Source organism: Enterobacter cloacae complex sp. 382A5 (assembly GCF_050031095.1).
Classification (GTDB): Bacteria; Pseudomonadota; Gammaproteobacteria; order Enterobacterales; family Enterobacteriaceae; genus Enterobacter; species Enterobacter cloacae.
Window position 1 is genome coordinate 4,530,011 of the sequence record NZ_JBLGVK010000001.1, and the last position, 57,671, is coordinate 4,587,681.

The 57,671-nt window shown below is 55.5% G+C and carries 51 protein-coding genes and 4 tRNA genes (2 of these 55 running past the window's edge); 15 read left to right on the forward strand and 40 right to left on the reverse strand.

Features of this window, described 5'->3' with window-relative positions:
* The 5 genes from ubiB to udp all read right to left on the reverse strand — a co-directional run.
* Positions 1 to 1,633 carry the 5' portion of a ubiquinone biosynthesis regulatory protein kinase UbiB gene (gene ubiB, locus ACQG2G_RS21430; protein WP_020688734.1) on the reverse strand. 8 nt of this gene lie to the left of the window's left edge, so the window shows 1,633 of its 1,641 coding nt (coding positions 1-1,633); it begins with the start codon at positions 1,631 to 1,633; its stop codon lies beyond the left edge, outside the window.
* Positions 1,630 to 2,235: a ubiquinone biosynthesis protein UbiJ gene (gene ubiJ, locus ACQG2G_RS21435; protein WP_029883134.1), complete on the reverse strand. Its 606-nt coding sequence runs from the start codon at positions 2,233 to 2,235 to the stop codon at positions 1,630 to 1,632. Before ubiJ ends, ubiB begins: the two co-directional genes overlap by 4 nt.
* Positions 2,236 to 2,248: 13 nt before the next feature.
* Positions 2,249 to 3,004: a bifunctional demethylmenaquinone methyltransferase/2-methoxy-6-polyprenyl-1,4-benzoquinol methylase UbiE gene (ubiE, locus tag ACQG2G_RS21440; protein WP_013099241.1), complete on the reverse strand. Its 756-nt coding sequence runs from the start codon at positions 3,002 to 3,004 to the stop codon at positions 2,249 to 2,251.
* 66 nt (positions 3,005 to 3,070) lie between these two features.
* Positions 3,071 to 4,528, reverse strand: a complete 1,458-nt coding sequence (gene rmuC / locus ACQG2G_RS21445) for a DNA recombination protein RmuC (RefSeq protein WP_348596045.1) — start codon at positions 4,526 to 4,528, stop codon at positions 3,071 to 3,073.
* Between the two features lie 138 nt (positions 4,529 to 4,666).
* Complete coding sequence (gene udp / locus ACQG2G_RS21450; protein WP_248766683.1) at positions 4,667 to 5,428, reverse strand: uridine phosphorylase; 762 nt, start codon at positions 5,426 to 5,428, stop codon at positions 4,667 to 4,669.
* Between the two features lie 255 nt (positions 5,429 to 5,683).
* Between udp and ACQG2G_RS21455 the strand changes: the two genes are divergently transcribed.
* Positions 5,684 to 6,490 carry a dienelactone hydrolase family protein gene (locus tag ACQG2G_RS21455; RefSeq protein ID WP_348596048.1) on the forward strand — a complete coding sequence of 269 codons (807 nt, stop codon included), beginning with the start codon at positions 5,684 to 5,686 and terminating at the stop codon, positions 6,488 to 6,490.
* A gap of 59 nt (positions 6,491 to 6,549) precedes the next feature.
* Here ACQG2G_RS21455 and metE read toward each other — a convergent pair whose 3' ends face one another.
* Positions 6,550 to 8,811 (reverse strand): 5-methyltetrahydropteroyltriglutamate--homocysteine S-methyltransferase, encoded by a 2,262-nt coding sequence (gene metE / locus ACQG2G_RS21460; RefSeq protein ID WP_348596050.1) that lies wholly within the window; start codon positions 8,809 to 8,811, stop codon positions 6,550 to 6,552.
* Between the two features lie 115 nt (positions 8,812 to 8,926).
* On the opposite strand from metE, the gene metR reads away from it, so the two are divergent.
* Positions 8,927 to 9,880, forward strand: coding sequence for an HTH-type transcriptional regulator MetR (gene metR / locus ACQG2G_RS21465; protein ID WP_013099245.1), 954 nt, complete (start codon positions 8,927 to 8,929; stop codon positions 9,878 to 9,880).
* On the opposite strand, the gene ACQG2G_RS21470 is transcribed toward metR, so the two are convergent.
* From ACQG2G_RS21470 to pldB, 3 genes are all read right to left on the reverse strand, one after another.
* Positions 9,768 to 10,667: a carboxylate/amino acid/amine transporter gene (locus tag ACQG2G_RS21470; RefSeq protein WP_348596052.1), complete on the reverse strand. Its 900-nt coding sequence runs from the start codon at positions 10,665 to 10,667 to the stop codon at positions 9,768 to 9,770. The two genes, metR and ACQG2G_RS21470, sit on opposite strands and share 113 nt — an antisense overlap.
* Positions 10,668 to 10,749: 82 nt before the next feature.
* Complete coding sequence (gene yigL, locus ACQG2G_RS21475) at positions 10,750 to 11,550, reverse strand: sugar/pyridoxal phosphate phosphatase YigL (protein WP_013099247.1); 801 nt, start codon at positions 11,548 to 11,550, stop codon at positions 10,750 to 10,752.
* Between the two features lie 25 nt (positions 11,551 to 11,575).
* On the reverse strand, positions 11,576 to 12,568 hold the full coding sequence (pldB, locus tag ACQG2G_RS21480) for a lysophospholipase L2 (RefSeq protein ID WP_013099248.1): 993 nt from the start codon (positions 12,566 to 12,568) through the stop codon (positions 11,576 to 11,578).
* A 111-nt stretch (positions 12,569 to 12,679) separates the two neighbouring features.
* Here pldB and rhtB point away from each other — a divergent pair, with 111 nt between their 5' ends.
* Entirely contained in the window at positions 12,680 to 13,300 is a 621-nt protein-coding gene (gene rhtB / locus ACQG2G_RS21485; protein ID WP_013099249.1) for a homoserine/homoserine lactone efflux protein, read from the forward strand.
* Here rhtB and rhtC read toward each other — a convergent pair.
* From rhtC to pldA, 3 genes are all read right to left on the reverse strand, one after another.
* A complete protein-coding gene (gene rhtC / locus ACQG2G_RS21490; protein WP_014833703.1) occupies positions 13,297 to 13,917 on the reverse strand; it encodes a threonine export protein RhtC in 621 nt (206 codons plus the stop codon). The genes rhtB and rhtC overlap by 4 nt on opposite strands.
* 61 nt (positions 13,918 to 13,978) lie before the next feature.
* Positions 13,979 to 15,808 (reverse strand): ATP-dependent DNA helicase RecQ, encoded by a 1,830-nt coding sequence (gene recQ, locus ACQG2G_RS21495; RefSeq protein ID WP_029883130.1) that lies wholly within the window; start codon positions 15,806 to 15,808, stop codon positions 13,979 to 13,981.
* A gap of 90 nt (positions 15,809 to 15,898) precedes the next feature.
* Positions 15,899 to 16,768 carry a phospholipase A gene (gene pldA, locus ACQG2G_RS21500; RefSeq protein ID WP_013099252.1) on the reverse strand — a complete coding sequence of 290 codons (870 nt, stop codon included), beginning with the start codon at positions 16,766 to 16,768 and terminating at the stop codon, positions 15,899 to 15,901.
* Positions 16,769 to 16,930: 162 nt separating this feature from the next.
* On the opposite strand from pldA, the gene yigI reads away from it, so the two are divergent.
* Both yigI and rarD read left to right on the forward strand, forming a co-directional pair.
* Entirely contained in the window at positions 16,931 to 17,398 is a 468-nt protein-coding gene (gene yigI, locus ACQG2G_RS21505) for an acyl-CoA thioesterase YigI (protein ID WP_013099253.1), read from the forward strand.
* A gap of 51 nt (positions 17,399 to 17,449) precedes the next feature.
* Positions 17,450 to 18,346, forward strand: coding sequence for an EamA family transporter RarD (rarD, locus tag ACQG2G_RS21510; protein WP_029883129.1), 897 nt, complete (start codon positions 17,450 to 17,452; stop codon positions 18,344 to 18,346).
* Between the two features lie 70 nt (positions 18,347 to 18,416).
* Here the strand turns inward: rarD and corA are convergent, their stop codons facing one another.
* The 8 genes from corA to lptM form a co-directional block, all read right to left on the reverse strand.
* On the reverse strand, positions 18,417 to 19,367 hold the full coding sequence (gene corA, locus ACQG2G_RS21515; RefSeq protein ID WP_008501540.1) for a magnesium/cobalt transporter CorA: 951 nt from the start codon (positions 19,365 to 19,367) through the stop codon (positions 18,417 to 18,419).
* Positions 19,368 to 19,518: 151 nt separating this feature from the next.
* Complete coding sequence (gene ysgD, locus ACQG2G_RS21520) at positions 19,519 to 19,575, reverse strand: YsgD/CorL family protein (RefSeq protein WP_212743980.1); 57 nt, start codon at positions 19,573 to 19,575, stop codon at positions 19,519 to 19,521.
* A 149-nt stretch (positions 19,576 to 19,724) separates the two neighbouring features.
* Entirely contained in the window at positions 19,725 to 21,887 is a 2,163-nt protein-coding gene (uvrD, locus tag ACQG2G_RS21525; protein WP_013099255.1) for a DNA helicase II, read from the reverse strand.
* 108 nt (positions 21,888 to 21,995) lie between these two features.
* Complete coding sequence (yigB, locus tag ACQG2G_RS21530; RefSeq protein WP_248766687.1) at positions 21,996 to 22,712, reverse strand: 5-amino-6-(5-phospho-D-ribitylamino)uracil phosphatase YigB; 717 nt, start codon at positions 22,710 to 22,712, stop codon at positions 21,996 to 21,998.
* Positions 22,712 to 23,614 (reverse strand): tyrosine recombinase XerC, encoded by a 903-nt coding sequence (gene xerC, locus ACQG2G_RS21535; protein ID WP_248766688.1) that lies wholly within the window; start codon positions 23,612 to 23,614, stop codon positions 22,712 to 22,714. The genes yigB and xerC overlap by 1 nt, the downstream gene beginning before the upstream one ends.
* Positions 23,611 to 24,318 (reverse strand): DUF484 domain-containing protein, encoded by a 708-nt coding sequence (locus ACQG2G_RS21540; protein WP_013099258.1) that lies wholly within the window; start codon positions 24,316 to 24,318, stop codon positions 23,611 to 23,613. The genes xerC and ACQG2G_RS21540 overlap by 4 nt, the downstream gene beginning before the upstream one ends.
* Positions 24,315 to 25,139 (reverse strand): diaminopimelate epimerase, encoded by an 825-nt coding sequence (gene dapF / locus ACQG2G_RS21545; protein WP_013099259.1) that lies wholly within the window; start codon positions 25,137 to 25,139, stop codon positions 24,315 to 24,317. The genes ACQG2G_RS21540 and dapF overlap by 4 nt, the downstream gene beginning before the upstream one ends.
* A 35-nt stretch (positions 25,140 to 25,174) precedes the next feature.
* Positions 25,175 to 25,378: an LPS translocon maturation chaperone LptM gene (lptM, locus tag ACQG2G_RS21550; RefSeq protein ID WP_013099260.1), complete on the reverse strand. Its 204-nt coding sequence runs from the start codon at positions 25,376 to 25,378 to the stop codon at positions 25,175 to 25,177.
* Between the two features lie 135 nt (positions 25,379 to 25,513).
* Here lptM and cyaY point away from each other — a divergent pair, with 135 nt between their 5' ends.
* Positions 25,514 to 25,834 (forward strand): iron donor protein CyaY, encoded by a 321-nt coding sequence (cyaY, locus tag ACQG2G_RS21555; protein WP_013099261.1) that lies wholly within the window; start codon positions 25,514 to 25,516, stop codon positions 25,832 to 25,834.
* 73 nt (positions 25,835 to 25,907) lie between these two features.
* On the opposite strand, the gene cyaA is transcribed toward cyaY, so the two are convergent.
* Positions 25,908 to 28,451, reverse strand: coding sequence for a class I adenylate cyclase (gene cyaA, locus ACQG2G_RS21560; protein WP_013099262.1), 2,544 nt, complete (start codon positions 28,449 to 28,451; stop codon positions 25,908 to 25,910).
* Positions 28,452 to 28,801: 350 nt separating this feature from the next.
* On the opposite strand from cyaA, the gene hemC reads away from it, so the two are divergent.
* Genes hemC through hemY form a run of 4 tightly spaced genes read left to right on the forward strand, consistent with a single transcriptional unit; the run spans position 28,802 to position 32,900 of the window.
* Positions 28,802 to 29,743: a hydroxymethylbilane synthase gene (hemC, locus tag ACQG2G_RS21565; RefSeq protein ID WP_032618596.1), complete on the forward strand. Its 942-nt coding sequence runs from the start codon at positions 28,802 to 28,804 to the stop codon at positions 29,741 to 29,743.
* Positions 29,740 to 30,480 (forward strand): uroporphyrinogen-III synthase, encoded by a 741-nt coding sequence (hemD, locus tag ACQG2G_RS21570; protein WP_029883127.1) that lies wholly within the window; start codon positions 29,740 to 29,742, stop codon positions 30,478 to 30,480. The genes hemC and hemD overlap by 4 nt, the downstream gene beginning before the upstream one ends.
* 21 nt (positions 30,481 to 30,501) lie before the next feature.
* On the forward strand, positions 30,502 to 31,698 hold the full coding sequence (gene hemX, locus ACQG2G_RS21575; RefSeq protein ID WP_097535948.1) for a uroporphyrinogen-III C-methyltransferase: 1,197 nt from the start codon (positions 30,502 to 30,504) through the stop codon (positions 31,696 to 31,698).
* Positions 31,699 to 31,700: 2 nt separating this feature from the next.
* The gene (gene hemY, locus ACQG2G_RS21580) at positions 31,701 to 32,900 is read left to right on the forward strand and encodes a protoheme IX biogenesis protein HemY (protein WP_248766690.1); all 1,200 of its coding nucleotides are present in this window, start codon (positions 31,701 to 31,703) and stop codon (positions 32,898 to 32,900) included.
* 538 nt (positions 32,901 to 33,438) lie between these two features.
* Here hemY and ACQG2G_RS21585 read toward each other — a convergent pair.
* The 17 genes from ACQG2G_RS21585 to trxA form a co-directional block, all read right to left on the reverse strand.
* A tRNA-Pro gene (locus ACQG2G_RS21585) sits at positions 33,439 to 33,515 on the reverse strand.
* 42 nt (positions 33,516 to 33,557) lie between these two features.
* Positions 33,558 to 33,644, reverse strand: a tRNA-Leu gene (locus ACQG2G_RS21590).
* A gap of 20 nt (positions 33,645 to 33,664) precedes the next feature.
* Positions 33,665 to 33,740, reverse strand: a tRNA-His gene (locus ACQG2G_RS21595).
* 67 nt (positions 33,741 to 33,807) lie between these two features.
* A tRNA-Arg gene (locus tag ACQG2G_RS21600) sits at positions 33,808 to 33,884 on the reverse strand.
* Positions 33,885 to 33,986: 102 nt separating this feature from the next.
* Positions 33,987 to 35,372 (reverse strand): bifunctional threonine/serine APC transporter ThrP, encoded by a 1,386-nt coding sequence (thrP, locus tag ACQG2G_RS21605; RefSeq protein WP_038420798.1) that lies wholly within the window; start codon positions 35,370 to 35,372, stop codon positions 33,987 to 33,989.
* A gap of 197 nt (positions 35,373 to 35,569) precedes the next feature.
* Positions 35,570 to 36,310: a lipopolysaccharide N-acetylmannosaminouronosyltransferase gene (wecG, locus tag ACQG2G_RS21610; protein WP_013099269.1), complete on the reverse strand. Its 741-nt coding sequence runs from the start codon at positions 36,308 to 36,310 to the stop codon at positions 35,570 to 35,572.
* A 12-nt stretch (positions 36,311 to 36,322) separates the two neighbouring features.
* Positions 36,323 to 37,675, reverse strand: a complete 1,353-nt coding sequence (gene wzyE, locus ACQG2G_RS21615) for an ECA oligosaccharide polymerase (RefSeq protein WP_014833719.1) — start codon at positions 37,673 to 37,675, stop codon at positions 36,323 to 36,325.
* Positions 37,672 to 38,751 (reverse strand): TDP-N-acetylfucosamine:lipid II N-acetylfucosaminyltransferase, encoded by a 1,080-nt coding sequence (locus ACQG2G_RS21620; protein ID WP_013099271.1) that lies wholly within the window; start codon positions 38,749 to 38,751, stop codon positions 37,672 to 37,674. Before ACQG2G_RS21620 ends, wzyE begins: the two co-directional genes overlap by 4 nt.
* Positions 38,748 to 39,998: a lipid III flippase WzxE gene (gene wzxE, locus ACQG2G_RS21625; protein WP_248766691.1), complete on the reverse strand. Its 1,251-nt coding sequence runs from the start codon at positions 39,996 to 39,998 to the stop codon at positions 38,748 to 38,750. The genes ACQG2G_RS21620 and wzxE overlap by 4 nt, the downstream gene beginning before the upstream one ends.
* Position 39,999: 1 nt before the next feature.
* Positions 40,000 to 41,130 (reverse strand): dTDP-4-amino-4,6-dideoxygalactose transaminase, encoded by a 1,131-nt coding sequence (gene rffA, locus ACQG2G_RS21630; protein WP_014833721.1) that lies wholly within the window; start codon positions 41,128 to 41,130, stop codon positions 40,000 to 40,002.
* A 4-nt stretch (positions 41,131 to 41,134) separates the two neighbouring features.
* On the reverse strand, positions 41,135 to 41,812 hold the full coding sequence (rffC, locus tag ACQG2G_RS21635) for a dTDP-4-amino-4,6-dideoxy-D-galactose acyltransferase (protein WP_023621145.1): 678 nt from the start codon (positions 41,810 to 41,812) through the stop codon (positions 41,135 to 41,137).
* Positions 41,809 to 43,071, reverse strand: coding sequence for a UDP-N-acetyl-D-mannosamine dehydrogenase (gene wecC, locus ACQG2G_RS21640; protein ID WP_038420803.1), 1,263 nt, complete (start codon positions 43,069 to 43,071; stop codon positions 41,809 to 41,811). Before wecC ends, rffC begins: the two co-directional genes overlap by 4 nt.
* The gene (wecB, locus tag ACQG2G_RS21645) at positions 43,068 to 44,198 is read right to left on the reverse strand and encodes a non-hydrolyzing UDP-N-acetylglucosamine 2-epimerase (protein WP_061771449.1); all 1,131 of its coding nucleotides are present in this window, start codon (positions 44,196 to 44,198) and stop codon (positions 43,068 to 43,070) included. The genes wecC and wecB overlap by 4 nt, the downstream gene beginning before the upstream one ends.
* Positions 44,199 to 44,254: 56 nt before the next feature.
* Positions 44,255 to 45,301 carry an ECA polysaccharide chain length modulation protein gene (gene wzzE / locus ACQG2G_RS21650; protein ID WP_028028025.1) on the reverse strand — a complete coding sequence of 349 codons (1,047 nt, stop codon included), beginning with the start codon at positions 45,299 to 45,301 and terminating at the stop codon, positions 44,255 to 44,257.
* Between the two features lie 13 nt (positions 45,302 to 45,314).
* Positions 45,315 to 46,418: a UDP-N-acetylglucosamine--undecaprenyl-phosphate N-acetylglucosaminephosphotransferase gene (gene wecA, locus ACQG2G_RS21655; protein WP_014833726.1), complete on the reverse strand. Its 1,104-nt coding sequence runs from the start codon at positions 46,416 to 46,418 to the stop codon at positions 45,315 to 45,317.
* 242 nt (positions 46,419 to 46,660) lie between these two features.
* Positions 46,661 to 47,920 carry a transcription termination factor Rho gene (gene rho / locus ACQG2G_RS21660; protein WP_001054528.1) on the reverse strand — a complete coding sequence of 420 codons (1,260 nt, stop codon included), beginning with the start codon at positions 47,918 to 47,920 and terminating at the stop codon, positions 46,661 to 46,663.
* 340 nt (positions 47,921 to 48,260) lie between these two features.
* Positions 48,261 to 48,590 (reverse strand): thioredoxin TrxA, encoded by a 330-nt coding sequence (gene trxA, locus ACQG2G_RS21665; RefSeq protein WP_004386384.1) that lies wholly within the window; start codon positions 48,588 to 48,590, stop codon positions 48,261 to 48,263.
* A 144-nt stretch (positions 48,591 to 48,734) separates the two neighbouring features.
* On the opposite strand from trxA, the gene rhlB reads away from it, so the two are divergent.
* Positions 48,735 to 50,000 (forward strand): ATP-dependent RNA helicase RhlB, encoded by a 1,266-nt coding sequence (gene rhlB / locus ACQG2G_RS21670; RefSeq protein WP_013099279.1) that lies wholly within the window; start codon positions 48,735 to 48,737, stop codon positions 49,998 to 50,000.
* A gap of 6 nt (positions 50,001 to 50,006) precedes the next feature.
* Positions 50,007 to 51,491, forward strand: coding sequence for a guanosine-5'-triphosphate,3'-diphosphate diphosphatase (gene gppA, locus ACQG2G_RS21675; RefSeq protein ID WP_013099280.1), 1,485 nt, complete (start codon positions 50,007 to 50,009; stop codon positions 51,489 to 51,491).
* A gap of 51 nt (positions 51,492 to 51,542) precedes the next feature.
* On the opposite strand, the gene rep is transcribed toward gppA, so the two are convergent.
* Positions 51,543 to 53,567 (reverse strand): DNA helicase Rep, encoded by a 2,025-nt coding sequence (gene rep, locus ACQG2G_RS21680; protein WP_013099281.1) that lies wholly within the window; start codon positions 53,565 to 53,567, stop codon positions 51,543 to 51,545.
* An 85-nt stretch (positions 53,568 to 53,652) separates the two neighbouring features.
* On the opposite strand from rep, the gene ppiC reads away from it, so the two are divergent.
* Together ppiC and ACQG2G_RS21690 are read left to right on the forward strand one after the other, a co-directional pair.
* A complete protein-coding gene (gene ppiC, locus ACQG2G_RS21685) occupies positions 53,653 to 53,934 on the forward strand; it encodes a peptidylprolyl isomerase PpiC (RefSeq protein ID WP_061771450.1) in 282 nt (93 codons plus the stop codon).
* A gap of 145 nt (positions 53,935 to 54,079) precedes the next feature.
* Positions 54,080 to 55,222, forward strand: a complete 1,143-nt coding sequence (locus tag ACQG2G_RS21690; RefSeq protein ID WP_426722954.1) for an IS481 family transposase — start codon at positions 54,080 to 54,082, stop codon at positions 55,220 to 55,222.
* Between the two features lie 95 nt (positions 55,223 to 55,317).
* Here the strand turns inward: ACQG2G_RS21690 and ilvC are convergent, their stop codons facing one another.
* Positions 55,318 to 56,793, reverse strand: a complete 1,476-nt coding sequence (gene ilvC / locus ACQG2G_RS21695; RefSeq protein WP_061772819.1) for a ketol-acid reductoisomerase — start codon at positions 56,791 to 56,793, stop codon at positions 55,318 to 55,320.
* A gap of 152 nt (positions 56,794 to 56,945) precedes the next feature.
* Between ilvC and ilvY the strand changes: the two genes are divergently transcribed.
* A protein-coding gene (gene ilvY / locus ACQG2G_RS21700; protein ID WP_013099284.1) for an HTH-type transcriptional activator IlvY crosses the window boundary here: on the forward strand, positions 56,946 to 57,671 show its 5' portion. The gene runs 165 nt beyond the window's last position; the window shows 726 of its 891 coding nt (coding positions 1-726); the start codon lies at positions 56,946 to 56,948; its stop codon lies off the right edge, out of view.

Below are 57,671 nucleotides of genomic sequence, written 5' to 3' on the forward strand. Positions count from 1 at the left end.
TCTTTCTCCAGCCAACGAACCAGACCACTATTCCGGCAGCCATTAGCCAGGCGGGCATCATCTGCCAGTCCGGACGGTTGATTAACAACAACGTACCACTGAGCAGCAGGGTTGCGCCAATGCCAAACAGATAGCGAGACTGGCCCTGGCGTACGCGGTTCGACTGAAGCTCGTGGGCGATTTTATCCATGCTGAGCTGAAGGTTCTTGCTCTGACGCAAACTGTCATACACCAGTTCAGGAAGTTCCGGCATTTTTTCAACCCAGAACGGGGCTTTCTCTTTGAAAGCTCGTACCAGAGCCGGAATGCCAACCTGATCCTTAATCCAGGATTCCAGGAACGGTTTCGCGGTCTTCCACAAGTCTAACTGAGGATAGAGCTGTCGACCTACACCTTCAACGTAAAGTAATGTTTTCTGAAGTAAAACAAGCTGTGGCTGCACTTCCATATTGAAGCGGCGAGCGGTGTTAAACAGATTCAGCAACACGTGACCGAACGAGATTTCTGCCAGCGGTTTTTCAAAAATCGGTTCACAGACGGTACGGATGGCAAACTCGAACTCTTCGACATTGGTGTCCGGCGGAACCCAACCTGAGTCAACGTGCAGTTCAGCCACTTTACGGTAGTCGCGATTAAAGAAGGCGATAAAATTCTCCGCCAGATAACGCTTATCTTCTTTATTGAGCGAGCCGACAATACCGCAATCAATGCCGATATATTGCGGGTCGTCCGGATGCTCATAGCTCACAAAGATATTGCCCGGATGCATGTCTGCGTGGAAAAAGCTGTCGCGGAAGACCTGAGTAAAGAAGACCTGTACGCCACGTTCGGCCAGCAGCTTCATGTTCGTTCCCTGTTTCTCCAGGGCCACGACGTCCGAGACGGGAATACCGTAAATACGTTCCATGACCATCATGTTCTGGCTGCAGTAGTCAGAATAGACTTCAGGAACATACAGCATCGGGCTGTTTTCAAAATTGCGCCGCAACTGAATGGCGTTTGCCGATTCGCGCAGCAGGTTTAGTTCATCGATCAGCGTTTTTTCATATTCCCGTACCACTTCCAGCGGGCGCAGGCGGCGTCCGTCAGGGAGCAGACGCGGAACCCAGCGCGCCAAACGATAGATAAGCTTCATGTCCGCTTTGATGATCGGCAGAATATCCGGGCGGATAACTTTGATAACGACTTCTTTGCCATTCTCTTTCAGACGCGCGGTATGCACCTGGGCAATGGAGGCAGAAGCCAGCGGCTGAATGTCGAAATCGTCGAACCAGGTCTCAACAGGAATATTGCCCATCGCCTCTTCGATCTGTTTTTTCGCGCGCACGCCGTCAAACGGGGCCACGCGATCCTGCAGCAGTGCCAGCTGATCGGCAATCTGAGGCGGGAAAAGATCGCGACGGGTCGAGAGCATTTGGCCGAACTTAATCCATACCGGGCCCAGCTCCTGTAGCGCCAGACGCAGGCGTTCACCCAGCGGCTGTCCTTTGTGGCGATTAGGCATCCAGAACAACATCCGCCGCCAGATACGAAGCGGCAGCGTGATACGCATTTTGGGGATAAGCTCGTCGAGCCCGTAACTCAAAAAGGTGTGGACGATAAAATAGAGGCGCCGAATTTCACCAGGCGTCATTTGCCCTCCAGTTTTTCCAGCCGTTTGGTTAACGCATCAACCGCACGTTCAACAGCCGCAGTCTCTTCCGCGAACCAGGCCACTTCCAGCGGTCCAGGGGCCATACGCCACTCTTCAGTCAGCACTTCTGCCGCATAGCGCTGCTGACGTTGCAGGCTTTTACGCAGGAAGGCGGTACCACCATGCAGGGCTTTGCCGATCCCTTCCGCTGCAATGTCGCCAATAAACGGGGCAAGCAGTTCCGCCGGGTCAAACTCGGCTAAATCGCTGAGCGCAACGAAATTTTGTACGACCTGAATGTCGCCTTCCACTTCCAGCTCACCGCTGCGGATCAGCGCCGTCAGCTGCTGACGGTCACGCAGTTTTGGCAGCACGCTCATGCGCGTGATGACAGAGCAATCGGCGTCTCCTTCCCACTCCCCCAGAACATCAAGCTGGCGTTCGCTGAAGACCAGCACAAGCGGCGTCGAGAACTCTTTTAAAACGATCCGCAATACCTTCCCGTTAAGTCGCTGCCGCGCGGCTTTTAGCGCTGGCGCACGATAGAGAAAGGCATTCAGTACATTTTCGATGCCTGCGGTGACTAAGGGTTTAAAGGGCACAGGACACCTCCACTCAGAACTTATAACCGCGATGCAGTGCGACGACACCCGCCGTCATGTTGAAATACTCAACGTTTTCAAACGCCGCATCCTGCATCATGGCCTTCAGGGTGTCCTGATCCGGGTGCATGCGAATGGATTCCGCCAGATAGCGGTAGCTTTCTGCGTCGTTTGCCACCAGCTCGCCAATACGCGGCAGAACATGGAATGAATAGGCGTCGTAGGCTTTGCTCAGTGGCTCGATAATCGGTTTGGAGAACTCAAGCACCAGCAGACGTCCGCCCGGCTTCAGCACGCGATACATTGAGCGCAGCGCTTTTTCTTTATCGGTGACGTTACGCAGGCCAAAAGAGATAGTGATGCAGTCAAAGGTATTGTCCGGGAACGGCAGCGCCTCGGCGTTTGCCTGCACATATTCCACATTCCCCACCACGCCGATGTTGCGCAGCTTCTCACGCCCCATTTTCAGCATGGAGTCGTTAATATCAGCCAGAACAACACGCCCGGTTTCACCCACCAGACGGGAGAATTTCGCGGTCAAATCGCCCGTGCCGCCGGCAAGGTCCAGTACCGTTTGTCCACGACGCACACCGCTACAGTCGATGGTGAAGCGCTTCCACAAGCGATGAATGCCGAATGACATCAAGTCATTCATCACATCGTACTTCGCCGCCACGGAATGAAATACGTGGGCCACCATGTCAGCTTTCTGCGCTTTGGCGACAGTCTGAAAGCCAAAGTGCGTTGTGTCTTGTGAATCGTCAACCATCTCAGAGCCTGCTTATCAGTAAAATGTTCGTGAAGTGTAACAGATTGGGCGCGTTTGCCCTACGTTTCAACCACCACGTGAGAAACGCGCCAGATGCGGGTCTGGCGATAACTCTGCCGCTAACTCGTTGTCTTCACTGTCTCTCTTTTGTCCATCAGCGCCTTCGCGCAGGCGAAACTCTTCGTCCTGTGCCGTGGCTTGCTCAACCAGTTCCGGATTAATCTCGCGTTTAACCTCCACCCCCAGGCCGCGGAAGGCTTCGGCTTGCGCCAGCAGATTGCCCCGCCCGGAGGCGAGTTTTTTCATCGCCTGGCGGTAGTTGTCCTGCGCGCGGTCCAGGCTTTGCCCGACCGAGGACATATCATCCACAAAGAGGCGCATTTTGTCGTACAGCTTGCTGGCGCGATCGGCAATCTGCTGCGCGTTGCGGCTCTGATGTTCATAGCGCCACAGGTTGGCAATGGTGCGTAACGCCACCAGCAGCGTGGTGGGGCTGACCAGCATAATGTTGTTTTTCAGCGCTTCAGTTATCAGTTCCGGCTGTCTGTCGAGTGCCAGCAGAAAAGCAGGCTCTACCGGGATAAACATCAGAACATAGTCAAGCGAGCGCAAACCCGGCAACTGCTGATAGTCTTTTCTGCCCAGCAGACGAATATGGTTCCGCACGGAGGCAATGTGCTCCTGCAACGCCGATTCGCGGGTGTAGTCATCCTCCGCGTTGAAGTAACGCTCATAGGCCACCAGCGTCATTTTGGCATCAATCACCACATCTTTACCCTGCGGCAGACGCACAATGACATCTGGCTGCATTCGCGAGCGGGCGTCGTTTTCTATGCTGACCTGGGTTTCGTATTCATACCCTTCGCGCAGTCCAGAGGCTTCCAGCACCCGCGTGAGGACGACTTCACCCCAGTTACCCTGCGTTTTGTTATCCCCTTTCAGGGCGCGGGTCAGGTTGACCGCTTCCTGCGCCATTTGTGCATTCAACTGCTGCAGATTACGAATTTCGTGTGCCAGGGTGTGCCGCTCGCGGGCCTCCTGACCAAAGCTGTCCTGCACCTGACGACGGAAACCGTCCAGTTGCTCACGCAGAGGCGTCAGGAGACTGTTCAGACTCTGGCGGTTTTGTTCGTCAACGCGGCGGTTGCTGTGCTCAAAAATGCGGTTCGCGAGATTCTCAAACTGTTCGCTGAGGCGCTGCTCGCTGTTCATCATCTGGCGGATTTTGTCTTCCGCATGCAGTTGAGTGGATTCCAGGCGGGTCGTGACTTCACGGAGATCGGCTTCCAGTGAGGTGTTGATATCACGCAGATTGCGCAGCTCGTTGTTGAGTAACTCGCACTCGTCTCGCCAGTGTTCACTCATCGCAAGTTGCTGTTTTGTAGCGCTTAACTCGGCGACTATCTCTTCACGCTCTGCCAGCTGCTCGGCCTTTTGCTGCGCGTGCTGATAGCTGGAAATCAGCCAGCCTATCGCCACGCCCGCGAGCGCAATCACCGCGTAAATCAGAATTGAGAGATCCACAATGCCCCCTGCATCAACGTATTACCGCACAAAATAAGATTGTGCTGTATAAACGTCCAGTTTGAAAGGGTTTTCCTGCGAGGCGCTACGCAAAAAATAAAGGCCGAACGTGTCGGCCTTTGATGTCAGAAGAGAGGATTAGATCAGACGACGGGCCGCTTCAACCACGATTTTTACCGCATGACTTTCGGTTTGTTTCATGGTTTCGGCGTTCGGGATTTCCTGCTGGGTACGGTTGACGATTACTCCCGCCACCATACCGGCACGCAGACCCTGGCTTGCGCACATGGTCAGCAGCGTTGCGGATTCCATTTCATAGTTCATCACGCCCATAGACTGCCACTCTTCCATAGAGCCTTTAAAACGGCTCACCACACGGCCAGAGAAGGTGTCGTAACGCTCCTGACCCGGGTAGAAGGTGTCCGACGAGGCGGTTACGCCCACGTGCGTGGCTGCGCCAACGGATTTCGCTGCTTCAACCAGCGCCGTTGTACATTCAAAATCGGCAACCGCCGGGAATTCCATTGGTGCAAAGTGCAGACTCGCCCCATCCAGACGCACGGACGCGGTAGTCACCAATACATCACCCACGTTGATATGCGGCTGGATCGCACCAGTCGTCCCGATACGCAGGAACGTCCGGATGCCCAGCTGCGCCAGTTCTTCAACGGCAATGGAGGTAGATGGGCCACCGATACCGGTAGAGCACACAATCACGGCCTTACCATCCAGCTCTGCACGCCAGGTGGTGAATTCACGATGGGCTGCCAGCTTAACCGGCTTATCCATCAGCGCGGCGATCTTTTCCACACGCTCAGGATCGCCCGGGACGATCGCGAGCGTAGCCCCTTGTAAATCGTTTTTGGTGAGGCCGAGATGAAAAACATCAGACTTAGACATAGGTGACTCCTCTGTGGGTCGGTTAGTCAGAAGAAGTAAAACGGTACTTTACAGAAGCAATACGCATAATTTCGTGACACATCTCACCATGAATGAAAATGATTGCAGTAGATTTCCATAAAAAAGTGATTTACATCACATTAACAAGTTATATCGTGGTGTGCTGCACAAAAGATAGACCGTTTAAGGCACTGTGGGTTGTTAACCTGGTGTCTATATTTACCTTTGCGCTAACTCATTGGTACGGAGAATGCCATGACTGAAAAAACCGGTTTTGCACCTGCTGCGGCTCCGCATGCCTCAACCATCGTCTCAACGCCTGAAGACGCCATTACGGCGGGAGAGACCTCCATTCCCTCGCAGGGGGAAAATATGCCTGCTTACCACGCGCGACCAGCATCGGCAGACGGTCCGCTGCCGATCGTGATTGTGGTTCAGGAAATTTTCGGCGTTCACGAACATATTCGCGACCTCTGCCGCCGACTGGCGCTGGAAGGTTTCCTGGCCGTTGCGCCAGAGCTCTATTTCCGTCAGGGCGATCCGAACGACTACAGCGATATCCCAACGCTTTTGAGCAACCTTGTCAGTAAAGTGCCGGATGCACAGGTGCTGGCCGATCTGGATCATGTTGCCAACTGGGCGGCGCGTAACGGCGGTGATGCGCATCGACTGATGATAACGGGGTTCTGCTGGGGGGGACGCATTAGCTGGCTGTATGCCGCGCACAATCCGCAGCTGAAAGCTGCCGTGGCCTGGTACGGTAAACTGGTGGGCGAAAAAACGCTGAACTCGCCAAAACATCCGGTTGATATCGCCACAGACTTAAATGCCCCGGTGCTGGGACTGTACGGTGGTCAGGACACGGGTATTCCGCTCGACACGGTAGAGACCATGCGCCATGCGCTACGCGCGGCGAATGCGAAGGCCGACATTGTCGTGTACCCGGATGCCGGACACGCGTTTAATGCCGATTATCGCCCGAGCTATCACGCGGAATCAGCCAAAGATGGCTGGCAGCGGATGCTGGCGTGGTTTAGCCAGTACGGCGGCAAGAAAGCGTAAACATACAAGCCCGGTGGCGGCGGTGCCTTACCGGGCTACATAATGGGATCGACTCTGTCTTAACCCTGACGCAAATTCTGCGCCGCTTTCACCATATTCGCCAGCGCCGCGCGGGTTTCAGGCCAGCCGCGGGTTTTCAGACCGCAGTCCGGGTTCACCCACAGGCGCTCTGCCGGAATGCGCTGGGCGGCTTTCTTCAGCAGGGCTTCGATCCACTCCACGCTCGGCACGTTCGGGGAGTGAATGTCATATACGCCCGGCCCGATTTCGTTCGGGTAATCGAACTCTTCGAATGACTCCAGCAGTTCCATATCTGAACGCGAGGTCTCGATGGTGATCACGTCGGCATCCAGTGCGGCAATGGAATCCATGATGTCGTTAAATTCGCAGTAACACATGTGGGTGTGGATCTGGGTGTCGTCCTTCGCCACTGCGGCATTGATGCGGAACGCTTCCACACCCCACTGCAGGTAGGCGTCCCAGTCGCTGCGACGCAGCGGTAATCCCTCGCGCAGGGCCGGTTCGTCAATCTGGATGATGCCAATGCCCGCAGCTTCCAGATCCGCCACTTCATCGCGCAGCGCCAGCGCAATTTGCTTCGCGATGGTTTCACGGGTCACGTCCTCACGCGGGAAGGACCAGCAAAGAATGGTCACCGGACCGGTCAACATGCCTTTTACCGGCTTGTCGGTCAGGGACTGGGCATATTTAGCCCATTCGACGGTGATCGGGTGCGGACGGCTGACGTCACCGATCACCACCGGTGGTTTTACACAGCGGGAACCATAGCTCTGTACCCAGCCGTTTTGGGTAAAGACGAAACCGTCCAGATGTTCACCGAAGTACTCCACCATGTCGTTACGCTCTGCCTCCCCGTGAACCAGCACGTCCAGGCCTAAGCGCTCCTGCTCCACAATCGCCTGTTTGATATGTTCCGCGATGCCGGTGCGGTAGTTGGCCGCATCAAGGTTGCCCTTTTTGAAGTCCAGGCGCAGGCCGCGGATCTCGGTAGTTTGCGGGAAGGAACCGATGGTGGTGGTTGGCCACGCAGGCAAGTTGAAACGGGCGCGCTGGGCTTCTGCACGCACTTCATAGGGGCTTTGACGCTGGCTGTCCTGCGCGGTGATAGCCGCCAGACGTTTTTCCACCGCCGGGTTGTGAACGCGAGACGAATGACGACGGGCCTGAATCGGAGCGCTCCATTCGGTAATCGCCGCCGTGTCACCGCTGTTCAGGGCGTCACGCAGCAGAGTCAGCTCTTCACATTTCTGCAAGGCAAAGGCAAACCAGCTTTTCACTTCCGCATCCAGGCGGGTTTCAACGCTGAGATCGATAGGGCTGTGCAGCAGTGAACACGAAGAGGCCACCCATAGCTCACGTTTGCCGACGATGTCCTTAATCTGAGCATATTTTTCTGTCAGATCGGCGCGCCAGACGTTACGACCGTTCACCAGCCCGGCAGAGAGCAGCCACTCCGCTGGCAGGCGCTTGTGCAGTTCTGCAACATCATCTTTTCCATGCACCAGGTCAACGTGCAGGCCCTGCACTGGCAATTTGGTGATGGTGCCGAGGTTCGGTGTCACACCTTCAAAGTAGGTGGTAAGCAGCAGCTTTACCTGCCCGGTCAGTGCATCGTAAGCCGGTTTGAAGGCATCGAGCCACGCTTGCGGCAGTTCGAGCACCAGCGCCGGTTCGTCGATTTGCACCCACTGAATACCGCGTTTGCCCAGCTCAATCAGCACCTGTTTGTAGACCGGCAGGATATCCTTCAGCAGGCTCAGACGCTCGAACGGCTCGCCTTTGACTTTCCCTAACCACAGGTAGGTCACTGGCCCCAGCAGCACCGGTTTCACCTGGTGCCCCAGCGCCAGCGCTTCGTCCACTTCATCCAGCAACTGGGTCCAGGTCAGTTTGAACTGCTGACCTTTAACAAACTCCGGCACCATATAGTGATAGTTGGTGTTAAACCACTTGGTCATTTCCGCCGCTGCCGCTGGCTCACCGGTTGGCGCACGGCCACGGCCGATGCGGAACAGCGTGTCGATATCTACCGATCCATCGTTGTTCTGATGACGAGCCGGGACATTGCCAAGCAGCAGGCTGGTCGTCAGAACATGGTCGTACCAGGCGAAATCGCCCACCGGCAGCAGGTCTACGCCCGCCTGTTTTTGCTGCTCCCAGTGGCGGGCACGCAGTTCGCGGCCCACTGCCAGCAGCTCTTCACGCGTGGTGTTTCCTGCCCAGTAGCTTTCTTGTGCTTTTTTTAGCTCGCGACGCAGGCCAACGCGAGGGAAACCGAGAGTGTGATTGCGGATTGTCATGTCATGCCCCTTGTGAAATTCGTTATTTAGACGTCCAGATGTTTACACATCTATAATTGGCAGGTACTGTATATTCCTCAAGCGCAAAATGTTCATGGCGAAGTGAAGGACTTTCATGATCGAGATAAAACACCTGAAAACGCTACAAGCGTTGCGAAACTGCGGTTCTCTCGCGGCGGCGGCGGCCTCACTGCACCAGACTCAGTCCGCCCTTTCTCACCAGTTCAGCGATCTGGAACAACGTCTCGGCTTTCGTCTTTTTGTGCGTAAGAGCCAGCCGCTGCGCTTTACCCCCCAGGGCGAGATCCTCCTGCAGCTGGCAAATCAGGTGCTGCCGCAGATTGCCAGCGCGCTTCAGTCCTGCAATGAGCCGCAGCAAACTAAATTGCGTATCGCCATTGAGTGCCACAGCTGTATTCAGTGGCTGACCCCCGCGCTTGAGAACTTCCGCCAGAAGTGGCCGCAGGTAGAAATGGACTTTACCTCCGGCGTGACGTTTGACCCGCAGCCGTCACTCCAGCAGGGCGAGCTGGATCTGGTGATGACGTCAGACATTCTGCCGCGTAGCGGCCTGCATTATTCGCCAATGTTCGATTATGAGGTGCGTCTGGTGCTGGCACCGGATCATCCGCTGGCCAGCAAGACGCGTATCACCCCGGAAGACCTGGCGACTGAAACGCTGCTGATATATCCGGTGCAGCGCAGTCGCCTGGATATCTGGCGCCATTTCCTGCAGCCGGCGGGCATCAGCCCACAGCTGAAAAGCGTGGATAATACGTTGCTGTTGATTCAGATGGTTGCCGCCAGAATGGGCATCGCGGCGCTGCCGCACTGGGTGGTAGAGAGTTTTGAACGCCAGGGCCTGGTGGTCACCAAAACCCTGGGAGAAGGACTGTGGAGCCGGCTGTACGCCGCCGTGCGCGATGGCGAGCAGCGTCAGCCGATCACGGAAGCGTTTATTCGCTCAACGCGGAACCACGCGTGCGACCATCTTCCGTTTGTGCGGAGCGCGGAGCGACCCAACGGCGATGTACCCACAGCGAAGCCAGGATCACCGCTCCCCCAATAAGGAAACTCGGCCAGTGGGGCTGTTGCTGCCAGATAGCAAGGTTTACCAGTAGCCCCGCGGGCACATGCACGTTGTTCATAATGCCCAGCGTACCGGCGTCTACCTGAGTTGCGCCATAGTTCCACATGAAGTACCCCAGTCCCGAGGCCACCACACCCAGCCAGACCAGAATGCCCCACTGCACGGTGGTGGTAGGTAATTTTTGCGGGTTACCCAACATAAACCAGGCTGCGACCGCGACCACCGCCGCCCCCATATAGAACCAGGCAAACGCGTTGTGCTGTGGCATCGGGCGGGTTTCCATCAGGCGCTTGTAGCCCACCATACCAATAGCGAAGCTGATGTTTGCTAACTGCACGAACATCAGGCCGGTCCATAAGTGATCGCTCACTTTATCGTAGCGAATAATCGCCGCGCCAATCACCGCCAGCGCTGCGCTCAACAGATAGCCCCAACGCAGACGACGCCTGCTGAGCAGGTCGTAAATCAGCGTGATATAGAGCGGCGTCAGCACTGTAAAGAGCAGAAACTCCGAGACAGACAAGTAGATATACGCCCGAAAGCTGAACAGATACATGATGCCGAGCTGCATCGCTCCCACCAGCATATACAGCAAAACGGTTTGCAGGGATTGTCCGCGCGTACGCAAAAAGGGCAGGAACACCAGCGCCGCCAGCCCCACGCGCATCAGCACCGAGAAATAGCTGTCGACCGATCCGGCAAGGTATTCGCCAATCAGGCTAAAGGAGAAGGCCCACAGGATAGTGGTGATAATGAGTAGCGCCACAATGCTTGTCTCTCAGAAAGAAGGAGAGGCATTGTAGCGAACTCTTTAGTTGACAACTGAGCAATAAACAACCAAATGAAGATTATTCAAGGAACAGCTTGCGCAGATATTTTGGTACCGCATTGTCTGCGTTGGTGCCGATCACTTCCAGCTCCGGGTGCAGGTCTTTCAGGCGCTGGTGCGCGTTCTGCATGATGCAGCCTTTACCCGCCATCGAGAGCATCTCAGCATCGTTCATGCCATCACCAAAGGCGATACAGTCTTTCAGCTCAAAGCCCATGCGTTTGGCCACCGCTTCCAGAGCGTGCCCCTTGGAAACGCCACCCGCCATCACTTCCAGGCAGGTCAGCGTGGAGAAGCTTACATTGACGCGATCGCCCCATCGGGCGTTGATCGCCTGCTCCAGCGGCAGCAGTTCTTCGTGACTTTCGCAGGTAAAGAAGACTTTGCTGATCCCTTCCGGCTCGAGCAGACCTGGCTCATACAGGGAGTAGTTAAACACCGCTTCTTTGAAGAAGCGCATCTCTTCCGGGCGGTGGCGGTTCATGAACCAGTCATCGTCGCGGTAAACGTTCGTGACGATAGCCGGATTATTGTGCACCACACCGAACAGATCGGCGGCAATATCGCGATCCAGGTTGTGGGTAAAGATCAGATTGCCATCGGTGTCGTGAACGCGCGCACCGTTGGAGGTGATCATGTACGATTTAATCTCAAGATTATCGCGGATCTGCCCTACATCCACGTGGTGGCGCCCGGTGGCAAACACAAAGTGCACGCCACGGGCAGTCAGCAGCTTTAAGGTCTCTTTCGCGTACGGCGACAGGGTGTGGTCGGGGGAAAGCAGCGTGCCATCTAAATCAGATGCAACAACCTGGTACATAGGAAAATTTAACCTCAATAGAAAATCAGTTATGCCGGTCGAAAAACTCGACGATGGCGTTAAGCGCGACTGAGCGCATAGCGTCCTTTTCAAAAAGGATCTCATGGTACGCGCCGTTGATGACCAGCGGTTTACCCCCTTCACAAGGGTGACCGGCGGCAGCGCGCAGTTCACAAAAACGGTCATGCATGCGGTTATCCACCACACGCTCTTCTTCAGCCTGAATCAGGAGTGTCGGCGTGTCATCATCACCAACACCCGCCAGAACCTGCTCCCCTGCATGTATCCCCTCCCGCACCCAGTGCCAGGTGGGGCCGCCAACGCGCAAGCGAGGCTCATCGGCATAGAAGCGCAGGTTGCGGCGATAACGCTGACGGCTATGGGTTAAGACGTTGAGGGCAAACGGCAAAGCCCGCCAGCGCCCTGTTCCGATGGCGTAACCTTCACGTATGCGCTGATGGCCCTCAGCCCAGTCGAGAAGATGGCGCACCATCCAGTCCGGAAAACGTATCACAATGCCATACATCGGCGCGGTCAGCGCAATGGCATCGCACTGGTGATCGTAGCGCTGCAAAAAGAGCGTAGAGATCGCGCCGCCCATGGAGTGCGCAAGAATATAGCGCTTACGCCACGGGCCGGGCTGCACTTCCTGCTGCCAGAAGGCGGCAAGATCGTCGACATAATCACTGAAGTTATCTACATGGCCGCGATGGGTATCTGGCAACATTCGACCAGAAAGCCCCTGCCCGCGATGGTCGATAATTAACACGTCAAAACCCAGATGGAACAGGTCGTACGCCAGCTCGGCATATTTTATGTAGCTTTCGATACGCCCGGGGCAGACCACAATCACCCGGTCATTTTTTTCATCACGGAAACGAACAAAGCGCACCGGGATATTCCCGACGCCCGTAAACTCATCTTCCTCACGCTGACGCCAGAAATCGGTCAGCGGCCCCATGGAGAAAGCAGCAAATGCGTTTTCTCGTGTTTCCCAGTCCTTTTTCTGCTGCAACATCGGGTTTCCACCCCCCGTCATTCAGGGAATATCGTTTTTTTCGTAACTGGTCACAAAATGACTCAACAATAGCGTATTGTGGCATAAAAACAGACGATTCGGGAGTTTCAAATGACCTTCGAGTGGTGGTTCGCTTACCTGCTGACATCCATCATCCTCAGCCTGTCACCGGGTTCGGGGGCAATTAATACCATGACAACCTCCATCAACCACGGTTATCGCGGGGCGGCAGCATCCATTGCCGGTTTGCAAACCGGACTGGGGATTCACATTGTGCTGGTGGGCGTGGGTTTAGGGACGCTCTTCTCCCGCTCGGTGCTGGCATTTGAAGTGCTGAAATGGGCCGGTGCGGCGTATCTGATTTGGCTCGGCATTCAGCAGTGGCGCGCAGCAGGCTCAATTGACCTCAACACTCTTGCGCGGACGCAAACGCGCGGTCGCCTGTTTAAGCGGGCGGTGTTTGTGAATCTGACCAACCCAAAAAGCATCGTTTTTCTGGCTGCCCTGTTCCCGCAGTTTATCGTCCCGCATCAGCCGCAGGTCATGCAGTACGTAGTCCTGGGCGTGACCACCATTGTTGTCGATATTATTGTGATGATTGGCTACGCGACGCTGGCGCAGCGGATTGCAGCATGGATTAAAGGGCCTAAGCAAATGAAGGCCCTGAACAAAGTGTTTGGTTCGCTGTTTATGCTGGTTGGCGCGCTGCTTGCGTCAGCGCGTCATGCTTAGCGAGAGATAATAAGGTGAATACCAAAGCCGGCGAACAGCGCGCCGGCGAAGCCGTCAATCCACTTCGCGATGCGCTGATAGCCACGGCGCATCGCCGGTAAGGCAAACAGGCTGGCAACAACGGTGAACCACGCAAACGTCTCAACCACAATCAGCAGGAAGATACCCCAGCGTGCACCCGCGCCCACGCTGTCGCCCACGAACAGGGAGAAGACGGAACCGAAATAGATAATCGCTTTCGGGTTCGCCAGGTTGGTCAGCAGCCCTTTAACAAAGCTACGGCCGCCCGTTGCCAGCTCAACTTTTGGCTCTTGCGGTTTTTTCTCTTCTTTCTTCAGCGCCCCGCGCAGCATCTGGTAGCCCATCCAGCACAGGTACAGACCGCCACCAACCATGATGATGTTATGTAGCCACGCCATCTTCGCCAGGATGAGGTTCAGGCCAAGCAGCGCCACGGCTGCCCAGACCATAACACCCATAGTGATACCCAACACCCCCATCATTGCTTCTTTGCGGGAGCGGCTGACGGCGGTTTGTGACACGAAGAAAAAGTCAGGGCCCGGGCTCATCAGCGCAACAATGTGCACCAACGCCACGGTAAGAAATAGCATTAACATAATTCGCTCGCGGGGAAATAATTCAGTGAGTCATCATCCTGGCACTTTTTTGCGCGGCTGACTATTCCTCATCATCACCATCGACATGTGAACGGATGAGCGCCATGAATTCTTTACCAAAGCGCTCCAGCTTGCGCGTGCCCACGCCGTTGACGCTGAGCATTTCGCTGGCGCTGAGCGGCATCTGCTCGGCCATCTCGATCAGCGTCGCGTCGTTGAAGACCACATATGGTGGAATGTTCTCTTCATCGGCAATCGCTTTACGCAGCTTGCGCAGTTTGGCAAACAGCTTGCGGTCGTAGTTGCCGCCGTAGGATTTCTGCATCACCCGCGGTTTCAGGGCCACTACGCGCGGCACGGCGAGCTTGAGTTCAACATCCCCACGCAGCACCGGGCGCGCGGCTTCGGTGAGCTGAAGCGCGGAGTGCTGGGCAATGTTCTGTGTGGCAAAACCGAGGTGAATCAACTGACGAATAATGCTGACCCAATGCTCGTGGCTCTGGTCTTTGCCAATACCGTAGACAGGCAGCTTATCGTGGCCCATGTCGCGGATACGCTGGTTATTGGCGCCGCGCAGCACTTCCACCACGTAGCCCATTCCGAAGCGCTGATTAACACGGTAAATGGTCGAAAGCGCCTTACGCGCGTCCATCAGGCCATCGTACTGCTTTGGCGGGTCGAGACAAATATCGCAGTTACCGCACGGCTCCTGACGCCCTTCACCAAAGTAGTTGAGCAGCACCAGACGACGGCAGGTCTGCGCTTCCGCAAACGCGCCCATGGCGTTGAGTTTGTGACGCTCGATATCCTGCAACTGTCCCTGCGGTTTCTCCTCCAGGCAGCGGCGCAGCCACGCCATATCGGCCGGATCGTAAAACAGCATCGCTTCCGCAGGCAGGCCATCACGGCCGGCGCGGCCGGTTTCCTGGTAGTAGGATTCGATATTTCGCGGAATGTCGAAGTGCACCACAAAGCGGACGTTGGGCTTGTTAATGCCCATGCCGAATGCCACCGTCGCCACCACAATCTGCAGGTCATCACGCTGGAATTTTTCCTGCACGTCGGCGCGGATGTGGTTTTCTAACCCGGCATGATAGGCCGCCGCGCTAAAGCCGCGGTTTTGCAGACGCGCAGCGGTGTCTTCCACCTTCGCGCGGCTGTTGCAGTAGATGATGCCTGACTTGCCGCGCTGCTCCTGCACATAGCGCAGAAGCTGATCCAGCGGCTTGAATTTTTCCATCAGCATATAGCGGATGTTCGGGCGATCGAAGCTGCTGACCTGGATCAGCGGGTCGTTCAGCCCCAGCAGGCGGACGATATCCAGCCGCGTGGTGTCATCTGCCGTGGCGGTCAGCGCCATAAACGGCAGTTCAGGGAAGCGCTGACGCAGTTGACCAAGTGCCGCATATTCCGGGCGGAAATCGTGACCCCACTGCGAGATACAGTGTGCTTCATCAACGGCCAGCAGAACGGGATTCCAGTGCGCCAGATGGTCGAGGAAGTTATCCAGCATCAGACGTTCTGGTGCGATATACAGCAAGCGAACCTGTCCGGTACGGCACCCGGCCATCACCTCTTGCTGCTGCTCGCGGGTTTGCGTGGAGTTAAGACAGGCCGCCGCCACGCCGTTGGCGAGCAGCTGGTCAACCTGGTCTTTCATCAGAGAAATCAGCGGCGATACCACGACCGTAAGGCCATTAAGTACCAGCGCGGGCACCTGATAGCAGAGCGATTTACCGCCACCGGTCGGCATTACCACCAGGCAATCACGGCCTTCCAGCACGGTTTCAATGATGGTTTCCTGGCCAGGACGGAACTGCTGGTAGCCAAAGGTTTCATGCAAAACCTGTTTAGCCAGCGACTCCTGATTCAATACTTCCGCCTGCGCCACGTTAACCCCATATGCCAGAAATGAAACAGGCGCTATTTTCAGCGCCTGAGAGAGAAACTTCAACGTTTAACGCAAAAACATTCGAGCGTCTTAGAAAATATCGTTCAGCATCACGCCGACACCCACGCGGGTCTGATTGAAGTTGTAATCGATGAGCGACTCGCCGTAACCGCTGTAGACCTGCGTATAGATGCGCACGTGTTTGGTCATCGGGTAGCTTAAGCCCACTTCTGCGCCGCCGTAACCGGTGTTCCAGTTGTACTGGCCCCTGGCGCTCAGCACCGCATCACCCAGCTGATAGCCAATCCTGAGCTGATAGTAGCCCATATATTTGGTGATATCCGGGTTGTCATCGGTGCTGCCCACCACGTACCACGGCTTCACTTCCACCATCATATTACCGTTTTGCGCCATCAGGCGCGTATAGGCGCGGTTCCAGCTACGTGAGGTTGGATCGGAACGGCCGTTGGAGTCATGGTTGAAGCCCACTTCAACGTCACGCAATGTCCAGCCTGCAAACTCATAATCCGTGGCGAACCCCAGGAACAGCTGGGGCTCATAGTTGGTTTCACGGAACGGTGAAGATTCACCGCTGTTGGAAAGCTGCCACCAGGATTTCTGGGTATAAGATGCACCGAGAACCGAATTCGGCCCCAGAATGCCGCGCCAGAACGGAAACGCGAGGCTGAGCTGATATTTCACCTCATCTTTGCGCGCATTCTCAGCCCAGTCATAGGAGCGAATCGCCTCTTTGTTGAGATCGCTGGTCCAGGTATAGAGCACATAGTTGGTGTCGTACGGGTAGAGCGTGAAGGGATTATCATGCTCCTGCAGCAGGTTAGCGATAATGCTACCGCGAACTGCTGGCGTATCATGCACCTCTTTGACTGTCGCTTCCTGCGCATAGGCTGTGAGGGGCAGCGCAACCGCTGCCAGTAACCCTGCCAGATACGTCCGCATCGGTGGTGTTCTCCTGCAAAATGTTAAATGATCTGAATCGTTATATGGCGCACATTCTACAGACTTCTGCAGCAACTGCTGCATCCTCGTTTCTGAAAGTGGCATTCTTGCCTGTCCGGGCATAAAATCAACATTTTATTAACATTAAGGATGTGATGTCTCATGTCAGCCATGCTAACCGCCGAAGAAGCGTTAAAACTCGTGGGCGAGATTTTTGTTTACCATATGCCGTTTAACCGCGCGCTGGGACTGGAGCTGGAGCGTTACGAAAAAGACTTTGCCCAGCTCAGCTTTAACAACCAGCCGATGATGGTAGGCAACTGGGCACAGAGCATTTTACATGGCGGAGTGATTGCCTCCGCGCTGGACGTGGCTGCAGGGCTGGTATGTGTTGGCAGCACCCTGACGCGCCATGACACCATCAACGAAGACGAGCTGCGTCAGCGCTTATCCCGCATGGGTACCATCGATTTACGCGTCGATTATCTGCGTCCCGGGCGCGGAAACCGCTTCACCTGCAGCAGCAGCCTGCTCCGTGCGGGTAATAAGGTCGCCGTGGCGCGTGTTGAACTGCATAACGAAGAACAACTTTATATCGCCAGCGCAACCGCCACTTATATGGTGGGTTGAAGTTGAAAAATCGGGTAAAGTTAATTCACTTTTTTGTCACGGATTTTCCCGATGGATGCTAAACAGACGCGGCAGGGCGTGTTACTCGCCCTTGCCGCTTATTTTATTTGGGGTGTCGCACCCGCCTACTTTAAATTTATCGCTTACGTACCGGCTGATGAGATCCTCACTCACCGCGTCATCTGGTCCTTCTTCTTCATGATCGCGCTGATGAGCGTTAGTCGTCAGTGGTCTGGCGTCAAAACGCTGCTACAAACCCCGAAGAAGATCTTCCTGCTGGCACTCTCGGCAGTACTGATTGGCGGAAACTGGCTGCTGTTTATCTGGGCGGTGAATAACCATCACATGCTCGAAGCGAGTCTGGGCTACTTTATTAACCCGCTGGTGAATATTGTGCTGGGGATGATTTTCCTCGGCGAGCGCTTCCGCCGGATGCAGTGGCTGGCGGTGATCCTCGCCTTCTGCGGCGTGCTGGTTCAGCTGTGGACCTTCGGTTCACTGCCTGTTATTGCGCTGGGGCTGGCATTCAGCTTTGCGTTCTACGGGCTGGTGCGTAAGAAGATTGCCGTGGAAGCGCAAACCGGCATGCTGTTTGAAACCCTGTGGCTGTTGCCGGTGGCCGCTATCTATCTGTTCGGCATTGCCGACAGCCCGACCAGCCACATGGGCAGCAACCCGTGGTCCCTGAATGTCATGCTGATGGCCGCAGGCGTGGTGACGACCATCCCACTGCTCTGCTTTACCGGTGCGGCAACACGCCTGCGTCTGTCCACGCTGGGCTTTTTCCAGTACATCGGCCCAACGCTGATGTTCCTGCTGGCGGTGGTGTTTTACGGCGAAGTGCCGGGTGCGGATAAGATGGTGACGTTCGCGTTTATCTGGGTGGCGCTGGCGATTTTTGTCGCCGATGCGATTTATACCCAGCGCCGGGTGCGTAAAGGGCTGTGATTTTCCCCCTCCCGGTGGGAGAGGGAATTCGATCGTAGGGCGGGTAAGCGCAGCGCCACCCGCCAGATTTTTACAGCCAGTTGCGACGCTTGAAATAGAGATACGGTGCCAGCCCGGCGAGGATCATAAAAATAATCGCCCCCGGATAGCCGAAACTCCACTTCAGCTCTGGCATAAACTCAAAGTTCATCCCATAGCTGGATGCCACCAGCGTCGGCGGCAGGAACACCACGGATACCACCGAGAAGATCTTGATAATGCGGTTCTGCTCGATGTTGATAAAGCCCATCGCCGCCTGCATCAGGAAGTTGACCTTCTGGAACAGTGATTCGTTGTGCGGCAGCAGGGATTCGATATCGCGCAGGATCTCACGCGCCTGTTCCAGCTGGCCGCCCGGCAGACGCGCCTTGCGCACCAGGAAGTTCAGCGCGCGCTGGGTATCCATCAGACACAGACGCACCTTCCAGCCGATATCTTCCAGCTCCGCCAGCGTGGAGAGCGCTTCGTCGTATTCATCGCCCTGATGGCCTTCCATGATGACGCGGCTCAGTTTTTCCAGATCGCTGTAGATGTTTTCAATCTCATCCGCCAGTTGCTCAATTTTGGTTTCGAACAGATCGAGCAGCAATTCGTAAGCATTGCCGTCCACCATCGCCTGGCTGCGGGCGCGCATACGGTAGAGACGAAACGCCGGCAGTTCGCGCTCGCGCAGGGTAAACAGGCGACCGTCGCGAATGGTAAATGCCACGGTGGAGTTCCCCGCGTGGTCTTCGGCATCTTCAAAGAAGAAGAAGGAGTGAATGTGCAGGCCGTCTTCGTCTTCAAAAAAACGTGCGGATGCTTCGATGTCTTCCAGTTCCGGGCGAGTGGCCAGACTCTGCCCCAGCTCAGATTGTACGCGCAGGCGTTCATCGTCGTCCGGCTCGACCAGATCCACCCATACGGCATCAATGAGGGGCTGTGACTCTTCGGCTTCAAGCCGAGTCAGTCGGTTATTTTCGAGTTGAAATGCGCTCAACATGACCGGGACTCCCAATGCAAAAAATATCGGACAGTTCGGTGGGCACACAGAAACAAATTGGGTTTCAGACCATTAAACAGCCTGACTCAGCGCGACGGGAATAATGCAGGTCGCTGACAACCACTAAGGCCATCAGCAAGAGGAGATAGCCTTAGGAGTTGTTCCTGGATGACAGGGAATTGAGCCAGTATCTACTGGGTGTGTCCAAGGCGAATGTCCTCTTAGCGTAATCGTGCGCGCATGTTACGCCAGCAGCAACTGTGGCGTCAACACGCAACGAAACGCTGAAGGGCATTAATTGACCTTCAACGTATAAGGCTAGCAGATTATTACAAAATAATGATATTTTTCTGAAAGTTACACTGCTTCCAGCTTGGCATACGCGGCCACCAGCCATTTGATCCCCTGCCCCTGGAACGCCACCTGCAGGCGGCTGTGCTCGCCGCTGCCTTCCAGATTGACGATGGTGCCTTCACCAAACTTCGAATGACGCACGCGCTGGCCCAGCTTATAGCCGGTGTCGGTTTCCGCAATCGGCGAGCCCATCCGCTGATGGCTGACCGGGCGGCTGATACTGGCACGCAGACGCACCTCTTCGACACACTCTTCCGGTAGTTCGCCGATAAAGCGCGACGGACGGTGATAGACCTCTTTACCGTACAAACGGCGGGTTTCAGCGTAGGTCAGCGTCAGCTTCTGCATCGCTCGTGTCACGCCTACGTAAGCCAGACGGCGCTCCTCTTCCAGACGCCCGCCTTCATCCAGCGACATCTGGCTCGGGAACATGCCCTCTTCCATGCCGACGATAAACACCTGCGGGAATTCGAGGCCTTTGGCAGAGTGCAGGGTCATTAGTTGAACCGCATCCTGCCAGGTATCTGCCTGCCCTTCGCCCGCTTCCAGCGCAGCGTGAGAAAGGAACGCCTGCAGCGGCATCAGGTCTTCGTCTTCTTCGTTGTAGCTGAACTGGCGCGTTGCCGTCACCAGTTCCTCTAAGTTCTCAATACGGGTCTGGCCCTTCTCGCCTTTCTCCTGCTCGTACATGGTGCGAAGGCCGGAGTCTTTGATTACCCGGTCAGTCTGCACGTGTAGCGGCATGTCGGCGGTTTCCTGCGCCAGCGCGTCAATTAATTCCAGGAAGCGCTGCAGCGCGCTGGCAGCACGCCCGGCGAGGGCTTTTTCCTGCAGCAGCTCGCGGCACGCCTGCCAGAGCGTAAGCTGGCGATCGCGCGAGGCCTGACGCACCACGTCCAGCGTTCGGTCACCAATGCCGCGGGTTGGCGTATTCACCACACGTTCAAACGCCGCATCGTCGTTTCGGTTAGCGATCAGGCGCAGATAAGAGAGCGCGTCTTTGATCTCCTGACGTTCGAAGAAGCGCATGCCACCGTAGATACGGTACGGCATGCTCACCTGCAGCAGCGCCTCTTCCAGCACGCGCGACTGGGCGTTGCTGCGGTAGAGAATGGCACACTGTTCCAGCGCGCCACCGTTGTCCTGCCAGGTTTTGATGCGGTTCACCACGAAACGTGCTTCGTCAAGCTCGTTGAAGGCGCAGTAAATCGAAATCGGCTCACCGTCGACCCCGTCGGTCCACAGCTTTTTACCCAGGCGCCCGTTGTTGTTTTCAATCAGGGCGTTGGCCGCGCTGAGGATATTGCTGGTCGAGCGGTAGTTCTGCTCCAGACGAATGGTTTCGGCGCCGGGGAAGTCGTTGAGGAAGCGCTGAATGTTTTCCACCTGCGCGCCACGCCAGCCGTAGATGGACTGGTCGTCATCGCCTACGATCATCACCTTGCCGGTATCCCCGGCCAGCAGGCGGATCCAGGCGTACTGGATGTTGTTGGTATCCTGGAATTCGTCCACCAGGATGTTGGTAAAGCGTTCACGGTAATGCTGCAGGATATGCGGTTTGTTCAGCCACAGTTCGTGGGCGCGCAGCAACAGTTCGGCAAAGTCCACCAGCCCGGCGCGGTCACACGCTTCCTGGTAGGCCTTGTAAACGTTCTGCCAGGTCTGCTCCACCGGGTTGCCAAAGCTCTGAATATGATGTGGGCGCAACCCTTCGTCTTTCTGGCCGTTGATGTACCACATCGCCTGACGCGGCGGCCACTGTTTCTCGTCGAGATTCATCGCTTTAATCAGGCGTTTCAGCAGACGGAGCTGGTCTTCACTGTCGAGGATCTGGAAATCCTGCGGCAGATTGGCGTCCATATGGTGCGCACGCAGCAGGCGGTGCGCCAGACCGTGGAAGGTGCCGACCCACATGCCGCCCTGGCTGGTGCCCATCAGTTGGGCAATACGGTGGCGCATCTCCGCCGCCGCCTTGTTGGTAAACGTGACCGCCATGATGGAGTACGGAGAGCAGTTTTCCACGCTCTGCAGCCAGGCGATACGGTGAACCAGCACGCGCGTCTTACCACTGCCCGCCCCAGCCAGCACCAGCAGGTTGGTACGCGAGGCGGCAACCGCGTCACGCTGTTTGTCATTAAGGCTGTCGAGCAGGTAAGAAACGTCCATTGGCACCGTCACATAGTATTCAGGAACACAGCAAAGCGCCCGGTGGCGCTTTGCTTACCGGGCCTACAACTGCAAAAACCCTGGTAATTTATACAATATTACTGGTGATTATATCAGCGTCGTGAGGGATGCCAACCGTGAAATTTCCAGGTGCGGCAGAAGACGGCTGTCCGGGGCGATCATCAGGTCCGTCTTTTCTGGCTTGATCCAGCAGGCCTGCATACCACAGCGGATGGCACCCGCTACGTCTGTGGTCAGGTCATCACCCACATGCAACATTTCGCCGAGCGGCAGGTTCAGCTTCTCCGCCGCCAGATGATACATATCGTTAAACGGCTTCGAGCGCCCGTGCGGACCCGCCCGCAGCACAAATTCGAAGTAATCCCCCAGACCAAACAGCTCCGGCTGCGCATTGCCATTGGTGATGGCGACCAGCGGCCATTTTTCTGCCAGTTTTGCCAGGGTGTCGTGCGTTTCCTGCGGCACGTCGATACGGCTGCGCCATTTGGCGAAGTTTTCCATTGCGGCTTCAGCCCCGACGGCCGCATCCTGTGCGCTCAGCCCAGCGTTGAGCATCGCCTGCTCCACCGCACGGCGACGCCATTCGGTTACATCGTGATAAATATCCGGCTCGGTCTCACGCAGGGACTGGCGCAGCAGCTGAAAGTCCTTGTTCTGCATCGACTTTAGCGCCGGATGGTAGTTCTGAACAAACGCCAGTGACTCCTGCTCAGTTCGCAGGATCACTTCACGGTTGTCATAAAGGGTGTCATCAAGATCAAAAGTCAGGGCTGAGATGTGACCCAGTGGGCGGTAAAAACGCATTATTTCCCCCGTTTGGCGCGTGGATGCGCCGCGTCATACACCGACGCAAGGTGTTGAAAGTCTAAGTGGGTATAGATTTGGGTGGTGGAGAGATTCGCGTGGCCGAGCAGCTCCTGCACGCCACGCAGATCGCCACTCGATTCCAGCATATGGGTGGCAAAAGAGTGGCGCAGCTTGTGCGGATGGACGTGGCTGTTCAACCCCTGCTTAATGCCCCACTCTGCAAAGCGTTTCTGTACGTTACGCGCCGAGATCCGCTTGCCGAGTTTCGACAGGAACAGCGCATCCTCCTCGGCGCCAAACAGCCCGCGCAGATCCAGCCAGTGCTCTATCCACGAGACGGCATTACGGCCAATCGGCAGGCGGCGCTCTTTGCTGCCCTTACCCATCACCCACACTTCGCCGGACTCCAGATCGAGATGTTTTAAATCGAGATTAACCAGTTCGGAAAGACGCAGACCCGCACCGTACATGACCTCCAGCATCGCGCGATCGCGCACGGCCAGCGGGTCGTTGAGGTCAATATCCAGCAGGCGGTTTACATCGTCGACGTCGATATTTTTCGGCAGGTGACGCGGGGCTTTCGGCGTGGCGATGCCTTTCGCCGGGTTGGCTTTTAAGCCGCCCTGGCTCACCAGCCAGTCGAAGAAACTGCGCAGCGCAGAAAGCCTGAGCGCCAGACTCGCCGGGCTTAGGTTTTTTTTACGGCTGCGCACAACAAACCCACGGACGGTTGCAGCGTCACATTGTTGCCAGCTTTTCAGGCCGATCTCATCGGCAATCTGCATGATGGCATCAAGCTGACGCTGATAGTTCAGCAGCGTAATGGGGCTTAGCTGACGTTCAACGCTCAGGTAGCGCAGAAAGCGCGAGACGTCAGTCGCGAGCAGAGCGTCCGTCATACACGTTCAATCCAGCGCTCCAGCAGCTCAGGCAGCATCAGGGCGATCTCCTGCAGCAGCTGCGTACCTTGTCCCTGCTCGTAATGATGCGCGTCGCGGCTGGTAAATAACATCACCCCCAGATCGCCATCACGCCCCATCATCGACATCGCCACCGAGCCTATCGCTTTCGCCTCCGGCAGTACCACCAGCAGTTCCGGCCCGTTAAGCGGCCCAAGATAGTGATGTTCGTGGCCCAGACGCTGAATACGCAGGGGTTCAAACGCCTGGCGACTCAACGCCAGATGGGTAAAACCGGACGGCGCGCCAATGCGCCAGCGATCAGGGAAAAGACGAATCGTTGCGCCAGCCAGCCCAAGTTCACGCGCCCAGCGGTGGAAGCGGCTGAGAAATTCTTCAAGGCTGTGCGCCGAGGCCAGACGCGCCTGCAGATGCAGCAGACGATAGAACAGGCTTTCGTTCGTGTTGGCCTGCTCCATCAGCAGCGTCATGTTCTCTTCAAGCTGATTAATGTGGTTGCGCGAGCGTGCCATGTGCCATTCGACCAGCGACACGGTCCCGCGAACCGGATGCGGCACACGCATCGCTTCGACGACGCGTGCATTGCGAATAAAAAACTCAGGATTGCGCAGCAGATAATCAACAACAGCCCTGTCGTCCAGTTCCGTCACCGTTTCCTGCAGTTCTTCCCCTGGTTGTTTCATAGATGGATAAACCCGTCATAGACATGTGCCGCCGGGCCAGTCATATACAGTGGATGACCCGGTCCTTTCCAGGCGATATCAAGACGACCGCCTGGTAACTCCACGCGAACCTCTTCGGCCAGTAACCCCTGAGAGATGCCGACGGCCACCGCAGCACAGGCACCGCTTCCGCAAGCCTGCGTTTCGCCCGCGCCGCGCTCGTACACGCGCAGACGGATATGCTCACGCTTCACCACCTGCATAAAACCGATATTCGCCCGTTCCGGGAAACGTTCATGGCTTTCCAGCACCGGGCCCAGGGTTTCAACCGCGGCCGTTTCCACGTTATCGACCTGAATCACACAGTGTGGGTTGCCCATCGAGACGACGCCACACAATACTGTCTGCTCGGCCGCACGCATAATATAGGTCTTTTCCGCTTTGTTTGCGCGAAACGGCACCGCAGAGGGTTCGAAGTTTGGTTCGCCCATGTTCACGCGCACCAGCTCGTCATCGGTAACGCTGAGCACCATGCGGCCATTCGCCGTGCTGACACGGATATCGCGTTTGTTGGTCAACCCTTTCAGGCGGACAAAGCGGGCAAAACAGCGCGCTCCGTTGCCGCACTGATTCACCTCGCTGCCATCCGCATTGAAAATACGGTAGTGGAAATCGAGGTCTGGATCGTACGGCGGTTCAACCACCAGCAGCTGATCGAACCCCACGCCCAGGTGTCGATCCGCCAGGCGGCGGATCAGTTCCGGGGAGAAAAAGACATTCTGCGTTACCGCGTCGACGACCATAAAATCGTTACCAAGGCCATGCATTTTAGAGAACTGCATCATTTGCTCCATTGCGCGGGTACAGAACGTGATCGTCAGAGATTAACCTGAGTCGGGCCACCGTTGTTGCCACGATCGTTAGTGTCTGGCGTAGATGACTCAATGCCGCTGTTCACAGGTTTCGTCGGCGGCGGCGCGGTTTTATCCGCTGGCGGGAAGTACAGCGGCCCCTTCAGCCCACAGCCAGTCAGACTAAACAGCGTGATGAGAACGGCAAGCGTTCGGAAAGCGTTTTTCATTATAAAGTTGCCCGTAAGTTCAAATCTGTTTCTATCATCGCAGGAGAAGACACAAAAGCAAGAGTTTGCCGCTTTCCTGCAACGGGAATTATTTAGGGTTATACTGCCGGCATCACGAAAAACAGGAACAAAACCATGAACGACAGTGAATTCCATCGCCTTGCCGACACCCTGTGGATGACCATTGAAGAGCGCCTGGACGACTGGGAAGGCGACAGCGATATCGATTGTGAAATCAACGGCGGTATCCTGACCCTCAGTTTCGAAAACGGCAGCAAAATTATTATTAACCGCCAGGAGCCGCTTCACCAGGTATGGCTGGCGGCCAGACAGGGTGGCTACCATTTCGATCTGAAAGGGGATGAATGGGTTTGTGACCGTAGCGGCGAAACCTTCTGGGATCTGCTTGAGCAGGCTGCAACCGCGCAGGCGGGTGAAGATGTGAGTTTCAGGTAGTGTTGTTGCCCGGTGGCGGCTACGCCTTACCGGGCCTACAACGGCTCGGACCGTAGCCACCCGGCGAAAAGCATCACGAGAAATACTGCTGCAACAGCGGTGCGGTATCCTGATTCGCAGGCACGGCAGGCGTGACGGCCTGAGTACGGAACGGAATCACCTGCGCACGGCCATCGACATTCACAATCTGGTAGAACTGCGGCAGGTTGAAGTTGATGAAGCTGGAGCCGTAGGTGAAGCGGTCGTGTGATGAGGAGTAGAAGCGGCTAACGTCACGCACCAGCTCCTCTTTACTGCCTTCGCAGTGGTGATACACCTCTGCGCGGTTGGTCTCATCAAGAATATAGATGTTGAAACCAGCATCGTCTCCCGACTCTTCAAAGAAGAACTGGATAATCCCTTCACTGGCAAAGCCATCCACCACCTGCGGCAGCTTGACGTGGTTGGTCTCCACCTGAACCGACAGGCCATGCAGTTTGTTGTGCGAAATCGCGCCGTAAAATTCAATGGCGTTCTCCAGCTTCTGCACCGACACGTTCAGGCGTTCGAAGAACAGACCCCAGGTTTGCCCTGAAACACGCAGCGCTTTAAAGCGACCGGTTTCCTGACGGGTACTGGAAAGACGCAGCTCAATACACTCTGAAACTAACTGCTGCACACGGGTACGAATCAAACCACGCAGGTGCTGGCTGTAGCAGAACACTTCCACGCTGTCCGGCGGCGCGGCATCCTGGTGCATCTTGCCGAGAATGGTTTTCAACGCTTCGATCATCGCCTGCTCGCCGTTGAAGTGCAGCGTACGCACTTCGTTCCACGAGTTGCGGTAAAGCAGATCCACGCTGCCAACCAGGCAATTTTGCTGCTCGCCAAAGCTAAAGACGTCCAGCTTGCGGAAGTCAAAATGGACCACCTGATTGCGGAAGGCCGCCGTCGGGTCGTACTCCAGGTTAACAATGATCGCCAGATGGCGAATCTCACACGGGCTGTAGAGCGCCTTCGGCGTTGGCGCAGGCAAACGCAGCGGGAAGTGGTGTGAAACATCCGCCACCATCTCCTGCAGCTTAGCGAGATCAACCACCTCGTTGCCTTTGATAAACAGGCGGGTACGCGAAGTCAGCAGACCGTTGAACCAGGCCCAGGCCACCAGCTTGTTCAGATAGCGGTTATATTCCAGCGGCTGATGGCTGATAATTGAATCCATGCTTGGCGCACGGTTGTAAAGATACCACCCGGTGCGGTTCGCGCGACCCGGCGGGACATAGATAAAGGTCAGATTCGGTTCAGACAGGTCAGGCGAAATCTGCGGGTTAACCAGGGTAACTTTACCCGGCAGCGCTTCAAACGCGGCGTACAGCTTACGGGTCAACACCCCGATATCCTGCGGGCTGGCGGAAACGCTGAGGTTGTTACGGCGCGCAAAGCGGATCAGGTTACGGTAGCTTTGCATCATCGCATCAAGCAGTTCGTTGTGCGCTTCACGCACCTGATCGATTTTCCAGTTGGCGCGATTGTCGAGCATGGAGAGACGCTCTTCGCCCCATCCCCACTCTTTGACGAGCTGAGAGACCACTTCACGACGCCAGCCCACGCAGGCGCGTTCGCGGCTCAATTTCTCACAAACTTTGAGATAGAAACATCGACGCACCAGGTCGAGACGCGTGGTGTCATCAATGGCTTTCAGGTATTCGGTAACGCGTTCCAGCATCATGCAGTAGGCGTCAAGCCCAAAGGAGACAATCTCCCCGTCGTGCAGACGCTGCTTGATATCTTTCGCCAGCAGGCGTGGGGTTGGGTATTCCCAGGAATAGGCTTCGAGCAACAGCGTTTTCAGCACCGCCTTGTACGGTGAGTCGATGCTCTTATAAAGCTGCCAGAGGCTCGCGCCAAAGTACTCTTCGGCTGACAGGGAGCTCAGGCCGCCCAAATCCAGCCATTCGTTTGGCGTCAGTACGCCCTGCGCGTAAAGCGACATCACGTAATCATCGTAATGCTCTTCTTCTTCGCACGGGACCATATTCCACAGAATACGCTTCCCGGCCAGACGCACTGCCGTACGGTAAAATTCGTCCAGCAATAAGATGTGCTGCGTGGAGCCACAGTCCTCACCACCCAGACTGCCGCTTTCGTTATGGCGGAAACGGTTTTCATCAATCAGGAAGAAGCTCACTTCCACGCCAAGCGATGCCGCCCAGCTTTCCAGCAGGCTACATTTACGCTGCAGCAACTGACGCTCTTCGTTATCGAGCCAGGATTGATGACAGACCCAGATGTCCAGGTCAGACGAACAGCTTTGCCCTACCGAAGAGGTGCTCCCCATGGAGTAAACGCCGGTGATAGGCAGTTCACCTTTCGGGGATTCCTGCGGCGGCATGCCACGGTAGAGTTCAAGTTCGTTGAGATAATGCTGTTGGGTTTCATCAGGCGTGAAAAGGCAAATGCCCTTGGGAACGTTACCGTCAAGGTAACCCGGCATCAGCGGATGGTGATAGTGCAATAATGTCGGCAGCAGACTGTATACCTGCTGGAAAGCAGGGCCCATGGCAGCAAGCGCGCGATCCACACGCAGTTGATTGATGGCATCCAGTCTCTGTTTCAGAGTCTCAATATAGAGGTACAAGACGTATCGCCTGATGTTTCCGGGTGTCGCAAGCTATTCAAAAACCAAAATAACAGCGAGCCCGCAGTATTTCAAAAAGATAACCGTTACCCTTTTTCGCCCTTATCATTATGCTGGTACCGACGAAAAAATGGTCTAAAACGTGATCAATTTAACACCTTGCCGATTGACCGTAAAGAAAGTTGCGCTACATACAAAGTGTAGCACCGTTCTGTACGTGTAAATTCCTTAATACGGCTGTGGCTGACGAGAACTCCCGCCCTGTCCCTCTCTTCTTCATCACCGTAAAACTGCCATCCCAGAGTCAACAATGTTAGGATGGTTAGCGATTGATAATGACGGTAACAAGCATGTTAGACAATGTTTTGAGAATTGCCACACGCCAAAGCCCTCTTGCGCTCTGGCAGGCACATTATGTTAAGCAGCGCCTGGAAGCCTGCCACAGCGGCTTGCGCGTCGAGCTGGTGCCCATGGTCACGCGCGGCGATGTGATCCTTGATACACCGCTGGCGAAAGTGGGCGGCAAAGGCTTGTTTGTCAAAGAACTGGAACTGGCATTGCTTGAGAACCGCGCCGATATCGCCGTGCATTCGATGAAAGACGTGCCCGTCGAGTTCCCGGAAGGGCTGGGGCTGGTGACCATTTGCGAGCGCGAGGATCCGCGCGATGCGTTTGTCTCTAACCAGTTTGACTCGCTAGATGCGTTGCCCAAAGGCAGCGTGGTTGGCACGTCCAGTTTACGCCGCCAGTGTCAGTTGGCTGAACGCCGTCCGGATCTGATCATACGCTCGCTGCGCGGTAACGTTGGTACGCGTCTGGGCAAGCTGGATAACGGCGATTACGATGCCATTATCCTCGCGGTAGCAGGACTTAAGCGTCTGGGGCTGGAGTCACGCATTCGCGTCGCGTTGCCACCGGAGCTCTCTTTGCCGGCCGTGGGACAGGGCGCTGTAGGTATTGAGTGCCGTCTGGATGACAGGCGTACCCGTGAACTGCTTGCGCCGCTGAATCATGACGAGACGGCCATTCGCGTCAAAGCAGAGCGTGCGATGAATACCCGCCTTGAAGGGGGGTGCCAGGTGCCGATTGGCAGCTATGCTGAATTAATTAACGGTGAACTGTGGCTGCGTGCGCTGGTTGGCGCGCCGGACGGTTCGCAGATGGTACGCGGTGAGCGCCGCGGTAAACCGCAAGATGCTGAGCAGCTTGGCGTTTCGCTGGCGGAAGAGTTACTGGATAACGGTGCCCGCGAGATTCTGGCTGACGTTTACGATGGAGAGCCCCCTGCATGAGTATTCTCGTCACCCGCCCTTCTCCCGCAGGAGAGCAGTTAGTGAGCCGTCTGCGCGCACTGGGGCAGGTGGCCTGGAGTTTTCCGCTTATTGAATTCTCCCCGGGTCGGGAGCTGTCCGCGCTCGCCGACCATATGAATACCCTTCAGGAAGGCGACCTGCTGTTTGCCTTGTCGCAACATGCCGTGGAATTTGCCCATGCGCAGCTACAACAGCAGGGACTGAACTGGCCTACCGCGCCACGCTATTTCGCGATTGGCCGTTCCACCGCCCTGGCGCTGCATACCGTAAGTGGAGCAGACGTGCGTTACCCGTTAGATCGGGAAACCAGCGAAGTCTTGCTACAATTACCTGAATTACAAACCCTAATCGGAAAACGTGCGCTGATTTTACGCGGTAACGGCGGACGCGAACTGTTAGGCGAAACGCTGCGTGAACGCGGAGCTGACGTCACGTTTTGCGAATGTTATCAACGCTGTGCAAAACATTACGATGGTGCACAAGAGGCCATGCGCTGGCATACGCGTGGTATTACGACGCTGGTAGTGACCAGCGGCGAAATGCTGCAGCAACTCTGGTCGCTGGTGCCGCTTTGGTATCGTGAAAACTGGTTACTCCACTGTCGGCTTTTGGTCGTCAGTGAGCGTCTGGCGAACCTCGCCCGGGAACTGGGCTGGCAAGATATTCGGATCGCTGATAACGCCGACAACGATGCGCTGCTGCGCGCATTACAATAACTCTCATAATGGGATGCCATAATGACGGAACACGACAAATCCTCCGCCGTGGTTGAAGAGACCAGGGAGACTGTGGACATGACGCCACAGTCAGAAACGACTGAGAAAACCGTTGAGAAGAAAAACGGCAGCAACAAGACCAGCCTCGCGCTGAGCGCGATTGCCATCGCCATTGCGCTGGCAGCAGGCGTCAGCCTCTACGGCCTGGTGAAACAGCAAAGCACCAATCAGACGGCAACCAGCGACGCGCTGGTTAATCAGCTCGCCGCGCTGCAAAAAGCGCAGGAGACACAAAAAACCGAGCTGGAAAGCGTCATCAAACAGCAGGCCGCCGCGCTTGCCGATGCGAACAGCAAACAGGAAGAGCTGACCAAACAGCTGGACGAAGTGCAGCAAAAAGTGGCCACCATTTCCGGTACCGATGCCAAAACCTGGCTGCTTTCTCAGGCTGATTTTCTGGTGAAACTGGCCGGGCGTAAGCTCTGGAGCGATCAGGATGTCACCACCGCCGCCGCTCTGCTGAAAAGCGCAGATGCGAGCCTGGCGGACATGAACGATCCAAGCCTCATCACCGCACGTCGCGCCATTACCGAAGACATCGCCAGCCTCTCCGCCGTTTCTCAGGTGGATTATGACGGCATCATCCTCAAGGTAAATCAGCTCTCGAACCAGATTGATAACCTGCAGCTGGCAGATAACAACGACGACGATTCTCCCATGGATTCCGACGGCACCGAACTGTCCAGCTCCCTGAGCGAGTGGCGTGTAAACCTGCAAAAAAGCTGGCAGAACTTTATGGACAGCTTCATCACCATTCGTCGCCGTGATGAAACCGCCGTGCCGCTGTTAGCGCCGAACCAGGATATCTACCTGCGTGAGAACATTCGTTCCCGTCTGCTGGTCGCGGCCCAGGCCGTGCCACGTCATCAGGAAGAGACCTACAAACAGGCGCTGGATAACGTCTCCACATGGGTACGTGCTTACTACGATACCGATGATGCCACCACCACGGCGTTCCTCGATGACATAGACAAACTGAGTCAGCAGAACATCACCATGAACGTGCCGGATAAACTGGCCAGCCAGCCGATTCTGGAAAAGCTGATGCAAACGCGCGTACGTAACCTGCTGGCACAGCCGGGCGTTCCGGCTGCGCAGACGGGTGAACCTGCACCAGCCGCCGCGCCCGCGCCTGAAAGCGCCCCACAAGGAGAGTAACGATGCTTAAAGTACTCTTACTCTTTATCCTGCTGATCGCCGGGATCGTCCTTGGGCCGATGCTTGCCGGTCACCAGGGTTACGTGTTGATCCAGACCGACAATTACAACATCGAAACCAGCGTAACGGGTCTGGTGATCATTCTGATCCTGGGCGTTGTGGTATTGCTGGCGCTGGAGTGGATCCTGCGCCGTATTTTCCGCACCGGTGCCCATACCCGTGGCTGGTTCGTTGGCCGCAAGCGCCGTCGCGCCCGTAAGCAGACCGAGCAGGCGCTGATTAAGCTCGCCGAGGGCGACTATCAGCAGGTGGAAAAGCTGATGTCCAAAAACGCCGATCACGCCGAACAACCCGTCGTGAACTATCTGTTGGCTGCTGAAGCAGCTCAACAGCGTGGTGACGAGGCCCGTGCCAATCAGCATCTGGAGCGCGCGTCGGAGATGGCGTCCGACAACCAGATCCCGGTTGAGATCACTCGCGTTCGCCTGCAGCTGGCACGTAATGAAAACCATGCGGCGCGCCACGGCGTTGACCGTCTGCTGGAAATCACCCCTCGCCACCCTGAAGTGCTGCGCCTTGCCGAGCAGGCCTATATCCGTACCGGTGCCTGGGGTTCACTGCTGGACATTATTACTTCGATGGCGAAAGCCGACGTAGGTGATGATGAACATCGTGACGAACTCCAGCGCATGGCGTGGATTGGTTTGATGGATCAGGCGCGTGCCGATCTGGGTAGCGATGGTCTGAAAACCTGGTGGAAGAATCAGAGCCGCAAAACACGTCAGCAGGTTCCTCTGCAGGTGGCAATGGCGGAACACCTGATTGAATGTGACGATCATGACACGGCTCAGGAGATCCTCCTCGACGGTCTGAAGCGCCAGTACGACGATCGTCTGGTCATGGTGATCCCGCGTCTGAAAACCAACAACCCTGAGCAAATCGAAAAAGTGCTGCGCCAACAGATCAAAACCGTTGGCGATCGTCCGCTGCTCTGGAGCACGCTGGGCCAGTCGCTGATGAAACACGGTGAATGGCAGGAGGCGAGCCTCGCCTTCCGTGCGGCGTTAAAACAGCGCCCGGATGCGTTTGACTACGCGTGGCTTGCCGATACGCTCGACAAGCAGCATAAACCGGAAGAAGCTGCCGCCATGCGGCGCGACGGGCTTCTGCTAACGCTACAGAACAACGGAACGCAGCAGTAATTATCAAGGAGGCCAGACGGCCTCCTTTTTTAGGCATAAAAAAACGCCTGCTATAAAAGCAGGCGTTAAAACAGGTCTGTAAGACAACATATTTGGTGCTTCACTCAACGTTATGCCCATGGTGTCTGATGAGGCCGAAGCGACATCTGTCAGTGGACGATAAGCACCGTAAATGGCTCTGCATCATTCCTGAGTTTATGAGGCACGAAGGCGAACATAAGAGATGGAATGAGCATCTACACGTATATTATTGCACGTTACATGCCAACGTTACACGAAGAAATTTTACATCGCGCAACATTTTAAGATAAAAGGAATTTCTGCTGCTAAGACCCGTCTGACGCACCATAAGATATCGGTAAAAGCGCAGAAGTGTCGTCAGAAAGAGACGGTTAAGACGCTGATGAAATATTATTTTAGTTTTCAATTAATTAAGTGTCGCTGGTTCGCGACAACAGGAAACGCGTATGTCGGGGAATGGATACAGAGGTGAAAAGCCGCAGAAAACAAAAAACCCCGCCGAAGCGGGGTTCAAAATTGGTCGGCGAGAGAGGATTCGAACCTCCGACCCACTGGTCCCAAACCAGTTGCGCTACCAAGCTGCGCTACTCGCCGATGTACTGCTTTTTGAATTTTTAGTTCAATTCATTAAAGTCGTGGTGCGAGGGGGGGGACTTGAACCCCCACGTCCGTAAGAACACTAACACCTGAAGCTAGCGCGTCTACCAATTCCGCCACCTTCGCAATTCACAACTCTTCAATAATGGGGTGGCTAATGGGATTCGAACCCACGACAACTGGAATCACAATCCAGGGCTCTACCAACTGAGCTATAGCCACCACTGTATTCTTTCACGCGGTACTGACTACTTCTCAGACCACCGCAGCTCTAGCGCCGGGACTAAAATGGCGCGCCCGACAGGATTCGAACCTGAGACCTCTGCCTCCGGAGGGCAGCGCTCTATCCAGCTGAGCTACGGGCGCTTAGCGCCGTTGCGGGGCTGGATATTACGTACCTCCGACCCCGCTGTCTAGTGCTTTTTTGAAAAAAATGCGCGTTTGGTTATGGTTTGCACATTTTGCCGCTTATTCCTCCACTTTCTGCGTGGTGGCGCGGCGCCCCAGCCCAAATAGCTTATAGGCTGCAGTGACTGCCGCCAGGAAGATCATCCCGACAAACAGCGACATGCGGGTATCATCATTAAAGTACATCCCGATTAATACGCAAATCAGGAACGCCATCGTCAAATAGTTCGCATACGGGAACAGAATCGAGCGGAACGGATGGCTGGCAATCGCCTGTTTATGCGCATGGCGGAAACGCAGCTGGCTAATCAGAATAACGAACCACGGCACCATCCCCGGCAGCACGCTGGCGCTGTAGACATAAACAAATACGCGCTGCGGGTTTGGAATAATGTAGTTCAGGCATGAGCCAATCAGCAGGATGGCAATCGACACCGCCACACCCGCAACAGGCACACCCGCGCGGGACACTTTACTCATTGCCGCAGGCAACTGGTTGTTCTTCGAAAGCGCATAGAGCATACGACCGCAGCTGTACATTCCGCTGTTACAGCCAGACAACGCCGCCGTCAGGACGACAAAGTTGATGATACCTGCTGCCGCCGTAATACCTATCTTCGCGAATGTTAAGACAAACGGGCTGCCTGTCGTGCCGATCTCATTCCACGGGAAGATGGTCACGATAACGAAGATCGCCCCCACATAGAAAATCAGGATACGCCACAGCACCTTACCCACCGCACTACGCAGCGTGACCTGCGGGTTCTTCGCTTCACCGGCCGTTATACCGATAAGCTCAACGCCCTGATAGGACGCGACAACGATACACAGCGCCGTCAGGAAGCCTTTCCAGCCACCAGCGAAGAAGCCGCCGTGCCCGGTCAGGTTACCGAAGCCAATCGCGTGACCACCGTTGCCAAAGCCGAAGAAGATGACGCCGAGTCCAACCACAATCATCACGATGATGGTGGTGACTTTAATCATCGCAAACCAGAACTCGATTTCACCATAAAGGCGAACGGCTGCCAGGTTTGCCATTGCCACCAGCCCCACAGCAATCAGCGCCGGTATCCACTGGACCATATCCGGGAACCAGAACTGCACATACACCCCGATTGCGGTAATCTCCGAGATACCCACCGCCATCCACATAAACCAGTATGACCAGGCCGTCAGGTAGCCGAAGAACGGGCTCATGTAGCGGTGCGCATAGACGGCGAAAGAGCCGGTCACTGGCTCCAGGAAGAGCATTTCGCCCATCGAACGCATGATGAAGAAAACGAACAGGCCAGCAATAATATATGCCAGCAGAACGGATGGCCCGGCCCATTTGAGCGTGCTTGCAGAGCCCATAAACAGGCCCACACCAATAGTGCCGCCCAGCGCTATCAGTTCAATATGACGAGCTTCCAGCCCACGCTGTAGCTCCGGTTTTTTCTCTGCCATAGATCCTCGGTTGTGTTTGCTGTTTCCCGGCTTAATACCAGGTATTGTTTTTTAGGGGTACTAAAATACGGAGCGAATGGTTTCTTAAATTCTGCAAAATGGCAAACAATGCATTAAAAAAATAAATGCATTGCACAGTTTCGCAGCAGTTTTGCAGGGGAGTTGCAGCGCGAACAGCATATCGCGCTACATTTTGATTACATTTTCCCGGTGTAGTGCCAGGCGAGATAACGCAACAGACGGAGCTGGCGTTTAATACGTGTTGGTTGCGACAGCAGTCGGTACAGCCACTCCAGTCCCAGGTTTTGCCATACCTTCGGCGCACGTTTTACATGGCCAGTGAAGACGTCATAGGTCCCGCCGACGCCCATATAGAGGGCATCCGGGCAAACCAGACGGCAATCACGCATCAAAATTTCCTGGCGCGGTGAGCCCATCGCCACGGTGACAATTTTCGCCCCGCTGTCGCGCACGCGGTCAAACAGCGCCTGCCGGTCCTCGGGTTTAAAATAGCCGTCCTGACTACCCACAATATTAACATTCCACTGACGCCGCAGCTTCTGCTCGGTCTGCGCCAGGACCTCAGGCTTACCGCCAATAAGAAATACGGGCGTGCCTTCTGCCCCTGCACGTGCCATCAGCTGTTCCCAGAGATCGGCCCCCGCGACGCGTGAAACATTAGCACCAGGAAACTTTTTGCGGATCGAGCGTACCACGCTGATACCGTCCGCGTATTTAAACTCGGCGGCCTCGATCAGACTTCTGACTTCAGCGTTATCTTCTACCGCCAGCATTTTCTCCGCATTGATGGCGACCAGCGTACCGGATTTCATCTGGCCACCCGCAAAGAGAAAATCCAGCGCGTGTTGCATATCGCGCCAGCCAATAAGCTGCAGGCCACGCAGCGCGTAGCGCGGTGCAGAGGTTGTGTCGGTCATGACTATCCTTACTCAGACTTGCGACAGCGTTCTGCTGCCCTGTGGCTCGCGCTTATGCACAAGCCCTGCACTGTCAAACAGCCAGTACAGCAGTTTGGCCAGCAGCAGGCAGACGCCGAAAACGACCATGAAGAAAACCACGCGCGAGACGAAGGAATCCAGCCCCTCGCGCGCCAGAACGATCATATTGAAAATGGCACCAAAGCAGAAACTGTGCAAAATGGCGGCCTTGTAGCGGTTAGTCTCTTCGTTGCCGAGCACATAGAGCCAGTCAAACCATTTGATAATCAGCCCTACCACAACCGCGCCCGGCAGAATAAACCAGCTTCCGCCCATTACCACCAGCGAACCAATTAGCGTAGGGGAAATGGCCAGACCTGAATGGTTGTTCAGCACTTCCCAGGTGAAGTAGTTCGCTGTGTTGAGCACGGCACCCGGGCGGTCAGGCCAAAGCCACGACGGGATAAACACATAGAAGTCACGCACAATGGGTGCCAGCCCCTGGAAATCGATCTTGTCGTAGTTTTGCAGCAGTAAAGCGAGGTTTTCCCACGGCGAGAAGGTGTCGCGTGTGAGATACAGGAAGGTGTAAAACGCTTCGTCACCGGCCACGTTCAGTCCATAGCGCTTAAGGGCCAGCCAGAACATCCCCACAATGCCAAACACGCCCGCTGCCGCCAGCATCCACAGGGAGATCCATCCGCGAATGATGCCGATAAACAGGAAGATCGCAAAGGCGATAATAATGTTGGCGCGCGTCCCACCCACAATCATGTAGGTCAGGAAACCAAAGGCGACCGTGCTCACCAGGAAAAAGAGCCAGGCCTTACTGTCCTGGCGCAGGAAAAAGATCACCAGCATTGCCGGGATGAAGAAATAGAAGAAGCGCTTAAGCGCCACGCCCGAAACTTCGGCAGAAAAAATCTGACTGTAGGAGTGCAGCTTAAACAGCAAAAAGCCGTTATGCATGAAGAAGATCCCCACGCTGACCAGCGCGATGGTCATCAGCATAACCCACGTCAGATGGGTCTCTACCCGGTTCATGGTGAACAGTGGACGACGCGGCGCACTCGCTTTCACCGCACGCAGACGCGTTTTATAGGTGACGTAGTACACCGCATAGAAGCAGGTCGCCGACAAGAGTGCCTGGAGCAGGATTTCCGGCGGCGCGACGCTCACGTCAAAACGGAAAACCAGAATACTGGTCAGCGGAAAACCGAAGAAGAAGGTCAGAAGAAACAGTAACGAGAAGAAGACGTTAAAGTTAAAACGCACACGGCGGAACTCAAACCAGGTCAGAGTGGCGATAAATAGCGTGCTCAGAAGCCATACCACTAACAAGCCGCTGAATTGCAACTGGCTCATGCGTTGTCTCCTGAAGCGATACGCAGCGCTCGGTGCCACGGCGTAAGGTAGTTCGGACTAAAGAAATCGATGGTACTTTTATCCACCAGCGCCAGTTGACGCTGAGCTTCACGTACCACCTCCACGTTCAGGGTATCCGTGGTGAACAGCACCGGAATGTGTTGTTCAGCCATATCCTGCCAGAACGGATTATCGCGATTAAGCACACAGGGAACGCCTGCCTGAATCAGCAGGCACAGCGTGCCAATTCCCTGCTGGCGGGCAAAGATGAAATAGCCGAGATCGCACTGGCGAAGCAGCGCAAGATATTCATCAAATTCCAGCTTATCGCGCAGGATGTTCACATTCTCCGGGCTAAACAATCCCAGAGCCTGCTGGCGAACGTCATTGATGTAAGCATCATTATTGGCCGGATAGCCCATCGGCACAACGACATTCACCGTGTCGCCAAACTGCTGATGTACCGCCTTCAGCGCAGCAATATGCTCATTGCTGCGATCGCCAGAGTTACCCACCAGGATCGTCAGCTTACCCTCACGCGGCGTATCGTTTGCCATGTTATTCAGCGCCGGGTTCATGCGTGTCGGGAAATAGAGCAGCTCACCGCGAACGTTGGGGTGCTGTTTCGCGAAGTAATTGAGATCGCCACGGGTGGCGAAAACACAGCCAACCCGCCCCTGCGCCATACGCCGTAGCGGGTAGAAGAGTCGGAACTTCCAGCCGCGGGAGACTTCATAGAGATCGGCTCCCCAGATATGCCAGCTGCACTGGGAAGGTTTAATCCCGCCACTCAGAAGAGCCAGCCACAGACCGGTATTAAATTGTCCATGGAAGAAGAAGCGCTGCTCACGATCCGCTTTCGCTTTCGCGACAACCGCCTTCGCCAGGGCGGCTTTATCCGGCCAGAAGGTAAGCGTCAGCGCCGGACACATCTCGCTCAGCCCCCTGTCCTGGCCTGCAACCATAAACTCGCGTGCATCGGGATTGCCCGGGGCCAGCTCATCGTTGAAGAACCGCAAAACGGTCTGGTTATGGTGTGGGATATCCGATCCCAGTATGTGAATCAGTGCAGTCATGCGCGTTTACGCCAAATTAAAAATACGCCGCAACAGGCAGCGAAATAAACGATATAGGTTGCCATATAGGCCTGAGCCGCCCCCAGTGCACCGTGTGCCGGGATCAGCCAGTGTGAGAACGCCGTCAGGAGCGTAAACTGGCTTATCTCTGCCAGGATATACAAACGCAGCGAGGCTTTCGCAATCACCAGATATCCGAATACGTAAGCGCCTACTTTCAGTACATCCCCCACCAGCTGCCAGGCAAACAGATCGCGCATGGCGATGAATTTCGCCGAAAAGAGCAGCCAGATGGCGACATCGCGCAATAACCACACGGTAAAACTGGCCGCCGCCACGGCGGGAAGTACAAAACGCAGCGAGCGGGTAATCTCGCGGGTAATATCCTGTCGGGAGCTCAGACGCGATAAGGTTGGCAGCAACCAGACGCTAAAGGAAGCCGTTATAAATTGGAGGTAGGCGTCAGAAATGCTGCTTACGCCCTGCCAAATTCCCACCTCATCCCAGCTGTAATGCGCCGCCAGCAGGTTTCGCATCATCACGTAAGCCACTGGCAGCGTAACAGAGGTAATGAGCGCCATCAGGGTAAATTTACCCAGTTGACCCGCAAGCACCTTGTCCCACTGCGGTTTCAGGTAGCTTAAGGGGATAACGCCACGACGCATCAGCATAAATGCCGCCGGAACGACCACTAACGCAGGTACCAGCGCCAGACCCAGCAGCGCGCCTTCATACCCGCCCAGGCGGTAGCAGAAGTAATAGGCGATAACACCTATAACGCTGCCCAGGATCAGCGCAAGCGCGTTCCCGGCAGCATCACGAAACCCTTTCATCAGCGCCAGTAGCAGGTTAGCCCACGCGATCCCCATCTGAACCAGAGCGACCAGACGCACCAGCCCTTCATAATGCGTGTGTCCAAACAGCCCCTGGCTAATGGGGGCCGCCGCCAGCAGAAACACCGCGGCCAGCAGAGTAGAGAAACCTAACACCATCGCCGACGATGTGCCGACGACTTTGCGCAGCTGCGCTGCGTCATCCTGATGCTGTGCAACGTATTTCGTAACGCCGTTGAAGATCCCGGCGCCGGCCAATACCCCAAGGACGGTGACAAGCTGGCGGAAATTGCCCGCCAGACCCACCCCAGAAGGGCCGAATGAGACGGCCAGCAGCTTGACGACCAGCAGCCCGGCGCCAATTTTGACAAGCGTGGACGCGGCGGTCCACACCGATGCTTTTGCCAGAGACATATCAGCCGAAATAGCTCAGAAGGGTATTAATCACCGTACGCTGGTTAACCGGCGCGAGGTTGTAGAACAGTGGCAAGCGAAGCAAACGCTCACTTTCTTTCGTGGTATAGCGGTCTTCACCCGCGAATGTCCCGAACGCTTCACCGGCCGGGCTGGAGTGCAGCGGAATGTAGTGGAACACCGCCATAATCTCAGCCTCTTTCAGCCAGGCAATCAGCTTGCTGCGATCGTCGTTATCGCGCAGTTTGATGTAGAACATATGGGCATTGTGGACGCAGTCTGCCGGAATGGTCGGCAGCGCAATACGCCCGGCTTTTGCCAGCGGTGCCAGCGCGTCGTAATAGGTCTGCCACAGGGACAAACGCTGCAGGTTAATGCGCTCTGCCGCCTCCAGCTGTGCCCACAGATACGCCGCCTGCAGATCCGCCATCAGATAGCTTGAGCCAATATCGCGCCAGGTATACTTATCAACCTGGCCACGGAAGAACTGGCTGCGGTTGGTGCCTTTTTCGCGGATCACTTCCGCACGCTCAACCAGCGCGCGGTCGTTAATCAGCGTCGCGCCGCCTTCACCACCTGCGGTGTAGTTTTTGGTTTCGTGGAAGCTAAAGCAGCCGATATGGCCGATGGTGCCGAGCGCGCGTCCTTTGTAAGTGGACATCACGCCCTGAGCGGCATCTTCCACCACAAACAGGTTATGCTTTTTCGCGATCGCCATAATGGTGTCCATTTCACAGGCCACGCCCGCGTAATGGACCGGAACAATCGCCCGCGTTTTATCAGTGATCGCCGCTTCAATCAGCGTTTCATCGATATTCATGGTGTCCGGACGAATATCCACAAAGACGATTTTCGCCCCGCGTAACACAAACGCGTTTGCCGTGGAGACGAAGGTGTAGCTCGGCATAATCACTTCATCACCGGGCTGAATATCGAGCAGCAGCGCAGCCATTTCCAGCGACGCCGTACAGGAAGGGGTCAGCAGCACTTTAGCGCTGTGAAAACGCTGTTCCATCCACTGCTGGCAGCGACGGGTAAACCCACCATCACCGCAGAGTTTGCCGCTGCCCATAGCAGACTGCATATAGTCGAGTTCGGTTCCCACGACGGGTGGTGCGTTAAATGGAATCATCTTGTCACCTGTATAACCAGTAGGCGGTGGCGTCGATGTTGGCACCACTCGCAATATAACGTTTAAGCGCAGCGGTGTTGCCCATCTGGGTTGCCACCCGCAGCGTCGAGACCTGTTGCTGCTGCGCCCAGTGTAGCGCCGCCTGCATGAGTTTCTCGCCCATACCCCGGCCAGCTAATAAGCCGATACGCGCCTCGCGCTCGTTGAGCTTGCGAAGCGAAACAAAACCCTGGATCTGGCCGTCCGCCGCGCGGAACACCAGACAAACATGATCGAACGTCCCTTTTACCGCATTCTCAATCCACTGGGCATAGAAACGTCCGCTGTCCTCAGGTGCATACCAGGGGGCACGAAAGCGGCTGCGGGCAAACGCCTGCGCTGCCATTTCGCGCAGCACCGGGATATCCTGCTCAGCGGCAACTTCCGCGCCTGGCGCCTCATGCCGGGTTAGCGTAATGGCAAGATCCACTTCGCCTTCCACCAGCTGAAAACCGTGTTGCTGAAGCGCATCAAGCAGGTCGGCGCGGTCCGCCGGGATCTTCGCCTGTACCCGCTGCCAGACGCGAAAGTCGGCGTCAGTCAGTGCCGGTGCAGTTTCGCGCAAACGCAGAATGGCTGAAGGCAGGCCAAAAAAATGGCTCTCCCACTCAAGGGACTCAAGCATCCCGTTCAGGTTGCTCAACGCCAGACACCTTTGGTATCAACAATGTAACGCTGCTGTACGGCATCAGCGGGGGTCGCTTTAAACTCTTTATGATCCACCAGCAGCACCAGTACGTCCGCCGTGGCCAGCGCGTCATCCAGCGCGGTAAGCGTGCAGTGCCCCGCCAGTTTTGCCGGCAGTTCATGAATATTCGGCTCGACTACCAGCGTTTCGCCCGTGTGCCATTGGGCAATCATCTCAGCAATTTCCATCGCCGGGCTTTCGCGCAGATCGTCGATGTTAGGTTTGAATGCCAGGCCAAAACAGGCAATTTTCAGTTCGCTGGCCCGTTTGCCACTCTCAGCCAGACAATCTGCCACCGTGGTTTTAACCTGGTTGAGAACCCAGTGTGGCTTGCTGTCGTTAACTTCACGCGCGGTGCGGATCAGGCGTGCCTGATCGGGGTTTTGCGCCACGATAAACCATGGATCGACGGCGATACAGTGACCGCCTACGCCCGGGCCTGGCTGCAGAATGTTAACGCGCGGATGACGATTCGCCAGGCTGATTAATTCCCAGACGTTAATCCCCTGATCGGCACAAATGAGCGACAGTTCGTTGGCAAAAGCGATGTTCACGTCGCGGAAGCTGTTTTCCGTCAGTTTGCACATTTCTGCGGTACGGGAGTTCGTCACCACGCATTCGCCTTCGAGGAAAATCTTGTACAGCGCGCTGGCACGAGCGGAACAAACAGGCGTCATCCCGCCAATCACGCGGTCGTTTTTAATCAGTTCGACCATCACCTGCCCCGGCAGCACGCGCTCCGGACAGTAGGCGATATTGATATCGGCCTGCTCTCCCGCCTGCTGCGGGAAGCTTAAATCCGGCCGGGCTTCTGCCAGCCACTGTGCCATCTGCTCGGTTGCGCCAACCGGAGAAGTGGACTCCAGGATCACCAGCGCCCCTTTCTTGAGCACAGGTGCAATAGATTTCGCAGCGGCCTCGACGTAGACCATGTCGGGTTCATGGTCGCCTTTGAATGGCGTCGGCACAGCAATGAGATAAGCATCGGCTTCAACCGGCGTGGTACTGGCGCGCAGGAATCCCCCATCAACGGCCTCTTTGACCACGCGGTCGAGATCGGGCTCCACAATATGGATTTCGCCACGGTTAATGGTTTCCACCGCGCGCGCATTGATATCCACGCCTACAACCTGTTTTTGACGAGAGGCAAATGCTGCCGCAGTAGGCAAGCCAATATAGCCAAGACCAATGACAGAGATGGTAGTAAAACTCATAGCGATACCCGATTGTGTTTAAGTGCATGCAAAATACGGCCACAAGCCAGCCCATCACCGTACGGGTTATGGGCCCGGCTCATTGCCTGATACGCTTCTTCGTCGTGCAGCAGGTGTGTCACTTCATCGACGATACGCTGCTTATCCGTGCCGACCAGACGCACCGTGCCCGCTTTTACCGCCTCCGGGCGCTCGGTGGTTTCACGCATTACCAGCACCGGCTTGCCGAGTGAAGGTGCTTCTTCCTGAATACCGCCTGAATCAGTGAGGATCAGCCAGGCATGATTCATAAGCCAGACAAACGGCATGTAGTCCTGCGGCTCAATCAGAAGGACATTTTCAACATGTCCCAGAATGCGGTTGACCGGCTCGCTGACGTTAGGGTTGAGATGCACCGGATAGACAATCTGCACATCTTCGTTTTGCGCGGCGATTTCAGCCAGCGCATGACAGATTTGCTCGAAACCCCGGCCAAAGCTTTCACGACGGTGGCCGGTGACCAGAATGGTTTTTTTGCCGTTGTTCAGGAACGGGTAGCGCGCAGCGAGTTCTGCCTGAAGTTCGTTGTTAGCCAGCACACGGTCACGCACCCAAATCAGGGCATCAATAACCGTATTGCCGGTCACAAAGATTTTTTTGTCGGCAATATTTTCACGCAGCAGGTTCTGGCGCGAATTTTCGGTGGGTGCAAAGTGGTACATCGCCAGGTGCCCGGTAAGCGTGCGGTTGGCTTCTTCCGGCCACGGCGAATAAAGGTTGCCGGTGCGCAGGCCCGCTTCAACGTGGCCGACAGGAATACGTTGATAAAACGCTGCCAGACTGGTTGCCACAGTGGTGGTGGTGTCGCCATGCACCAGCACGACATCAGGCTTAAAGGAGTCCAGAATGGGCTTTAACTCTTGCAAGATACGGCAGGTAATCTCCGTTAATCCCTGCCCCGGCTTCATTATATTGAGGTCATAGTCCGGGACGATGGAAAAGAGCGTTAAAACCTGATCGAGCATCTCCCGGTGTTGCGCCGTGACGCACACTTTCGCTTCAATATCAGGATCGCTGGCCAGCGCATGCACCAGAGGCGCCATCTTGATGGCCTCCGGCCTGGTGCCAAATACGGTAAGTACTTTCACATCGATTCTCTTCGATTAGGCGATGAAGGCCGTAGCCTTCATCGTAGACGGCGTTCTTAATTTGTGCGACGACGTATTAACGCCACGCCAGCGCCCGTCAGTGCGCCTACAATCCCCCACATGATCATCAGGAATGCACGACGCGGACTATCGCGTTTTACAGGTTCTTCAGGCGTTCGCAAATAACGATAGGTCTGAAAACGCGGGTCCAGCGTTGGACCAACATTCAGGGTGGTGAGCATGGCGCGGTTTTGATCGTAGTCGAGGTCAAAATCAGGGCCAACGGCCTGCAGGTTTTCCAGACGAGCCTGCAGCATTGGACGACCAAGCAGGAACATTTCAGAATCAGGCAGTTCATCCGCCGGAACGTCCGTTTCGCTGCGAGAAATATTGTGCTGTTCCGCAATTTTAAGTGCCTGTTCAATGTTATGAACACGGCGGGAGAATATGGCTTTAGCCACCTCTTCCTGACGTTTTACCTGCGCTTTCATCTGGATGGTACGGGCCGCCCAGGCGCCTTTGAGTTCTTCATTAAGATGACTTGCGGCGCGCTGGCTGGCAAAAGCGACATACTGGCGCAACAGGTTATTGGCATCCGGCGCCGTCTCTGCAATCAGTTTGACGCTGTCATTAACATTACGCAGCGCATCGCCCGGCATAAACTGAATGTTGTTAATCAGGTCATCCAGTAGCGCGGCATCGGCTTTGCTGTTGCCCACCATGCGTTGCTTGTAATAATCCGTCTGGCTCCAGAAATCACGACGCGTGTCCCAGGAGGCCAGTTGCATGACAAACTCTTTATACGCCTCATCCATAACGGAAGCCTGATCGGGCGTCGCCAGATTCGCCTTGATATCCAGGTTGCGCAGGAACTGCTGCTGGGAATAAAACCCGCCGAGCATGTTAACCGTTGGTCTGTCTGTAATTGCCGTGGCGCTCCACTCCTGCTTTGCAAAGAAAGTGTAGGCCAGCGCTAACAGTGCGAACCCCAGCGCGATCCCCGCAATCCAAAGTTTGCCTGCCCATAACACGCGAAACAAACCCCGAATATCCAGTTCATTCTCAGTTACCACTGATTTCGCTCCCGCCAACGGTTGAGTCATCATAGTCCCGGTTTTACTTAGTTAATGTTGTGTTTTTGTCATTGTTACGACGCATCCTGCGTTTCAGACGTTTAATGAATCGCGCCACTTTCCATGCGCGCTTAATGCAGTAGCCGTACAGGAAAAATGCTAGCAAGAATAATACCAACATTACCCATTCAGGAATGAAATGAGCATATTCTGCGGCAACGCCAATCGCGGCCAGAATAGCGGCGGCAAGGGTAATCAGGACAAACGCCTGACGGGAAGTAAAGCCCGCACGCATGATGAGATGATGAATATGCTGGCGATCGGGAGAGAAAGGACTCATCCCTTTACGCAGACGGCGATACATAATCGCCACCATATCCATTAATGGAATGGCGATAATCCACAGCGCGGTTACCGGGCTAATCGGGTGAGTTTTACCCTGCGTAGTTTCGAGCAAAATCCAGATAACGGTAAAACCGATTAGCGTACTGCCGGCGTCACCCATAAAGACTTTATAGCGACGCCCCAGCGCACCGAGATTAAGGAGAATATAAGGCAGGATGGCGGCAATCATGGCAAAACACCACATTGACAGGCTGTACTGACCATCAAACCAGAGAATAATGCCAATTGCGGCAAACGAAACCGATGACAATCCGCCAAGCAGACCGTCAATACCATCCACCATATTGAAAGCGTTAATCGCCGCCCAGACGGCAAAAAGCGTCAGGAAGAAGCCAAATGGACCCAGGACTAACTCCCATGGGCCAAAGACATAGCCGAGGCTTCTCAGGTAAAGTCCGCCGACGACCATCATAATCACGCCAATCGCCGCCTGAACGGTGGCGCGGATTTTCACCGCGATATCGAATCGGTCATCCAGTGCCCCGACAAGGACCAGGACACCCGCACAGGCAAGATAGAGTGCTGCGTGTGGAATATAATAATCCGCAATGCCAAATGTGAAACAAATGCCAGCGTAAACAGAAATCCCTCCAACCAGAGGAATAAGTCCCTGATGACGTTTACGGAAATTGGGCTTATCCACCAACCCTATTCTTTTTGCCACCTTACGCGCGATGAACAAAAAACAGGTTGTGAATAAAAAAATACTGATCAGCTCAGTAACGGCGGTGAGTAGATTCACAATGGATTGCTCTCAACAAATGTTAGTCCCGGAAGTATAACCATGAAGCCTCCGCCTCAGAAGTATTAAAGGTGGCTTCTTACAACTCCCTTTGTATATTTTTCAATCAATTATTTCTTTGACTGTACAAACGGTCCTATTGTCGCACCGACCGGTCAAAATTGGGAGTGTGTGGTAATAGCGTATAGTCCATAAAAGAAAAACGCCACGTAAAAACGTGGCGTTCACTGGCTTTATTTGCGTTACGAGCGCTTCATCATGTCGAAGAAATCGTCGTTGGTTTTGGTCATCGCCAGTTTGTTAATGAGGAATTCCATTGCGTCGATTTCACCCATTGGGTGGATAATTTTGCGCAGGATCCACATTTTCTGCAGCTCTTCCTGAGTGGTGAGCAGCTCTTCCTTACGGGTACCGGAACGGTTGTAGTCGATAGCCGGGAAGACACGTTTTTCTGCAATCTTACGAGAGAGGTGCAGTTCCATGTTACCTGTCCCTTTAAACTCTTCGTAGATCACTTCGTCCATTTTGGAGCCGGTATCGATAAGAGCCGTCGCGATGATGGTCAGGCTACCGCCCTCTTCCACATTACGTGCAGCACCGAAGAAGCGCTTCGGACGATGCAGGGCGTTGGCATCCACACCACCGGTCAGTACTTTACCGGAAGCCGGAACCACGGTGTTGTAGGCACGCGCCAGACGGGTGATGGAGTCGAGCAGAATGATAACGTCTTTCTTGTGCTCAACCAGGCGTTTCGCCTTCTCAATAACCATTTCCGCAACCTGAACGTGACGGGATGCTGGCTCGTCAAAGGTCGACGCCACAACTTCACCTTTCACCAGACGCTGCATCTCGGTCACTTCTTCCGGACGTTCGTCAATCAGCAGTACCATTAGCACACAGTCAGGGTGGTTGTAGGCAATGCTCTGCGCGATGTTCTGCAGCAGCATGGTTTTACCCGCTTTTGGCGGTGCCACAATCAGACCACGTTGACCACGACCAATTGGCGAAGCCAGATCCAGCACGCGCGCGGTTAAGTCTTCGGTAGAACCGTTACCACGCTCCATACGCAGACGAGAGTTCGCATGCAGCGGCGTTAAGTTCTCGAAGAGGATCTTATTACGCGAGTTTTCCGGTTTGTCGTAGTTAACTTCGTTAACTTTCAACAGCGCAAAGTAGCGTTCACCCTCTTTTGGAGGACGAATCTTACCTGAAATGGTGTCACCAGTGCGGAGGTTGAAACGGCGGATTTGGCTGGGGGATACGTAGATGTCGTCAGGGCCGGCGAGGTAGGAGCTGTCTGCAGAGCGGAGGAAACCAAATCCGTCTTGCAATATCTCCAGCACACCGTCGCCAAAGATATCTTCGCCACTCTTAGCGTGCTGCTTCAGGATGGCGAAAATGATGTCCTGCTTGCGCATACGAGCCTGGTTTTCCAGTCCCATATTTTCGCCGAGAGTGATCAGCTCAGAAACCGGCGTATTCTTTAATTCGGTAAGATTCATAATGGTGTGGGTTCTTAAACTCGGGGTGATTCTCGAACTTAATGTTGTGAATGGTATGGCAGGGTCATCCATGCCTGTTTAGCGGCCATCAACTCATGTCTGTTCGCTGTCTGGTCACAGGGAAAGAACGCAGATCTGAAACGACAAGACGGATTGAGTGACAAGCCCGGAATTTAGCCACTTCACGCACTGTTTATGTTAACAACGGGAAGTTTCGGGTAAAACAAGATTCAAACAACAAGATATGTTTAAAACGAAGTCATAGCTAACTTAGCACGACTTAAGCCGGGCGTCCAGAGTTGCACATCATTTTGGCCTCTGGACGCGCAGCGGAGAAACCTTACGCCAGGTTAGCGTCGAGGAACTCTTTCAGTTGACCTTTGGACAGTGCGCCCACTTTGGTCGCCGCCACTTCGCCGTTTTTAAACAGCAGCAGGGTCGGGATGCCACGGATGCCGTATTTTGGTGCGGTACCCGGGTTCTGGTCGATGTTCAGCTTGGCAACGGTCAGTTTGCCCTGATATTCGTCAGCGATCTCATCCAGAATCGGGGCGATCATTTTGCAAGGACCACACCATTCAGCCCAGAAATCGACGAGGGTCAGCCCGTCAGCCTTAAGTACGTCCGTGTCAAAACTGTCGTCAGTCAGGTGAATAATTTTATCGCTCATATATAACTCCACAGGAATAAGCCTGGTGCGTTGGTTTCGCCTTCATCAACGACGTGTTGATGTCGCATTAACCAACTAAAGGTTGACTTTATTTCACCGGATACGCTTTCGTAAAGCAATAGTAAGCTGATATTCTACCACACTATGAGCAAAACACATTTAACAGAACAGAAGTTTTCCGACTTCGCCCTGCACCCAAAAGTGATTGAAGCCCTTGAAAATAAAGGGTTTCATAACTGCACGCCCATTCAGGCTCTCGCCCTGCCGCTGACGCTGGCCGGTCGTGACGTAGCAGGGCAGGCGCAAACCGGTACTGGCAAAACGATGGCGTTTTTAACGTCAACGTTTCATTATTTACTTTCTCATCCAGCGATTGCAGACCGCAAAGTTAACCAGCCGCGCGCGCTTATCATGGCTCCGACGCGAGAACTGGCGGTACAGATCCACGCAGACGCTGAACCTCTGACGCAGGCGACCGGCCTGAAGATTGGCCTGGCTTACGGCGGCGATGGCTACGATAAGCAGCTGAAAGTGCTGGAAAGTGGCGTGGATATCCTGATCGGTACCACTGGCCGTCTTATCGATTATGCAAAACAGAATCACATTAACCTCGGCGCAATCCAGGTTGTGGTGCTGGATGAAGCCGACCGCATGTACGATCTGGGCTTCATCAAAGACATCCGCTGGCTGTTCCGTCGCATGCCTCCGGCGAACCAGCGTCTGAACATGCTGTTCTCCGCTACCCTTTCTTATCGCGTACGCGAGCTGGCGTTCGAGCAGATGAACAACGCCGAATATGTGGAAGTGGAGCCGGAGCAGAAAACAGGTCACCGCATTAAAGAAGAGCTCTTCTATCCTTCCAATGAAGAGAAAATGCGTCTGCTGCAAACGCTGATCGAAGAAGAGTGGCCAGATCGCGCCATTATCTTCGCGAACACCAAACACCGCTGTGAAGATATCTGGGGCCATCTGGCTGCGGATGGTCACCGTGTGGGTCTGCTGACCGGCGATGTGGCACAGAAAAAACGCCTGCGTATTCTCGACGAATTTACCCGTGGCGATCTCGATATTCTGGTCGCAACCGACGTGGCCGCGCGTGGTCTGCATATACCCGCCGTCACGCACGTCTTCAACTATGACCTGCCGGATGACTGCGAAGACTACGTACACCGCATTGGTCGTACCGGTCGCGCAGGTGCAAGCGGTCACTCCATTAGCCTTGCGTGTGAAGAATATGCGCTGAATCTCCCGGCGATTGAGGCCTACATTGGTCACTCTATTCCACAGAGTAAATACAATCCGGATGCGCTGTTAAGCGAACTGCCGCCGCCTAAGCGCCTTACCCGCGCCCGCTCCGGCAATGGCCCGCGTCGTTCTGGCGCACCGCGTAATCGTCGTCGTTCAGGTTAAGAAAATATGCTCAGCTCCACCTCGCTTTATGCGGCAATTGATCTCGGTTCGAATAGTTTTCATATGCTGGTTGTGCGCGAGGTGGCGGGAAGCATACAAACGCTGACGCGCATTAAGCGCAAGGTCCGCCTCGCGGCGGGCCTGAGCAGCGATAATTATCTCTCTCCCGAAGCCATGGAACGTGGCTGGCAGTGTCTGCGTCTCTTTGCCGAACGCCTGCAGGATATCCCCCATTCGCAAATTACCGTTGTCGCCACCGCGACGCTGCGCCTGGCAGTCAATGCCGTGGATTTTATTGCCAAAGCGCAGGAAATTCTCGGGTGCCCGGTTCAGGTTATCAGCGGTGAAGAAGAAGCACGTCTGATCTATCAGGGTGTTGCGCACACGACGGGCGGCGACGATCGCCGTCTGGTCGTCGATATCGGGGGTGCCAGCACCGAGCTCGTCACCGGCACGGGCGCGCAGGCGACTTCGCTGTTCAGCCTGTCGATGGGCTGTGTGACCTGGCTTGAGCGCTACTTTGCCGATCGAAATCTCGGTAAAGAGAACTTCGACGAAGCGGAAAATGCCGCCCGCGAGGTGTTACGTCCGGTAATGGACGAACTGCGCTATCACGGCTGGAAAGTTTGCGTGGGTGCGTCAGGTACCGTGCAGGCGTTGCAGGAAATCATGATGGCCCAGGGGATGGACGAGCGGATCACGCTTACCAAGCTCCAGCAGTTAAAACAGCGCGCGATTCAATGTGGTCGCCTGGAAGAGCTGGAAATAGAAGGCCTGACGCTGGAACGCGCGCTGGTCTTCCCGAGCGGCCTGGCCATTTTGATCGCCATTTTTACCGAGCTGAACATCCAGTGTATGACGCTGGCCGGTGGTGCACTGCGTGAAGGGCTGGTCTACGGAATGCTGCATCTTTCGGTTGATCAGGACATCCGCACCCGAACCCTGCGTAACGTACAGCGTCGCTTTATTGTCGATACCGATCAAGCGCAACGGGTAGGTCAGCTGGCATCACTGTTTGCCGATCAGGTAAAAAACAGCTGGGATATTGACCCGTTGAGCCGCGATCTGCTGCTAAGTGCCTGCGCGCTGCATGAAATTGGGCTGAGCGTCGAGTATAAGCAGGCGCCGCTGCACGCAGCCTGGCTGGTGCGTAATCTCGATCTACCGGGCTACACGCCGGCACAAAAGAAACTGCTGGCAACGTTACTGCTGAACCAGACCAACGCCGTTGACCTCTCCTCGTTACATCAGCAAAACGCCGTGCCGCCGCGCGTGGCCGAGCATCTGTGCCGCCTGCTGCGTCTGGCAATTCTGTTTGCCAGCCGACGTCGCGATGATTTGCTGCCCAATATTCATCTGGTGGCGGATGACGAAAGACTGTCTCTGACGCTGCCGGAAAACTGGATTGATAATCACCCGCTTGGGGCAGAGATGATTGAGCAGGAGTGCCAGTGGCAGAGCTATGTCCACTGGGCACTTGAAGTGAAGTAACACGCAGTGCATTGCCGGGCGGCGGCTTCGCCTGACCCGGCCTGCAAATTCTTATCCCTTCTCTTTGGCTTTAGCCAGCATGGCGCGAATGTTCGCGACGTTAGCCTGACCTTTGTGCATTCGTTCTTCAGCGGTAATCACCTTGCGCTCCTGCTCCCAGATCAGGTCATCCTGCGGCAACTCCAGCAGGAAACGGCTCGGCTCAGGGCGAACCAGTTCCCCATACTGACGGCGCTCTTTACACAGCGTAAATGTTAATTCTTTCTGCGCGCGGGTAATGCCCACGTAGGCCAGACGACGCTCTTCATCGACGTTATCTTCATCAATGCTGCTCTGGTGCGGCAGTAAGCCCTCTTCCATGCCGACCAGGTAGACATACGGAAACTCCAGCCCTTTAGACGCATGCAGCGTCATCAGTTGAACCTGATCGGCTTCCTCTTCGCTCTCACCGCGCTCCATCATGTCGCGTAGCGTAAAGCGGGTAACGACCTGGGTCAGGGTCATCGGCTCGTCGATTTCTGAGCCTTCCAGCATTTCCGTCATCCAGCTGAACAGCTGGTTAACGTTTTTCATGCGCATCTCTGCCGCCTTCGGGCTGGCAGAGGTTTCATACAGCCAGGACTCGTAGTCGATGCCGTGGATCAGATCGCGAACGGCAGCAACCGGTTCGCGCTCCGCCAGACGCTGGACTTCGCCAAGCCAGTGGGTAAAGCGGGTTAAGGAATCATAACCGCGCCCGGTTAACGTCTGGCTCAGCCCCATATCGAAGCTGGCGGTAAACAGGCTTTTGTTGCGCGTCATCGCCCATTCACCGAGCTTTTGCAGCGTCGCCGGGCCGATTTCACGTTTCGGCGTGTTCACGATACGCAGAAAGGCGCTGTCGTCATCCGGGTTGGTGAGCACACGCAGATAGGCCAGCAGATCTTTGATTTCAGGGCGCGAGAAGAAGGAGGTTCCGCCGGAAATTTTGTAGGGGATGCGGTTCTGCATCAGCATCTTTTCAAAGACGCGCGACTGGTGGTTGCCGCGATACAGGATCGCGTAATCTTTATATTCCGTTTTATTGACGAAGTGGTGCGCAATCAGCTCGCCCGTCACGCGCTCCGCTTCATGCTCTTCATTATTGGCACTGAGTACTTTGAGCTCCGTGCCATAGCCAAGTTCCGAGAAAAGGCGTTTTTCGAAGACGTGCGGGTTATTGGCAATCAGGATATTTGCCGCTTTCAGGATGCGCCCGGATGAGCGGTAGTTCTGTTCCAGCTTGATCACCTGCAGCGCCGGAAAATCTTTGCTCAGCAGCACCAGGTTTTGTGGGCGCGCACCGCGCCAGGAGTAGATAGACTGGTCATCATCGCCTACCACGGTGAAACGCGCGCGCTGTCCCACCAGCAGCTTCACCAGTTCATACTGGCTGGTGTTGGTGTCCTGGTATTCATCCACCAGCAGATAGCGGATTTTGTTCTGCCAGCGTTCACGCACCTCTTCATTACGCTGCAACAGCAGCGTGGGCAGCAGGATCAGATCGTCAAAATCCAGCACGTTACACGCTTTCATATGTGCATCGTACAGACCGTAGCAGTGAGCGAAGATCCGATCCCGCTCACCTTTGGCGCTTGCCGCCGCCTGAGCGGGGGTCATCAGATCGTTTTTCCAGTTGGAGATCGTCGAGATCAGCTGCTGCAACAGCACTTTGTCATCTTCGATCAGCCCCTCGGTAAGCTCTTTAAGCAATGCCACCTGATCGGTGTCGTCGAAGAGCGAGAAGTTAGACTTCATCCCCAGCGCCGCGTATTCACGTTTGATGATATCCAGCCCCAGCGTGTGGAACGTGGAGATCATCAGGCCTCGCGCCTCTTTACGCCCCAGCGTCTGGCCGACACGCTCTTTCATTTCGCGCGCCGCTTTGTTGGTAAAGGTCACCGCAGCGATATGCCGGGCCTGATAGCCGCAGCCGCGGATCAGGTGGGCGATTTTGTTCGTGATCACACGCGTTTTGCCGGAGCCTGCCCCCGCCAGCACCAGACACGGTCCGGTGACAAATTCGACAGCTTGTTGTTGTCCGGGGTTTAAACGCATAAATGATCACTCAATGAAAGTCAGGAGGGGAGAATAACAGCGTGGTAGTATAGCGAGCCTAATCCATACCACTCAAGGCACGATCATGGCAAAAACAGCAGCAGCACTGCATATCCTTGTTAAAGAAGAGAAACTGGCTCTGGATCTTATGGAACAGCTCAAAAACGGCGCCGACTTCGGCAAGCTGGCGAAGAAGCACTCCATTTGCCCGTCAGGCAAACGCGGCGGTGACTTAGGTGAATTCCGTCAGGGTCAGATGGTTCCGGCGTTCGACAAAGTGGTCTTCTCCTGCCCGGTACTGGAGCCGACTGGCCCACTGCATACGCAGTTCGGCTACCACGTGATTAAAGTGCTGTATCGGAAATAAACAGCAAGGCCTTCTCTAAGAGAAGGCCTTTAATGTTTGCACCCTCTCCCCGTGGGTGTACGGTCCGGGGACATAGTGAACACTTGTTCGGGGACATGGTAGACACTTACAACTAAGGCATAAGAACCCGTTTATGGAGTCGCTTATGCCCTGGGATGCGAGAGATACCATGTCATTACGTACTGAGTTTGTTTTGTTCGCCTCGCAGGACGGGGCGAACATCCGTTCCCTCTGCCGTCGCTTCGGCATTTCACCTGCCACCGGCTACAAGTGGCTTCGCCGATGGGGGGAGGAAGGTGCCTCCGGCCTTCAGGACCGCCCGCGCATACCGCACCATTCCCCGAACCGCTCATCTGACGACATCACCGCCCTGCTGCGTATGGCCCATGACCGCCATGAACGCTGGGGCGCACGCAAGATAAAGCGCTGGCTGGAAGACCGGGGGCACCGTATGCCCGCCTTCAGCACCGTTCATAACCTGATGGCCCGTCACGGCCTGCTGCCCGGTACTTCTCCGGGCATTCCCGCCACGGGGCGGTTCGAACATGACGCGCCGAACCGGCTCTGGCAGATGGATTTTAAGGGCCACTTTCCCTTTGGCGGTGGCCGCTGCCATCCGCTCACCCTGCTGGATGACCACTCCCGTTTTTCCCTGTGCCTGGCGCACTGTACCGATGAACGGCGTGAGACCGTGCAGCAGCGGCTGGTCAGCGTGTTTGAGCGTTACGGCCTGCCGGACCAGATGACGATGGATAACGGCGCCCCGTGGGGAGACACCACCGGCACCTGGACGGCGCTGGAGCTGTGGCTGATGCGCCACGGTATCCGGGTGGGACACTCCCGGCCGTATCATCCGCAGACGCAGGGCAAGCTGGAGCGTTTTCACCGCAGCCTGAAGACGGAGGTGCTGCAGGGTAAGTGGTTCGCGAACGAGGGCGAACTGCAGCGCGCCTTCGACCACTGGCGGACGGTCTATAACCTTGAACGCCCGCATGAGGCGCTGGACATGGCGGTACCGGGCTCGCGGTATAAGCCGTCTGCACGGCAGTACAGCGGTAACATAACGCCCCCGGAATACGACGAGGGTGTGATGGTCAGGAAAGTGGATATCAGCGGAAAGCTGAGCGTGAAAGGGGTAAGTCTGAGCGCGGGCAAGGCGTTCAGGGGAGAACGGGTCGGGCTGAAGGAGATGCAGGAAGACGGCCGCTACGAGGTGTGGTGGTACAGCACAAAAGTGGGGGTGATCGACCTGAAGAAAAAGTCGATCACCATGGGTAAAGGATGTTAAAAAGTGTTCACCATGTCCCCGAACACCTGTCTACCATGTCCCCGGACCGTACAGTGGGAGAGGGGCGGGGTGAGGGCATCAGCCCGCACCTGGTGTTAACCCGCTACCGCGATACGTTTCATATCGGTCATGTAGCCACGCAGTTTGTGACCTACTTTCTCGATCTGGTGGCTGCGAATCGCTTCGTTCACATCGCGCAGTTGCGCGTTATCTACCGCACCTTCCGCAATGGCTTTGCCCAGATCGCCCGGCTGCAGGGTGGTCATGAATTCTTTCAGCAGCGGTACGCATGCATAAGAGAACAGGTAGTTGCCGTACTCAGCGGTATCGGAGATAACCACGTTCATTTCGTACAGACGCTTACGGGCGATGGTGTTCGCGATCAGCGGCAGCTCGTGCAGAGATTCGTAGTACGCAGACTCTTCGATGATGCCGGAATCCACCATGGTTTCGAACGCCAGCTCAACACCCGCTTTTACCATCGCGATCATCAGTACGCCTTTGTCGAAGTACTCTTGCTCGCCGATTTTACCTTCATACTGTGGCGCAGTTTCGAACGCGGTCTTACCGGTCTCTTCACGCCAGGTCAGCAGTTTCTTATCATCATTCGCCCAGTCAGCCATCATGCCGGAAGAGAACTCGCCGGAGATGATGTCGTCCATATGTTTCTGGAACAACGGCGCCATAATGGTTTTCAGCTGCTCGGACAGCGCGAAAGCACGCAGTTTCGCCGGGTTGGACAGACGATCCATCATCAGCGTGATACCGCCCTGCTTCAGCGCTTCGGTGATGGTTTCCCAGCCGAACTGAATCAGTTTTTCTGCGTATGCCGGGTCGGTACCCTCTTCCGCCAGCTTATCGAAGCACAGCAGTGAACCGGCCTGCAGCATGCCGCACAGAATGGTCTGCTCGCCCATCAGGTCAGATTTCACTTCAGCCACGAAGGAAGATTCCAGAACGCCCGCACGGTGGCCACCGGTAGCCGCTGCCCATGCTTTCGCGATCGCCATCCCTTCGCCTTTCGGATCGTTTTCCGGGTGAACCGCGATCAGCGTCGGCACGCCGAAACCACGCTTGTACTCTTCACGGACTTCTGTACCCGGACACTTCGGAGCCACCATCACTACGGTGATGTCTTTACGGATCTGCTCGCCCACTTCAACGATGTTGAAGCCGTGAGAGTAACCCAGCGCCGCGCCGTCTTTCATCAGCGGCTGAACGGAGCGCACAACATCAGAGTGCTGTTTGTCTGGCGTCAGGTTAACAACCAGATCCGCCTGCGGGATCAACTCTTCGTAGGTACCCACTTTGAAGCCGTTTTCGGTCGCTTTACGCCAGGAAGCGCGTTTTTCAGCAATTGCTTCTTTGCGCAGGGCGTAAGAGATATCCAGCCCGGAGTCACGCATGTTCAGGCCCTGGTTCAGACCCTGCGCGCCACAGCCGACGATGACCACTTTTTTACCCTGAAGGTAGCTCGCGCCATCAGCAAATTCATCGCGCGCCATGAAGCGGCATTTGCCCAGCTGCGCCAGCTGCTGGCGCAAGTTCAGTGTATTAAAGTAGTTAGCCATGGGTGATACCTCGTGATGTTGTGTGTCTTATTGTTCGGTTCGCGTTTCAGCGAGAATGTACCCACATTACAACAGGAAATTCATTGCGGAAATTGATATATTCACAACGTCACGTTGCAATATCTGCAATGTAAAAAGGGGGAGTGGAATCCGTGGATTTACGCGATCTGAAAATGTTCCTGCATCTGGCGGAAAGCCGCCATTTTGGCCGTAGCGCCCGGGCTATGCACGTCAGCCCGTCCACGCTTTCGCGCCAGATCCAGCGCCTTGAAGAGGACCTCGGCCAGCCGCTGTTTGTGCGGGATAATCGCACAGTTACCCTCACGGAAGCGGGCGAAGAGCTGCGGGTCTTTGCTCAGCAGACGTTACTGCAGTATCAGCAGCTACGACACGCCATCGATCAGAAAGGGCCGTCTTTATCCGGCGAGCTGCATATTTTCTGTTCCGTAACGGCCGCCTATAGCCATCTTCCCCCTATCCTTGACCGTTTCCGCGCGGAGCATCCCTCGGTTGAAATTAAGCTCACCACCGGCGATGCCGCCGATGCCATGGAAAAAGTCGTCACAGGCGAAGCCGATCTGGCCATTGCCGGGAAGCCCGAAACCCTGCCGGGCGCGGTGGCGTTCTCTATGCTGGAGAATCTGGCGGTGGTGCTGATCGCCCCGGCGCTACCCTGCCCGGTGCGTAATCAGGTGTCGGTGGAAAAGCCGGACTGGTCATCGGTGCCGTTTATCATGGCCGATCAGGGTCCGGTGCGACGCCGTATCGAACTCTGGTTCCGTCGTCAGAAAATCAGTAATCCGTCGATTTACGCGACGGTGGGTGGACACGAGGCGATGGTCTCGATGGTGGCGCTTGGCTGCGGCGTGGCGCTGCTG

Coding starts and splice junctions, on each gene's coding strand:
- wzzE (WP_028028025.1), bottom strand. CDS start 45,301: ATGACTCAACCGTTGGCGGGAGCGAAATCAGTGGTAACTGAGAATGAA.
- lptM (WP_013099260.1), bottom strand. CDS start 25,378: ATGAAAAACGCTTTCCGAACGCTTGCCGTTCTCATCACGCTGTTTAGT.
- rep (WP_013099281.1), bottom strand. CDS start 53,567: ATGCGTTTAAACCCCGGACAACAACAAGCTGTCGAATTTGTCACCGGA.
- hemC (WP_032618596.1), top strand. CDS start 28,802: ATGTTAGACAATGTTTTGAGAATTGCCACACGCCAAAGCCCTCTTGCG.
- rffA (WP_014833721.1), bottom strand. CDS start 41,130: ATGATTCCATTTAACGCACCACCCGTCGTGGGAACCGAACTCGACTAT.
- metE (WP_348596050.1), bottom strand. CDS start 8,811: ATGACAATCCGCAATCACACTCTCGGTTTCCCTCGCGTTGGCCTGCGT.
- wecC (WP_038420803.1), bottom strand. CDS start 43,071: ATGAGTTTTACTACCATCTCTGTCATTGGTCTTGGCTATATTGGCTTG.
- hemY (WP_248766690.1), top strand. CDS start 31,701: ATGCTTAAAGTACTCTTACTCTTTATCCTGCTGATCGCCGGGATCGTC.
- ppiC (WP_061771450.1), top strand. CDS start 53,653: ATGGCAAAAACAGCAGCAGCACTGCATATCCTTGTTAAAGAAGAGAAA.
- ilvC (WP_061772819.1), bottom strand. CDS start 56,793: ATGGCTAACTACTTTAATACACTGAACTTGCGCCAGCAGCTGGCGCAG.
- wzxE (WP_248766691.1), bottom strand. CDS start 39,998: ATGTCTCTGGCAAAAGCATCGGTGTGGACCGCCGCGTCCACGCTTGTC.
- ACQG2G_RS21455 (WP_348596048.1), top strand. CDS start 5,684: ATGACTGAAAAAACCGGTTTTGCACCTGCTGCGGCTCCGCATGCCTCA.
- corA (WP_008501540.1), bottom strand. CDS start 19,367: ATGTTGAGCGCATTTCAACTCGAAAATAACCGACTGACTCGGCTTGAA.
- trxA (WP_004386384.1), bottom strand. CDS start 48,590: ATGAGCGATAAAATTATTCACCTGACTGACGACAGTTTTGACACGGAC.
- yigB (WP_248766687.1), bottom strand. CDS start 22,712: ATGCGTTTTTACCGCCCACTGGGTCACATCTCAGCCCTGACTTTTGAT.
- ubiE (WP_013099241.1), bottom strand. CDS start 3,004: ATGGTTGACGATTCACAAGACACAACGCACTTTGGCTTTCAGACTGTC.
- wzyE (WP_014833719.1), bottom strand. CDS start 37,675: ATGAGCCAGTTGCAATTCAGCGGCTTGTTAGTGGTATGGCTTCTGAGC.
- ACQG2G_RS21620 (WP_013099271.1), bottom strand. CDS start 38,751: ATGACTGCACTGATTCACATACTGGGATCGGATATCCCACACCATAAC.
- wecG (WP_013099269.1), bottom strand. CDS start 36,310: ATGACCGACACAACCTCTGCACCGCGCTACGCGCTGCGTGGCCTGCAG.
- dapF (WP_013099259.1), bottom strand. CDS start 25,139: ATGCAGTTCTCTAAAATGCATGGCCTTGGTAACGATTTTATGGTCGTC.
- gppA (WP_013099280.1), top strand. CDS start 50,007: ATGCTCAGCTCCACCTCGCTTTATGCGGCAATTGATCTCGGTTCGAAT.
- rhtC (WP_014833703.1), bottom strand. CDS start 13,917: ATGTTAATGCTATTTCTTACCGTGGCGTTGGTGCACATTGTTGCGCTG.
- uvrD (WP_013099255.1), bottom strand. CDS start 21,887: ATGGACGTTTCTTACCTGCTCGACAGCCTTAATGACAAACAGCGTGAC.
- ACQG2G_RS21540 (WP_013099258.1), bottom strand. CDS start 24,318: ATGAAACAACCAGGGGAAGAACTGCAGGAAACGGTGACGGAACTGGAC.
- udp (WP_248766683.1), bottom strand. CDS start 5,428: ATGTCTAAGTCTGATGTTTTTCATCTCGGCCTCACCAAAAACGATTTA.
- rhlB (WP_013099279.1), top strand. CDS start 48,735: ATGAGCAAAACACATTTAACAGAACAGAAGTTTTCCGACTTCGCCCTG.
- pldB (WP_013099248.1), bottom strand. CDS start 12,568: ATGTTGCAGCAGAAAAAGGACTGGGAAACACGAGAAAACGCATTTGCT.
- thrP (WP_038420798.1), bottom strand. CDS start 35,372: ATGGCAGAGAAAAAACCGGAGCTACAGCGTGGGCTGGAAGCTCGTCAT.
- rarD (WP_029883129.1), top strand. CDS start 17,450: ATGGATGCTAAACAGACGCGGCAGGGCGTGTTACTCGCCCTTGCCGCT.
- cyaY (WP_013099261.1), top strand. CDS start 25,514: ATGAACGACAGTGAATTCCATCGCCTTGCCGACACCCTGTGGATGACC.
- hemX (WP_097535948.1), top strand. CDS start 30,502: ATGACGGAACACGACAAATCCTCCGCCGTGGTTGAAGAGACCAGGGAG.
- rho (WP_001054528.1), bottom strand. CDS start 47,920: ATGAATCTTACCGAATTAAAGAATACGCCGGTTTCTGAGCTGATCACT.
- ACQG2G_RS21690 (WP_426722954.1), top strand. CDS start 54,080: ATGCCCTGGGATGCGAGAGATACCATGTCATTACGTACTGAGTTTGTT.
- rhtB (WP_013099249.1), top strand. CDS start 12,680: ATGACCTTCGAGTGGTGGTTCGCTTACCTGCTGACATCCATCATCCTC.
- pldA (WP_013099252.1), bottom strand. CDS start 16,768: ATGCGGACGTATCTGGCAGGGTTACTGGCAGCGGTTGCGCTGCCCCTC.
- xerC (WP_248766688.1), bottom strand. CDS start 23,614: ATGACGGACGCTCTGCTCGCGACTGACGTCTCGCGCTTTCTGCGCTAC.
- metR (WP_013099245.1), top strand. CDS start 8,927: ATGATCGAGATAAAACACCTGAAAACGCTACAAGCGTTGCGAAACTGC.
- yigL (WP_013099247.1), bottom strand. CDS start 11,550: ATGTACCAGGTTGTTGCATCTGATTTAGATGGCACGCTGCTTTCCCCC.
- hemD (WP_029883127.1), top strand. CDS start 29,740: ATGAGTATTCTCGTCACCCGCCCTTCTCCCGCAGGAGAGCAGTTAGTG.
- yigI (WP_013099253.1), top strand. CDS start 16,931: ATGTCAGCCATGCTAACCGCCGAAGAAGCGTTAAAACTCGTGGGCGAG.